General features: G+C 61.7%; 57 protein-coding genes (1 of these 57 running past the window's edge). 24 read left to right on the top strand and 33 right to left on the bottom strand.

Features of this window, described 5'->3' with window-relative positions:
• Positions 1-610 carry the 5' portion of an ABC transporter permease gene (locus ACTZWY_RS11260; protein WP_444790832.1) on the bottom strand. 176 nt of this gene lie to the left of the window's left edge, so only the first 610 of its 786 coding nucleotides appear in the window; it begins with the start codon at positions 608-610; its stop codon lies off the left edge, out of view.
• A gap of 35 nt (positions 611-645) precedes the next feature.
• On the bottom strand, positions 646-1,512 hold the full coding sequence (locus tag ACTZWY_RS11255; RefSeq protein ID WP_444790803.1) for an ABC transporter permease: 867 nt from the start codon (positions 1,510-1,512) through the stop codon (positions 646-648).
• A 106-nt stretch (positions 1,513-1,618) separates the two neighbouring features.
• Between ACTZWY_RS11255 and ACTZWY_RS11250 the strand changes: the two genes are divergently transcribed.
• The gene (locus ACTZWY_RS11250; RefSeq protein WP_444790802.1) at positions 1,619-2,611 is read left to right on the top strand and encodes a LysR family transcriptional regulator; all 993 of its coding nucleotides are present in this window, start codon (positions 1,619-1,621) and stop codon (positions 2,609-2,611) included.
• Positions 2,612-2,659: 48 nt separating this feature from the next.
• Here the strand turns inward: ACTZWY_RS11250 and ACTZWY_RS11245 are convergent, their stop codons facing one another.
• Positions 2,660-2,941: a DUF2218 domain-containing protein gene (locus tag ACTZWY_RS11245; protein ID WP_444790801.1), complete on the bottom strand. Its 282-nt coding sequence runs from the start codon at positions 2,939-2,941 to the stop codon at positions 2,660-2,662.
• A 111-nt stretch (positions 2,942-3,052) separates the two neighbouring features.
• Here ACTZWY_RS11245 and ACTZWY_RS11240 point away from each other — a divergent pair, with 111 nt between their 5' ends.
• The 5 genes from ACTZWY_RS11240 to ACTZWY_RS11220 all read left to right on the top strand — a co-directional run bounded on the left by ACTZWY_RS11240 (position 3,053) and on the right by ACTZWY_RS11220 (position 7,209).
• Positions 3,053-3,955 carry a siderophore ABC transporter substrate-binding protein gene (locus ACTZWY_RS11240; protein WP_444790800.1) on the top strand — a complete coding sequence of 301 codons (903 nt, stop codon included), beginning with the start codon at positions 3,053-3,055 and terminating at the stop codon, positions 3,953-3,955.
• A gap of 9 nt (positions 3,956-3,964) precedes the next feature.
• On the top strand, positions 3,965-4,939 hold the full coding sequence (locus ACTZWY_RS11235) for an ABC transporter permease (RefSeq protein WP_444790831.1): 975 nt from the start codon (positions 3,965-3,967) through the stop codon (positions 4,937-4,939).
• Positions 4,932-5,876: an iron chelate uptake ABC transporter family permease subunit gene (locus ACTZWY_RS11230; RefSeq protein ID WP_444790799.1), complete on the top strand. Its 945-nt coding sequence runs from the start codon at positions 4,932-4,934 to the stop codon at positions 5,874-5,876. The genes ACTZWY_RS11235 and ACTZWY_RS11230 overlap by 8 nt, the downstream gene beginning before the upstream one ends.
• A complete protein-coding gene (locus ACTZWY_RS11225; protein WP_444790798.1) occupies positions 5,873-6,634 on the top strand; it encodes an ATP-binding cassette domain-containing protein in 762 nt (253 codons plus the stop codon). The genes ACTZWY_RS11230 and ACTZWY_RS11225 overlap by 4 nt, the downstream gene beginning before the upstream one ends.
• Before the next feature lie 80 nt (positions 6,635-6,714).
• The gene (locus tag ACTZWY_RS11220; protein WP_444790797.1) at positions 6,715-7,209 is read left to right on the top strand and encodes a MarR family winged helix-turn-helix transcriptional regulator; all 495 of its coding nucleotides are present in this window, start codon (positions 6,715-6,717) and stop codon (positions 7,207-7,209) included.
• A 113-nt stretch (positions 7,210-7,322) separates the two neighbouring features.
• Here the strand turns inward: ACTZWY_RS11220 and ACTZWY_RS11215 are convergent, their stop codons facing one another.
• Together ACTZWY_RS11215 and ACTZWY_RS11210 are read right to left on the bottom strand one after the other, a co-directional pair.
• Entirely contained in the window at positions 7,323-8,105 is a 783-nt protein-coding gene (locus ACTZWY_RS11215; RefSeq protein ID WP_444790796.1) for a Bax inhibitor-1/YccA family protein, read from the bottom strand.
• 136 nt (positions 8,106-8,241) lie between these two features.
• Positions 8,242-9,213, bottom strand: a complete 972-nt coding sequence (locus ACTZWY_RS11210) for an NADPH:quinone oxidoreductase family protein (protein WP_444790795.1) — start codon at positions 9,211-9,213, stop codon at positions 8,242-8,244.
• Positions 9,214-9,570: 357 nt separating this feature from the next.
• On the opposite strand from ACTZWY_RS11210, the gene ACTZWY_RS11205 reads away from it, so the two are divergent.
• Both ACTZWY_RS11205 and ACTZWY_RS11200 read left to right on the top strand, forming a co-directional pair.
• Entirely contained in the window at positions 9,571-9,924 is a 354-nt protein-coding gene (locus tag ACTZWY_RS11205; RefSeq protein ID WP_444790794.1) for a helix-turn-helix domain-containing protein, read from the top strand.
• A gap of 87 nt (positions 9,925-10,011) precedes the next feature.
• The gene (locus ACTZWY_RS11200) at positions 10,012-10,821 is read left to right on the top strand and encodes an inositol monophosphatase family protein (protein ID WP_444790793.1); all 810 of its coding nucleotides are present in this window, start codon (positions 10,012-10,014) and stop codon (positions 10,819-10,821) included.
• Positions 10,822-10,832: 11 nt separating this feature from the next.
• Here the strand turns inward: ACTZWY_RS11200 and ACTZWY_RS11195 are convergent, their stop codons facing one another.
• Entirely contained in the window at positions 10,833-11,594 is a 762-nt protein-coding gene (locus ACTZWY_RS11195) for an alpha/beta fold hydrolase (protein ID WP_444790792.1), read from the bottom strand.
• Between the two features lie 88 nt (positions 11,595-11,682).
• On the bottom strand, positions 11,683-12,927 hold the full coding sequence (locus ACTZWY_RS11190) for a SpoIIE family protein phosphatase (RefSeq protein ID WP_444790791.1): 1,245 nt from the start codon (positions 12,925-12,927) through the stop codon (positions 11,683-11,685).
• Positions 12,928-13,116: 189 nt separating this feature from the next.
• Here ACTZWY_RS11190 and ACTZWY_RS11185 point away from each other — a divergent pair, with 189 nt between their 5' ends.
• On the top strand, positions 13,117-13,443 hold the full coding sequence (locus tag ACTZWY_RS11185; RefSeq protein ID WP_444790790.1) for an Hpt domain-containing protein: 327 nt from the start codon (positions 13,117-13,119) through the stop codon (positions 13,441-13,443).
• 60 nt (positions 13,444-13,503) lie between these two features.
• Here ACTZWY_RS11185 and ilvA read toward each other — a convergent pair whose 3' ends face one another.
• Both ilvA and ACTZWY_RS11175 read right to left on the bottom strand, forming a co-directional pair.
• Positions 13,504-14,751, bottom strand: a complete 1,248-nt coding sequence (gene ilvA / locus ACTZWY_RS11180) for a threonine ammonia-lyase IlvA (RefSeq protein WP_444790789.1) — start codon at positions 14,749-14,751, stop codon at positions 13,504-13,506.
• Positions 14,748-15,173: an acyl-CoA thioesterase gene (locus ACTZWY_RS11175; protein ID WP_444790788.1), complete on the bottom strand. Its 426-nt coding sequence runs from the start codon at positions 15,171-15,173 to the stop codon at positions 14,748-14,750. Before ACTZWY_RS11175 ends, ilvA begins: the two co-directional genes overlap by 4 nt.
• A gap of 133 nt (positions 15,174-15,306) precedes the next feature.
• Between ACTZWY_RS11175 and ACTZWY_RS11170 the strand changes: the two genes are divergently transcribed.
• The 5 genes from ACTZWY_RS11170 (at position 15,307) to ACTZWY_RS11150 (ending at position 21,094) form a co-directional block, all read left to right on the top strand.
• The gene (locus ACTZWY_RS11170; protein ID WP_444790787.1) at positions 15,307-16,545 is read left to right on the top strand and encodes an argininosuccinate synthase; all 1,239 of its coding nucleotides are present in this window, start codon (positions 15,307-15,309) and stop codon (positions 16,543-16,545) included.
• An 85-nt stretch (positions 16,546-16,630) separates the two neighbouring features.
• Positions 16,631-18,148: a 2,3-bisphosphoglycerate-independent phosphoglycerate mutase gene (gene gpmI / locus ACTZWY_RS11165; protein ID WP_444790786.1), complete on the top strand. Its 1,518-nt coding sequence runs from the start codon at positions 16,631-16,633 to the stop codon at positions 18,146-18,148.
• The gene (locus tag ACTZWY_RS11160) at positions 18,145-19,260 is read left to right on the top strand and encodes a murein hydrolase activator EnvC family protein (protein ID WP_444790785.1); all 1,116 of its coding nucleotides are present in this window, start codon (positions 18,145-18,147) and stop codon (positions 19,258-19,260) included. Before gpmI ends, ACTZWY_RS11160 begins: the two co-directional genes overlap by 4 nt.
• Positions 19,261-19,270: 10 nt before the next feature.
• Positions 19,271-20,599 carry a S41 family peptidase gene (locus ACTZWY_RS11155; protein ID WP_444790784.1) on the top strand — a complete coding sequence of 443 codons (1,329 nt, stop codon included), beginning with the start codon at positions 19,271-19,273 and terminating at the stop codon, positions 20,597-20,599.
• A 9-nt stretch (positions 20,600-20,608) separates the two neighbouring features.
• Positions 20,609-21,094 carry an RNA pyrophosphohydrolase gene (locus ACTZWY_RS11150; RefSeq protein ID WP_444790783.1) on the top strand — a complete coding sequence of 162 codons (486 nt, stop codon included), beginning with the start codon at positions 20,609-20,611 and terminating at the stop codon, positions 21,092-21,094.
• Positions 21,095-21,121: 27 nt separating this feature from the next.
• Here the strand turns inward: ACTZWY_RS11150 and ACTZWY_RS11145 are convergent, their stop codons facing one another.
• Positions 21,122-21,727, bottom strand: coding sequence for a flavin reductase family protein (locus ACTZWY_RS11145; protein ID WP_444790782.1), 606 nt, complete (start codon positions 21,725-21,727; stop codon positions 21,122-21,124).
• A 77-nt stretch (positions 21,728-21,804) separates the two neighbouring features.
• Between ACTZWY_RS11145 and ACTZWY_RS11140 the strand changes: the two genes are divergently transcribed.
• Positions 21,805-22,341, top strand: coding sequence for a GNAT family N-acetyltransferase (locus tag ACTZWY_RS11140; RefSeq protein WP_444790781.1), 537 nt, complete (start codon positions 21,805-21,807; stop codon positions 22,339-22,341).
• Here the strand turns inward: ACTZWY_RS11140 and ptsP are convergent.
• The 4 genes from ptsP to ACTZWY_RS11120 form a co-directional block, all read right to left on the bottom strand.
• Positions 22,320-24,563 (bottom strand): phosphoenolpyruvate--protein phosphotransferase, encoded by a 2,244-nt coding sequence (gene ptsP, locus ACTZWY_RS11135; RefSeq protein ID WP_444790780.1) that lies wholly within the window; start codon positions 24,561-24,563, stop codon positions 22,320-22,322. The genes ACTZWY_RS11140 and ptsP overlap by 22 nt on opposite strands.
• A gap of 29 nt (positions 24,564-24,592) precedes the next feature.
• Positions 24,593-25,852: an aspartate kinase gene (locus tag ACTZWY_RS11130; RefSeq protein WP_444790779.1), complete on the bottom strand. Its 1,260-nt coding sequence runs from the start codon at positions 25,850-25,852 to the stop codon at positions 24,593-24,595.
• 69 nt (positions 25,853-25,921) lie between these two features.
• Positions 25,922-27,106, bottom strand: coding sequence for an acetoin utilization protein AcuC (locus tag ACTZWY_RS11125; RefSeq protein ID WP_444790778.1), 1,185 nt, complete (start codon positions 27,104-27,106; stop codon positions 25,922-25,924).
• Positions 27,103-27,600, bottom strand: coding sequence for a glutathione peroxidase (locus ACTZWY_RS11120; RefSeq protein ID WP_444790777.1), 498 nt, complete (start codon positions 27,598-27,600; stop codon positions 27,103-27,105). The genes ACTZWY_RS11125 and ACTZWY_RS11120 overlap by 4 nt, the downstream gene beginning before the upstream one ends.
• A gap of 134 nt (positions 27,601-27,734) precedes the next feature.
• Between ACTZWY_RS11120 and ACTZWY_RS11115 the strand changes: the two genes are divergently transcribed.
• Positions 27,735-28,181: a DUF1178 family protein gene (locus ACTZWY_RS11115; protein WP_444790776.1), complete on the top strand. Its 447-nt coding sequence runs from the start codon at positions 27,735-27,737 to the stop codon at positions 28,179-28,181.
• A gap of 211 nt (positions 28,182-28,392) precedes the next feature.
• On the opposite strand, the gene ACTZWY_RS11110 is transcribed toward ACTZWY_RS11115, so the two are convergent.
• The 6 genes from ACTZWY_RS11110 to ACTZWY_RS11085 all read right to left on the bottom strand — a co-directional run bounded on the left by ACTZWY_RS11110 (position 28,393) and on the right by ACTZWY_RS11085 (position 36,570).
• On the bottom strand, positions 28,393-28,848 hold the full coding sequence (locus ACTZWY_RS11110) for a YcgN family cysteine cluster protein (RefSeq protein ID WP_444790775.1): 456 nt from the start codon (positions 28,846-28,848) through the stop codon (positions 28,393-28,395).
• Between the two features lie 64 nt (positions 28,849-28,912).
• Positions 28,913-30,280, bottom strand: coding sequence for an FAD-binding oxidoreductase (locus ACTZWY_RS11105; RefSeq protein WP_444790774.1), 1,368 nt, complete (start codon positions 30,278-30,280; stop codon positions 28,913-28,915).
• A 5-nt stretch (positions 30,281-30,285) separates the two neighbouring features.
• A complete protein-coding gene (locus ACTZWY_RS11100) occupies positions 30,286-30,627 on the bottom strand; it encodes a DUF427 domain-containing protein (RefSeq protein WP_444790773.1) in 342 nt (113 codons plus the stop codon).
• 92 nt (positions 30,628-30,719) lie between these two features.
• Positions 30,720-32,531, bottom strand: a complete 1,812-nt coding sequence (locus tag ACTZWY_RS11095) for an aminopeptidase P family protein (protein WP_444790772.1) — start codon at positions 32,529-32,531, stop codon at positions 30,720-30,722.
• Between the two features lie 73 nt (positions 32,532-32,604).
• A complete protein-coding gene (locus ACTZWY_RS11090; RefSeq protein ID WP_444790771.1) occupies positions 32,605-34,977 on the bottom strand; it encodes a YbcC family protein in 2,373 nt (790 codons plus the stop codon).
• A 33-nt stretch (positions 34,978-35,010) separates the two neighbouring features.
• Positions 35,011-36,570, bottom strand: a complete 1,560-nt coding sequence (locus ACTZWY_RS11085; protein ID WP_444790830.1) for a proton-conducting transporter transmembrane domain-containing protein — start codon at positions 36,568-36,570, stop codon at positions 35,011-35,013.
• A gap of 103 nt (positions 36,571-36,673) precedes the next feature.
• On the opposite strand from ACTZWY_RS11085, the gene ACTZWY_RS11080 reads away from it, so the two are divergent.
• The 8 genes from ACTZWY_RS11080 to ACTZWY_RS11045 all read left to right on the top strand — a co-directional run bounded on the left by ACTZWY_RS11080 (position 36,674) and on the right by ACTZWY_RS11045 (position 45,257).
• On the top strand, positions 36,674-37,558 hold the full coding sequence (locus ACTZWY_RS11080; protein WP_444790770.1) for a LysR family transcriptional regulator: 885 nt from the start codon (positions 36,674-36,676) through the stop codon (positions 37,556-37,558).
• Between the two features lie 166 nt (positions 37,559-37,724).
• The gene (locus ACTZWY_RS11075; protein WP_444790769.1) at positions 37,725-38,750 is read left to right on the top strand and encodes a LacI family DNA-binding transcriptional regulator; all 1,026 of its coding nucleotides are present in this window, start codon (positions 37,725-37,727) and stop codon (positions 38,748-38,750) included.
• An 89-nt stretch (positions 38,751-38,839) separates the two neighbouring features.
• Positions 38,840-40,153: an ABC transporter substrate-binding protein gene (locus ACTZWY_RS11070; RefSeq protein ID WP_444790768.1), complete on the top strand. Its 1,314-nt coding sequence runs from the start codon at positions 38,840-38,842 to the stop codon at positions 40,151-40,153.
• Between the two features lie 111 nt (positions 40,154-40,264).
• On the top strand, positions 40,265-41,131 hold the full coding sequence (locus tag ACTZWY_RS11065; RefSeq protein ID WP_444790767.1) for a carbohydrate ABC transporter permease: 867 nt from the start codon (positions 40,265-40,267) through the stop codon (positions 41,129-41,131).
• A 10-nt stretch (positions 41,132-41,141) separates the two neighbouring features.
• Positions 41,142-41,972 (top strand): carbohydrate ABC transporter permease, encoded by an 831-nt coding sequence (locus tag ACTZWY_RS11060; RefSeq protein ID WP_444790766.1) that lies wholly within the window; start codon positions 41,142-41,144, stop codon positions 41,970-41,972.
• An 11-nt stretch (positions 41,973-41,983) separates the two neighbouring features.
• Positions 41,984-42,988 (top strand): ABC transporter ATP-binding protein, encoded by a 1,005-nt coding sequence (locus ACTZWY_RS11055; RefSeq protein WP_444790765.1) that lies wholly within the window; start codon positions 41,984-41,986, stop codon positions 42,986-42,988.
• Positions 42,985-43,758 carry an L-iditol 2-dehydrogenase gene (locus ACTZWY_RS11050; protein WP_444790764.1) on the top strand — a complete coding sequence of 258 codons (774 nt, stop codon included), beginning with the start codon at positions 42,985-42,987 and terminating at the stop codon, positions 43,756-43,758. The genes ACTZWY_RS11055 and ACTZWY_RS11050 overlap by 4 nt, the downstream gene beginning before the upstream one ends.
• Positions 43,746-45,257 carry a mannitol dehydrogenase family protein gene (locus tag ACTZWY_RS11045; protein WP_444790763.1) on the top strand — a complete coding sequence of 504 codons (1,512 nt, stop codon included), beginning with the start codon at positions 43,746-43,748 and terminating at the stop codon, positions 45,255-45,257. The genes ACTZWY_RS11050 and ACTZWY_RS11045 overlap by 13 nt, the downstream gene beginning before the upstream one ends.
• On the opposite strand, the gene hypE is transcribed toward ACTZWY_RS11045, so the two are convergent.
• The 13 genes from hypE to ACTZWY_RS10980 form a co-directional block, all read right to left on the bottom strand.
• Positions 45,254-46,249, bottom strand: coding sequence for a hydrogenase expression/formation protein HypE (hypE, locus tag ACTZWY_RS11040; protein WP_444790829.1), 996 nt, complete (start codon positions 46,247-46,249; stop codon positions 45,254-45,256). The two genes, ACTZWY_RS11045 and hypE, sit on opposite strands and share 4 nt — an antisense overlap.
• A gap of 55 nt (positions 46,250-46,304) precedes the next feature.
• Positions 46,305-47,462 carry a hydrogenase formation protein HypD gene (gene hypD / locus ACTZWY_RS11035; RefSeq protein WP_444790762.1) on the bottom strand — a complete coding sequence of 386 codons (1,158 nt, stop codon included), beginning with the start codon at positions 47,460-47,462 and terminating at the stop codon, positions 46,305-46,307.
• Positions 47,459-47,749: a HypC/HybG/HupF family hydrogenase formation chaperone gene (locus ACTZWY_RS11030; protein WP_444790761.1), complete on the bottom strand. Its 291-nt coding sequence runs from the start codon at positions 47,747-47,749 to the stop codon at positions 47,459-47,461. The genes hypD and ACTZWY_RS11030 overlap by 4 nt, the downstream gene beginning before the upstream one ends.
• A gap of 2 nt (positions 47,750-47,751) precedes the next feature.
• Positions 47,752-49,236: a sigma-54-dependent transcriptional regulator gene (locus ACTZWY_RS11025; RefSeq protein WP_444790828.1), complete on the bottom strand. Its 1,485-nt coding sequence runs from the start codon at positions 49,234-49,236 to the stop codon at positions 47,752-47,754.
• Positions 49,233-50,123, bottom strand: coding sequence for a hydrogenase nickel incorporation protein HypB (hypB, locus tag ACTZWY_RS11020; RefSeq protein WP_444790760.1), 891 nt, complete (start codon positions 50,121-50,123; stop codon positions 49,233-49,235). Before hypB ends, ACTZWY_RS11025 begins: the two co-directional genes overlap by 4 nt.
• Positions 50,123-50,464 carry a hydrogenase maturation nickel metallochaperone HypA gene (hypA, locus tag ACTZWY_RS11015; RefSeq protein WP_444790759.1) on the bottom strand — a complete coding sequence of 114 codons (342 nt, stop codon included), beginning with the start codon at positions 50,462-50,464 and terminating at the stop codon, positions 50,123-50,125. The genes hypB and hypA overlap by 1 nt, the downstream gene beginning before the upstream one ends.
• Positions 50,457-51,338 (bottom strand): hydrogenase expression/formation protein HupK, encoded by an 882-nt coding sequence (locus ACTZWY_RS11010; RefSeq protein WP_444790758.1) that lies wholly within the window; start codon positions 51,336-51,338, stop codon positions 50,457-50,459. The genes hypA and ACTZWY_RS11010 overlap by 8 nt, the downstream gene beginning before the upstream one ends.
• Entirely contained in the window at positions 51,335-52,099 is a 765-nt protein-coding gene (gene hybE, locus ACTZWY_RS11005; protein ID WP_444790757.1) for a [NiFe]-hydrogenase assembly chaperone HybE, read from the bottom strand. Before hybE ends, ACTZWY_RS11010 begins: the two co-directional genes overlap by 4 nt.
• Positions 52,096-52,923, bottom strand: coding sequence for a hydrogenase expression/formation protein (locus ACTZWY_RS11000; RefSeq protein ID WP_444790756.1), 828 nt, complete (start codon positions 52,921-52,923; stop codon positions 52,096-52,098). The genes hybE and ACTZWY_RS11000 overlap by 4 nt, the downstream gene beginning before the upstream one ends.
• 4 nt (positions 52,924-52,927) lie before the next feature.
• Positions 52,928-53,317 carry a hydrogenase accessory protein gene (locus ACTZWY_RS10995; RefSeq protein ID WP_444790755.1) on the bottom strand — a complete coding sequence of 130 codons (390 nt, stop codon included), beginning with the start codon at positions 53,315-53,317 and terminating at the stop codon, positions 52,928-52,930.
• A gap of 11 nt (positions 53,318-53,328) precedes the next feature.
• The gene (locus ACTZWY_RS10990; RefSeq protein ID WP_444790754.1) at positions 53,329-53,649 is read right to left on the bottom strand and encodes a HypC/HybG/HupF family hydrogenase formation chaperone; all 321 of its coding nucleotides are present in this window, start codon (positions 53,647-53,649) and stop codon (positions 53,329-53,331) included.
• A gap of 6 nt (positions 53,650-53,655) precedes the next feature.
• Positions 53,656-54,279: a HyaD/HybD family hydrogenase maturation endopeptidase gene (locus tag ACTZWY_RS10985; RefSeq protein ID WP_444790753.1), complete on the bottom strand. Its 624-nt coding sequence runs from the start codon at positions 54,277-54,279 to the stop codon at positions 53,656-53,658.
• Positions 54,212-54,512: hypothetical protein (locus ACTZWY_RS10980; protein WP_444790752.1), on the bottom strand; the 301-nt coding region annotated here is incomplete at its 5' end. The genes ACTZWY_RS10985 and ACTZWY_RS10980, both read right to left, overlap by 68 nt.

Here is a 54,512-nt window from a genome sequence, read left to right as displayed (position 1 = left end):
GCGTGCCGGTGATGTCATCAAAGGAAATGGTGAAGGCGAACAACGCGCCCGCTGCCACAGCCGGGGCCAGCAGCGGAAGGGTGACGGAAAAAAACGTCTGCACAGGGGACGCCCCAAGGCTGAGCGCGGCTTCTTCCACATCGCGCCGGATGCTGACCAGCCGCGCCTGCACCACCAATATGACGAAAGGCAGTGTGAAAATGACATGTCCCGCCAGCAGAAGCGCGAAGCTTTTGCCAATGCCCAGCCAGTTCAGGAACAACAACAGCGCCACCGCCAGCACCACTTCGGGCACCAGAATGGGGGCAATCAGGATCGTGGTGATCAGGTTCTTGCCCGGAACCGCATAGCGCACCAGCGCCAGGCTGGCCAACACCCCCAGCGTGGTGGAAATCAGCGCCGTCAGCAGCCCAAGGATGATCGAGGTGCGAAAGGCGCGCATGACCGCATCATTGTTCCAAAGCGCCTCGAACCAGCGCAGGGAAAGACCGGTCATGGGAAAACTGCCGAACTGGTTCTGGTTGAACGACAGCAGCACCACCACCGCAACAGGCAGGAACATGAACAGATAGACCCCGACTGTATAGGCGCGAATGACCGACCAGCCGATATTTCCGCGCCCCCCTGTATTGCGGCCCCCGCCCATTATCCAAGCCCTTTCGTCAGTTGCGACATGCCCAGAAAGCGGTTGTAAACGGCCACCAGCGCGCCCAGCACCACCAGCAGCAACAGTGACAGCGCCGACCCCATCGGCCAGTTCAACTGCGTGATGATGGCTTCAAACACCAGATTGGCGAACATCGCATCGCGTGGCCCGCCCAGCACCAGCGGCGTGATATAGGTGCCCGCCCCCAGCACGAAACACAGCAATCCCCCCGCCGCCAGACCGGGCAACGACAATGGCAGGGTCACTTGCAAGAAGGCCTGCCAGCGCGTGGCCCCCAGCGATGTGGCCGCGTCTTCCAGATTGGTGTCGATCCCGTCAAGGCTGACATAGATATTCAGCACCATGAAGGGCAGCAAAAAATGCACCAGCCCCAGAATGACAGTTGCTTCATTATACAGCATCTGAATGGGGGAAGATGTGATGCCTGCAGTCATCAACAGCGTGTTCAGCGCGCCGGAACTGCCCAGAATGTTGATCCAGCTCATCGTGCGGATGATGTAGCTGATCCAGAAGGGAAGCATCAGCAACAACAGCAAAATCAGTTTGTTCCCGCTGGACCGGGTAATGAAATAGGCGGCCGGATAGCCCAGCAGCGCACAAAAGAACGTGGTGATCGCGGCAATTTTCAGGGTGTTGAACAAGATGTAGCGATAAAACGGGTCTGTCAGTGCGCGCTGCCAATTGTCGATATGGAAGCCCTGAATGTCTGGCCCGACCGCAGAGCGCAGCCAGAAGGAATAGACGACAATGAATACCAGCGGCACCACCAGTAGCACCAGCACCGCCCCAAGTGCGGGCGAAAGTAATATCCACGGTTGCCGTTTTTCACGGGCTTCAACAGACATCAATGCGTCCCTGTCAGGCCATCGGAAATCCCTATCTGTAAGTGATTGCAAATGTGGGGTGCATAAGGCAAATTAATAAATGGAATAATGATTATAGGTATTATCAATGGCCTATGCGGATGACAGCGACCGCCTGACGCGCGAACTGGACTGGAATCTGCTGCGCAGCTTCATCGTGATGGCCGAAGCGCGGTCCATCACGGATGCCGCGCAGCGCTTGCGCCTGACCCAGCCTTCGGTTTCGACCGCGTTGAAGAAGCTTGAAGACCGGATTGGAAAGCGCCTGATAGATCGCGCGCCGGGGCGCTATGAACTGACGCGCGCGGGCGCGTTGCTGTATCGGGAAGCTGTGGAAATACACGGTGCGGTGCACCGCCTGTCAACGCTTATGCGCGATATGACCGATGAAATTACAGGCCATGTGCGTATCGCGGTGGCCAGCCATGTGGTTTGCCCGTTATTTGATGATGTGCTGGCAGCGTTCCACGCCCGCCACCCGCGCGCGACCTTGTCGATATCTGTTCTGGGGTCCAGTGCGGCGCTGGCCAGTGTTTCGGCGCGGACCGCTTCTTTTGCGATTTGCCTTGTGCACCGGCGGGACCCGAAAATTGAATATATGCGCCTGTATCGGGAATTTTTCGGCCTGTTCTGTGGCCCGCCGCATCCGTTGTTCGGGCGCAAGGGGCTGCGCCAGAAGGATCTTGCGGGCCATTCCGCGGTCAGTTTCGAAACCGACAGGCTGCATGATGCGCTGCGCTCCGTCACGTTGCTACGCGCCGAGTCGGAGTTGCGCGAACGCATTATCGGCACATCCAGCCATCTGGAAGAAGTGCGGCGCATGGTCATCGCGGGGTTGGGAATTGGTCCTTTGCCATTGCATGTCGTGGCGCGCGATGTGGCTGACGGGCTGCTGTGGCGCCTGCCGCCCTATTCCAACCCGCCCGCCATTGACGTGCATCTGGCATGGAACCCCAAGGCCGCGCTGAACCGTGCCGAAAGCGCGTTTCTGGCGGCGCTGCAACACGCAATCGGCGCGGTCCCCATCACGCAGCGGACCTATGGCTTGGACGAGGACGCCACCACACCCACGCCAGCCTGACGCCGCACATCACGTAGAACAGGCGCGGCGCTTGGCGTCGGTCCGGGGTTATTCCCAGTCCATGGTCTTGAATCCTTCGCGGAAGGCGAAGCGTTCAAGATGGGTATCGACAATGGATTTCGCGCGTTCCAAATCTTCAGGGCTGGAGGCGGCAAGGCTTATGCGCAGGCTGTGATCTGACGCCGCCATAATGCAAGGTCCGGTGGGAAGCGTTGCCTGCGCGCTGGTTTCATCGAATGTAACTGCGATTTTATGGGCAAAATGCTTGCAAAGCTGCTGAAGATAGGCGCTGGCCTTCAGTGTCGGGAAATGTCCGGTTGCTTCTTGCATGTATTGCATCTTCTGAATTCCTGATTTATTTGCTCGGACATAAGGATGACAAAAATCATCGGGTATGTCCAGCCGCCGCCAGACAGTCCGGGCAACAAAAGGAATACCCCCATGAAGACAATGCTTTGCACAGCGGCAGTGTGTCTGGCCCCCCTTGCTGGTGCGGCGCAGGACGTGACGGTTGAAACGCATGCTGGCCCTGTCACGCTGCAACACGCCCCCCAGATTGTGGTCGCGCTGGACCTTGCCGCGATTGACGCGCTTGCGGCGCTGGATGTGCCCGTCGCGGCGGTGCCCGCCATTGCCCCGCCCGCCTATCTGGCGGGGGTCATGGCCGGACTGCCGACAGTGGGCAGCCTGTTTGAACCCGATTTCGAAGCACTGGCCGCTTTGGGGCCGGACCTGATTGTTGCCGGCGGACGGTCACAAGCGCAGGTGGGCGCGCTGTCGCGTATCGCGCCGACAATTGACATGACTATCCTGAATGATGACCTGATCGGGCAGGCGCGCGCGCGGGTGTTGGCCTATGGCACAGTGTTTGACAAGGAAGATGCCGCTGCCGCATTGGTCCGTGATCTGGATGATGCGCTGGTAACAACGGCTGACGTGGTGTCGGGCAAGGGCAATGCGCTAATTGTGCAGACCAATGGCGGGAAGCTGTCGGCCTATGGCGCAGACAGCCGTTTTGGGTGGTTGCACCGGGCTGTGGGCCTGCCCGAAGCCTTTGACGGGATCACGGCCGAAAATCACGGCGAATCCGTGTCTTTCGAATTCATTGCCGAAGTGAACCCCGACTGGTTGCTGGTGCTGGACCGTGCGGCAGCCATCGGGCAGGAAGGCGAAGCTGCGGGCGTGACACTGGACACCCCGCTGATTGCGGGAACAACTGCAGGCCAGCGCGGACAGATTGTCTATCTTGACGGGGGCGCAATCTATCTGGCGGGCGGGGGCATTCAGTCCCTGCAGGTCGTTCTTGGCCAGATCAGGGCCGCGTTTGACGGGTCTGGCAGCTGACAGGTGCGCCTGTTTCTTCGCGCCCTGACCGGGGGGCTGACTGGCGGGCTGATCTGGGGCCTGACCGGGCTTGCCGTGCTGGCCGGGGCAAGCCTGCTGGTGGGGGCCACCAATTTATGGAACACGCAGCTTGATGCGGGCATGGTGCTGGCCATCAGCCGCGTGCCGCGCACGCTGGCGGCCATTCTGGCGGGGGCCGGTCTGGCGCTGGCGGGGGTGGTTGTGCAGCAAAGTGTTCAGAACCGGCTGGTTGACCCCGGCCTGATCGGCACACCGGAAGCCGCTATGCTGGGGCTTCTGGCGGTCACGTTGCTGGCCCCGGGCGCGGCGCTTCTGGTCAAGATGTCGGTTGCGTCGGTCAGTGCGCTGGCGGGCACTGCGGGGTTTTTCGTGTTGGCGCGGCTGGTGCCCCGGCGCGACCCCATGCTGTTGCCGCTGGTGGGGCTTATTTACGGCGGTATCCTTGGGGCGATGGCGCTATGGCTGGCCTGGATGAGCGATCTGGTGCAATTCATGGGCATCTGGCAAACAGGCGAGTTTTCGGGCGTGTTGCGCGGGCGCTATGAATTGCTGTGGATCATCGCGGCGCTGGCGGTGGTGCTGTTCATTCTGGCCGACCGGATAACCCTGTTGGGGCTGGGCGAGGACTATGCCCGCGCGCTGGGCCTGAACTATCTGCAAACGGTGCTGTTGGGCCTGGGCTGTGTCGCTGTCACCTTCGCGGTGGTGGTGGTGACTGTGGGGGCCATGCCCTTTGTGGGCCTTGTGGTTCCCAATATTGTGTCGCGCTGGCGCGGGGATAATCTGCGCCGGAACCTGCCATGGGTGGCGCTTCTGGGGGCGCTGTTCGTGCTGGGCGCGGATCTTCTGGGGCGGGTGGTGCGCTGGCCATATGAAATACCGGCGGCAACCATTTTCGCGGTGCTGGGTGCGGGCCTGTTTTTGTGGCTGCTCAACAGCAGGAAGGCGCGCCAGCATGGCTGAACGTCGTCTTGTTGCGCTTGGGGTGGTGGTGCTGGGGCTATGCGCGGTGTTTTTGCTGTGGAACCTGCGTGCGCCCGTAGGCCTGATTTTGGAACTGCGGGCCGAAAAACTGGTGGCGCTGGTCATGGTGGGGGCTGCAACCGGGGCCGCAACTGTCATTTTCCAGACCATCGCCACCAACCGGCTGCTGACACCGGGGATTGTGGGGTTTGACGCGCTGTTCGTCTTTGCCCAGACCATGCTGGTTCTGGCGCTTGGCGGGGCGGGGTATGTGGCGCTGGCGGGCGCGGTGAAATTTGTTGTGGAAGCGGCCGTGCTGATGGCGGCGGCCATGGCCCTGTTTGGCATATTGTTCCGCAAAGGTGCCGAAGACATCATCCGCATGATCCTGACCGGCGTTATTCTGGGGGTGTTGCTGCGCGGGCTTGCGGGGTTTGCACAGCGCTTGCTGGACCCGTCAGAATTCGCGGTTGTCCAGCAGGCCAGCATTGCCAGTTTCAACGCTGTCGACCCCGAGATGTCGGGCATTGCCGCCGCCGTGCTGACCTGTGGTCTGGGCGCGGCGCTGTGGCTTGCGCCCCGGCTGGACGTGGCGGCGCTGGGGCGGGTGCAGGCGCGGGTTCTGGGGCTGGACCATGACCGGCTGGTGTTGACAAGCCTTGGTGTGGTGGCGGCGCTGGTGGCTGTGTCCACGGCCCTTGTCGGGCCTGTCACCTTTCTGGGGTTGCTGGCGGCCAGTTTCGCGCATGCGCTGCTGCGGGACCACCGCCATGTTGTGCTGATACCAGCGGCGGCCCTGATGGGGGCGGCCATTCTGGTGGCGGGTCAGGCCCTTTTCGAGCGCGTTCTGGGCCTGCAATCGGCGCTGGCGGTGATTGTGGAATTTGCAGGCGGGCTGTTCTTTCTGGCCCTTGTTCTGGGAAGGCGTGCAAGATGATCAATATTCAAAACCTGTCTGTGTCGCGCGACGGGGTGCGCATTTTGCACGATGTCACGCTGACTGTGCCCCCGGGGCGGCTGGCGGCGATCATCGGGCCGAACGGGGCGGGCAAGTCCACGCTGTTGCATTGCATGGCGGGGTTGTTGCCCCCCGAGTGTGGACAGGTGCAGATCAACGGCCAGAATATTCATGCGCTGCGCGAAGCCAGCCGCGCGCTGATCCTGGCGCTGCTGACCCAGTCGCAGGGCGCTGTTCCCCGCCTGAGCGTGCAGGATCTGGTATCCTTCGGGCGCTGGCCGCATCATCGTGGCAGGCCCACGGCCAAGGACCGCGCGATTACAGCCGAGGCATTGGCGCGTTTTGATCTGCGCCAACTGGCCGCGCGCAGCGTGGAAACCCTGTCGGGCGGGCAGCGCCAGCGGGCATTCGTGGCCATGGCCTATGCGCAATCCACACCCTGGATGTTTCTGGATGAACCGCTGGCGGCGCTGGACCCGAAATATGTCCGTGACATCATGGACAGGCTGCGTGCCATGACCGGAGATCAGACCGGACAACGCAGCATTGCGCTGGTTTTGCATGACCTGTCGGTGGCCGCGCGCTATGCTGACTTCTGTATCGCCATGAAGGCCGGGCGCATCATTGCTGTGGGGCCGTGGCATGAAACTGTGACGTCTGATCTGCTTTCCAAGCTGTATGACACCCCCTTGCGGGTGGCGCAGCTTGACGGCGTGCCGGTGGTGATGGGACTGTAGCGCATGGCGGTTGCGCGCCAGCGCTGACATTGGCCAAGGCCCGCGCGAAACACCCGTCCGCACGACCACAGAGAGGCAGCATGCGCCACCCCGACGACCCAGCCGCGCCACCGGTTCATACCCCACAGGACCGCTACGGCGACAGCGACCCGCAAATTGCTTATTTCCGTGTATATTTTGCCCTGATGCGGATCAACAGAACCCTGATGCCCCCGATTGAAGCAGCCTTGCGCGCGCAGGGCATTGCTGATCCTGTCTGGTATGAAATATTATTAGCCGCCGAGGAAGCGGGCGAGAACGGAGTGCAGATGCTGGACTTGCAACGCCGCCTGTTCCTGCCGCAATATACAGTGTCACGCCATATCGCGCGCATGCAAAAAGCCGGGCTGGTTCAGCGCAAGGCCGCATCCGGCAAGGGGCGGGGACAGACAGTCTTTGTGACCGATGCGGCCCGCGGGGTGCATGAACAGGTGTGGAAAGAATATTCCCGGCAGGTCCGCGCGGCGCTGGAAACGAAACTGGACACACAAAGTGCCTATGCGCTTTTGGACATGCTGAACCGTCTGTATCCATAGGGTGGGGCGCTGTGTCGCAGGGCGCGCGTGTTCCCAAAGCCGGACATCGTTGCGCACAACAAAAAGGGCCAGCGTTTCCACTGGCCCGTTCAACGGTTTTTGCGATGCAAGGATTATTCTTGCTGGCCCATGAACATCAGCAGAAACTGAAACATGTTCAGGAAGCTGATATACAGGCTTAGCGCGCCATCGATGGCGGCCTTGTCCAGCCACTCCTGATCGCCTGCCATGGCATGCGCGACATAGTCACTTTTGATTTGCTGGGTATAAAATGCCGTCAGACCAGCAAAGATCAGAATGCCGATGGCCGAAATTGCAAACATCATTGCAGGGCTTGCAAGGAAGATGTTGATCACCATCGCCACAATCAGGCCAATAACACCCATGATCAGGAAAGTGCCCATGCCGGACAGGTCTTTTTTGGTGGTGTATCCCCACAGGCTAAGCCCGCCAAACGCAATTGCAGTCACAAGGAATGTCTGTGTGATCGAATAGCTTGTGAACATCAGGAAGATGGAGCTGAGCGACAGGCCGATCGCGCTTGCGAAAACGAAAAAGCCAAGCTGCACCCCGGCGGCAGATGCGCGACGCATCAGCGCGCCCCACCCAAACAGGATGAACGCCAGCGGGGCAAACATGATCACCCAGCGCAGTGGCGACAGGTAAATCGCGCCCCCAAGGCTGTTCAGCAGCGTGCCATTGGGCAGTTGCGCCACAGCCGCATTCGGGTCTGTGGTAACGGCAAGTCCCGAAATGGCCCATGCCGCGGCAGCCGTAATCAGCATGCCAACAGACATGGTTCCGTAAACCTTGTTCATATGGGCGCGCAAACCCGCGTCAATCTGTTCAGCGCGAGCGCCACTCGTCTGAGCGCGCATCGTGTTGAAATTGGCCATTTTCACCTCCGGTTAAAAAAAAGCGCGGGTGCCCGCGCGGTCCTGCATGGAATATCGTGTCGAATGCCACGGAATTCAAGCATTTCCGGCATGACCTGAACAGGATTTGATCGGGTTTCGCCCGTGTGCCCCGATCCTATGCGCTTCCCGCTATTGAAATGACCACTTTCCCTGTGGATTTGCGGCTGCGCAACAGCTCGAACCCGTCAAACACCTGCTCAAAGGGCATGATATGGCTGACATGTGGTTTGATACGGCCTTGGGCATACCAGTCAAACACCTCCAGCAAGCTGTCGGCCAACGCCTTGGGGGCAAAATTCAGGTAGCCCCCCCAATACAACCCCATGACTGTCAGGTTTTTCACCAACAGAATATTGGCTGGAAACTGCGGCACTTTGCCCCCTGCAAACCCGATGGCCAGAAAGCGCCCTTCGGGGCGTAATGCGCGCAGTGCTTCGCTGGCCATCGGCTCTCCTATGGCGTCATAGACGACATCGACCCCGCCCAAGTCCTTCAGGGTGCTGCGCAAGTTCGTCGTATCGCTGTCCAGACAGATGGCCGCGCCCGCGCTCTTTGCCACCTGCAATTTCTGTGCGCCCCGTGCAACTGCAACGACACGCGCCCCCATTTGCGCGCCAATCTCCACTGCGGTCAACCCAACCCCGCCTGCGGCCCCCAGAACAACAAGTGTTTCATTTTGTTGCAACCGTGCGCGGTGGGCCAAGGCCAGATGCGATGTGCCATAGGCCACCAGAAAACCGGCGGCATCGGTCAGCGACATTGCGTCGGGCAGGGGGATACAGCGCTCTGCGGGGCACAGCGCAACTTCGGCCAGACCACCCAGACCCGTGAATGCCGCAACCCGCTGGCCCACTGCAAACCCCGTCACATTCGGGCCAATGGCGCGAATCGTGCCGGAAATTTCCATGCCCAATGTAGCAGGAAGGGGGGGGCGCTCCTGATATTGCCCCTTAACCATAAGCAAATCAGCGAAATTCAGGCCGCATGCGGCAACATCGACCGTCAGTTCGCCCGGTCCCGGAGCGGGTGTCGGAATATCAGCGAAGACCGGATTTGATTCGGTGGTTTCAAGGCGAACTGCGCGCATCACGGTGTCCTGTCGTTACCATTTTGGGCAATCTTACCGAAGTGACGGGGACGAACAAGAGCTTCACCAAGCGCGGTATTCGCAATGCGCTTCATTCAGCCTTAAGTTGTTTGCAAAATGCAATGCAATTTGCGAATTTTCGAGAAATCGTCGGGATTGAAACAATTGATCAACCCTTTTGGCGCAACATACCTTACACCGATGGTTGAGCTTGCCGCGCCAGAGTTCGTGTCGCCCGACCCAGGGCCGTTAAGTTGCGGCAAGCTTGCCATTTGGACTTTCATGTTTGGTTTCAGGGCGTTGATGCTTTGGTTCATACGAATACGAGTAAACAAAAAATAAGGAACGGGGAATACAATGTCGCATCCTGTTGATCTTCATGTCGGGCAGCGTATCAGGCAACGTCGTTGGGCTGTAGGCATGACCCAGCAGCAGCTTGCGGAAGTTGTTGGTATAAAATTCCAGCAAATCCAGAAATACGAAACCGGCATGAACCGCGTTTCCGCGTCCAGATTGTGGGATATTGCGCAGGCGCTGAAAGTGCCCATCACATTCTTTTTTCAGGATGTGACACAGGAACAGGCCAGCCAGCATGACGACATGCTGTCAAACAAGGAAACGCTTGATCTGTTGCGCACATATTACGCAATTCCCGAAAATCAGCGCAAACGCCTGTTTGAACTGGCGCGTGCATTGGGGGAAGCGGCCTGATTCTAACGCGCAGGGGCAGGACGGCGCTTGCGGTCCGCGGGGGGGCACGCCAATAAGGGGGGCCGTTCCCGACACAAGGACACCGGGGTGAAAAACCGATCTAACCTTTCCGCAGCGGAAAAAGCCCAGCTTCTGGACCTGATACACGCGTTCGCTGACAGCGCGCGATCCGAGACACTTCGCTATTTCCGACAGCCGGAATTGGCAGCCGAAAACAAGTCCGGCGATGGGTTTGACCCTGTCACCATCGCTGACCGCGCTGTAGAACAGCTTATCCGCGACAGCCTTGCCCGCTTGCGCCCGCAGGACGGGATAACAGGCGAAGAATTCGGGCCGGTTCCCACATCTTCGGGCCTGACATGGGTTATCGATCCCATTGACGGAACGCGGTCTTTTCTAAGTGGAACGCCATGTTGGGGGGTTCTGGTCGCGGTTGCGGATGATCAAGGGCCATTTCTGGGGGTGATCGACCAACCCTATATTGGGGAACGCTTTATTGGCGGTCTTGGTGTGGCGCAGGCGACTGGTCCCCATGGCACCACAGCCTTGCACTGTCGCAATACGCGGGTTTTGGGCGATGCGATCGTGTTTTCGACATTTCCCGAAATCGGCACCGAAGCGGAGCGCGCCGCGTTTCAACGGGTGTCGGCCGCCTGCCGCCTGACGCGCTATGGCATGGATTGCTACGCATATGCGCTTCTAGCGCTGGGCCAGATCGATCTTGTGATCGAAGCAGGGTTGAATGCCTATGACATTGCAGCCCCGCTGGCCGTGATCGAAGCTGCAGGTGGTGTGGTGACCGACTGGCAGGGCGCGGCGGTCGGCCAAAGCGGGCAGGTTATCGCGGCGGCAAACCCGCAGATCCACGCCCGCGCGCTTGCCTTGCTGTCTGCGTAAACGCCGCGCGCTTACGTTCCTGCGGCGTGCGTGTTGGCGGATACGTCTTCTATTGCCGCGGCAATCAGGCCCAGACACCGTGGCGTTGAAAACCTGTGATCCACATCCTTTACCAGCCGCAGGTCCATATCCGGGCAATCTGCATGGTCCATCAGGCGCAAGGGAACGGAAACATCCACCGCCTCATCACGGGTACCTTGCAGCAAACGCACCGCGAAGGGCAGGGGCAGCGCGTCCCGCAGAACCAGATGACGCTTTCCATCCTCGAACAAGCGGCGCGTCAGAATATAGGGCTGGTCGTCATGACCATGCGCAAGCCTGGTTTGCCCGGTCTGCAAAACCTGCTGTTGCTGCACTGCTGACAGCTGGGGCCACATGCTGTCTTCGGTGAAATCCGGCGCGGCGGCCACACCGATAAACGCCTGCACGCGCGCAGGCATCTTGCGCGCAACAAGCAAGGATATCCATCCGCCCATGGACGATCCCACCAGAATTTGTGGCCCCGTGGTCAGCCCCGCCAGCACAGCCATCGCATCCTCTGCCCAGTCGCCGATGCAGCCATCCGTAAAAGCGCCCGAACTTTGCCCATGCCCCGAATAGTCGAACCGCAAGAACGCCCGCCCGGTCCTTTTGGCCCATTCTTCCAGAAACAGCGCTTTGGTGCCTGTCATATCCGATTTGAACCCACCCAGAAAAACGACCCCCGGCCCGTGGCCTTCTGTGCGAACATAGGCCAAGGATCGTCCCGTCGGGGATGTCAGGACTGCGCTCATGAATGCTCCTTGGTGTGGCAGATATTTCTTGAGCCAGTCTTGCCGCAAATCTTGCCGAAGGCAAGCCCGCCCCCCCCACAACTGAGGTTCAGGCCGTCGTGCCGGGGGCAGCATAATCATGAAATTCGAATATTACGCCGGACACGTCATCGCTGAAGTCATCCTTGCCCGCCCATTTGCCCAAGTTCCATTTCAATGCGTCCAAAAAATCAAGGCCGCGAATGTCAGCCAGCTTTTCCATCATCTGGCCCAGCCTGTCCTGCCCGAATTCCTGATCCGACGGATCGGAACATTCGGTCACACCGTCCGAATACAAAAACAACCTGTCCCCCGGGGCAAGGGTCACTGTAAAGCTGGAATAGCCGGCATGCGGGATCAACCCTACAGGTAGCCCCCCGTCACCCACAAATTCCACCTTGCCGGATTTGCGCTGCACGGCGGGATGCGGGTGCCCCGCTTGCACAATGGTCGCGCGCCCGGTGGCAAGGTCCAGATCCGCATAGGCAAGGGTCAGGTAGGTTTCCGTTTCCATTTCGCTAAGCATAAGATCATTCATGCGCGCGGCAACGTGTTCGGGTGCGCAGGCGGTTGTGACGCCGCTATGCGGATCAAGCGACAGCGCAATATTCTGGCTTTGCGCCCCTTCGGCGAACAAGGCGCTGATTCGCGCGCTAAGCATGGCAGCGGCGACACCGTGGCCGGACACATCGATTGAATATATGGCGATTCTGCTGTCCGAAATTCGGAAGCTGCCAACCAGATCGCCACCGACATGCCCCGAGGATTGCAGCAAAAGCGCCAATTGGCTGGTGCCATATTCCCGGAACCGTTCTCGAATCAGGGCATGTTGCAGTTTGCGCGCCTGTTGAAGATCGCGTTCCAGTGCGTCATGCACTTGTTGCAACTGCCGCAGGGCTTTGCGCACCTCGCGTTCCATATCCAGCAGGCGTTCACCCGCGCTGATTCTGGCGCGCAGTTCCATCGTGGAGACAGGCTTGGTCAGAAAGTCATCAGCACCAACATTCAACCCTTCAGCCACGGCAGTTTTGTCGTTTTTAGACGTAAGAAGAATGAAATAGCTGTAAAAATCGTTCTGACGCGCGCGAAATGCCTGACAAAACTGAAGGCCGTTCATTTCCGGCATCATCCAGTCTGACAAAACAAGGTCGAAATGGGTTTGCGCGCATAGTTCCAGCGCTTCCTGCCCCGAGGCCGCTTGCGTTGTTTCATACCCCCAACCCTGCAGATGCCTTGAAAAAATAAGGCGTTGCGCACGACTGTCATCGACAATCAAGGCACGCTTTCGGGCTGGTTTTCCAACTTCAGAAACCATACGCTTGCTGACATCTGTTTCCAAAAAACGCCCCGGGGTAGCAGTGACTGTCAAATTCGCATCCCGTGAAAAGTCGCATCCCCAGTTTAATAACAGGTGAACCCCAAGACGATTTTTCTGCCCCGCCAGATTACTCGCCGTTAAGAAAATACCTTTATGCAATGGCCAATCGGAGTGAAAGGTGGACCCGTGATAGACTGGAAGCGTGTTCGGGAATTATACGATGAAATCGGCGAAGAAGCCTTTGAAGAAGTGCTTTCGCTGTTCGTAGAGGAAGTGGATGAGGCCCTTGTGCGCCTGCAGGCTGCGCAGACGCCCGCAACCCGCATGGCCGAATTTCACTTTCTGAAAGGGGCCGCGCTGAACCTTGGGTTGCAGGAAATGGCAACCTGCTGTGGTCAGGCAGAAGCGGCTGCCAATGACGGCATGCCAACAGACACCGACCGCGAAATTGTCCTGTCGGATTTTCCGACGGCCATTGCCCTGTTGCGCGACGGCTGGCGCGCCCAGCTCTGAGGGTGCGCGCGCGTGTCGCGCATCACGAACTGGCCGCGTTTGGCGGTGGTGGGCGCCGCTTCAAATTACAAAATTTGCGATCACTTCATCATTGGTGATGTCGGTGAAGGTGAACCCGTGCTGTTCCATCCGCGCAAACAGGCTTGCAAAATTCGCGGGGTCCGTCGTTTCAATCCCCAAAAGCACAGTGCCAAAATTCCGGGCGGTTTTCTTCAGGTATTCGAACCGCGCAATATCATCATGTGGGCCAAGGATACCCAGAAAATCCTTCAACGCGCCGGGGCGCTGGGGCAGGCGCAGCAACAAGTATTTCTTGGTTCCAGAAAAGCGCATGGCGCGTTCCTTGACTTCGGGCAGACGCTCAAAATCGAAATTCCCCCCTGACGCCACGCAAATAACGGTTTTGCCCTGTATTTGCGTGGCCATATCCTGCAGCGCATCAAGTGACAGCGCGCCTGCGGGTTCCAGCACAATGCCGTCATGGTTCAGCATATCCAGAATCGTCACGCACACCCTGTTCTCGGCCGCCAGCAAGACGTGTTCTGCGCGGGTGTCGCGCAGCTTTTCGAATGTGCGCGCCCCGATCCGCGCCACTGATGCGCCATCCACGAACGTGTCCAGCTGCGGCAGGGTCACCGGCTTGCCTGCTGCCAATGCCGCCGTAAGGCTTGCGCCGCCCGTGGGTTCCACATAGCGCAGCGCAATTTCAGGGGCCGCCAGCTGCAGATAGGCTGACATCCCCGCCCCCAGCCCCCCGCCGCCCACTGGCAGGATCAGTATGTCAGGGGCACGGCCCAACTGCGCCAGCACCTCGACCGCGACGCTGGCTTGTCCTTCAATCACATCATCATCATCGAAGGGCGACAGGAAATGCGCCCCTGCGTCGCTGCAAAAGCGCTGCGCGGCATCAAGGGCCTGATCGAAGATATCCCCGGTAAGTCTAATATCGATATTCGGCCCGCCAAAGGTGCGGGTCTTCATGATTTTTTGCTGCGGCGTAGTGACCGGCATGAAAATTGTGCCCTGCACCCCGAAATGACGGCACGCGAAGGCCACGCCCTGCGCGTGGTTGCCTGCGCTGGCGCATACGAAATGGCGTTGGTTGGGGAAGGCGGCCATGCGCTTGTGCATGGCATTGAACGCGCCACGAATCTTGTAGCTGCGCACGGGTGACAGGTCTTCGCGCTTCAGCCAGATATCGGCCCCGTAGCGCTGCGACAGGTGATCATTGCGCAACAGCGGGGTGGGGGGGAATACGTCGCGCAACGCGGCTGTGGCGCGGCGCGCATCTTGCAGGAAGGATGTCATGACGCAACCAGCCAGCGTTGCAGCTTCTCGCGGATATGCCGGGGCATCGGGGCGGATGCGCGGGTTTTGGGGTCGAAAAACACCTCGACAACGTCACATGTGGCGTGCAATGCGCCCGTATCTGCATGCAGCATGCGCAGATGGAAGGCGCAGCTTTTGGTGCCAATACGCGCCACCGCGCCATCAATCATGATCAGGTCACCCGCCTGCAATTCCTGAACAAACCGCGTTGTTGCCTGCGCCGTGACTGTGTGCACCGCGTGCTCCGTCAACATCCGGCTATAAGGCAGGTCCAGCGCGGTCCACATGTGATAGCAGGCATCATCAAAAAACGGCGCGTAATGGCGGACGTTCATATGCCCGAAATGGTCATGGTGCCATGGATGAATGACCCCGCGCAATAGGTCCAGACGGTTTTGCATATGACCTCCGACAGCCCGCTTTGCATCTAGGCATATCACATCTGTGGCGCAGCATAACCCCCTCCACTCTTGCAGCACTGCGCCAAAGCCAATAGACGAAAGCAAAACCACCCATCCAACCGGAGTTGCCGTCATGTGCGCCAAACCCAATGCCCCCAAGAAAGTCGTGCTTGCCTATTCCGGCGGGCTGGATACCTCGATCATCCTGAAATGGTTGAAAACCGAATATGACTGCGAAGTCGTGACCTTCACCGCCGATCTGGGGCAGGGTGAGGAACTGGACCCCGCGCGCAAAAAGGCCGAATTGCTGGGTGTTGCGCCAGAAAACATCTTTATCGAGGATCTGCGCGAAGAATTCGTGCGCGATTTCGTCTTCCCCATGTTCCGCGCCAATGCTCTGTATGAAGGGCAATATCTGCTGGGCACCTCTATCGCGCGCCCGCTGATTTCCAAACGCCTTGTGGAAATCGCCGAAGCCACCGGCGCAGATGCGGTGGCGCATGGCGCAACCGGCAAGGGCAATGATCAGGTGCGTTTTGAACTGGCGGCCTACGCGCTGAACCCCGATATCAAGGTGATTGCGCCCTGGCGCGAATGGGACCTGACATCGCGCACCAAGCTGCTGGAATTCGCAGAAGCCAACCAGATCCCCATCGCCAGGGACAAGCGCGGCGAAGCGCCCTTCAGCGTGGATGCCAACCTGCTGCACACATCCTCAGAAGGCAAGGTTCTGGAAAACCCCGCCGAGGACGCGCCCGATTACGTCTATCAGCGCAGCGTAAACCCCGAAGATGCGCCCGACACACCCGAATTCATCGAAGTCACGTTCAACAAGGGCGATGCGACCGCGATCAACGGCGCTTCAATGTCGCCCGCCACCCTTCTGACCGCGCTGAACGAGTATGGCCGCAAACATGGAATCGGGCGGCTGGATTTCGTGGAAAACCGCTTTGTGGGCATGAAATCGCGCGGGATCTATGAAACACCGGGCGGCACCATCTTGTTGGAAGCGCATCGCGGAATCGAACAGATCACGCTCGACAGCGGCGCGGGCCACCTGAAAGACAGCCTGATGCCGCGCTACGCGGAACTTATCTATAACGGGTTCTGGTTCTCCCCCGAACGTGACATGCTGCAGGCCGCCATTGACAAAAGTCAGGAACATGTGACTGGCACTGTGCGGTTGAAACTGTACAAAGGGTCTGTGCGCACAGTCGGGCGCTGGTCCGATCACAGCCTGTATTCAGAAGCGCATGTCACTTTTGAAGATGATGCAGGCGCGTATGACCAGAAGGATGCAGCGGGCTTCATCCAGCTGAATGCGCTGCGTCTGAAATTGCTTGCAGCGCGCAACCGGCGGCTGAAGGGCTGATCGCAGTCCTGTTTCATCTTGCCAAAAATACTCTCTCGCCGAAGGCGCCCTGCCTTCGGCCCGACACCCGGGAAAAGGGAACGTCATGACCAGACCTGTCGTTTTGTGCATTCTTGATGGGTGGGGCCTGAACCCCCAGATTGCGGGCAACGCAGTGGCACAGGCCAACACGCCGAATTTTGACCGTGTCATGCGCGAATGCCCCAACGCCACCCTTGTCACCCATGGCCCCGATGCGGGCCTGCCCAGCGGTCAGATGGGCAATTCCGAAGTGGGCCATACCAATATCGGCGCGGGCCGTGTGGTTGCCATGGATCTGGGGCAGATCGATCTTGCGCTGGAAGATGGCAGTTTCGCGCAGAACAGCGGGCTGCTGGCCTTCATCGAAAAAATGCAGGCCAGCAAGGGAACCGCGCATCTGCTCGGTGTTGTCTCGGATGGGGGGGTGCATGGCCATATCACCCATCTGAAAGCGGCAATTGCCGCGATCTGCGCTGCCGGTGTGCCCGTCGTGGTGCATGCCATCACTGACGGGCGCGACGTAGCACCGCAATCGGCCGTGCCTTTTATGGATGACTTGCAAGCCAGCCTGCCGCAGGGGGCCAGTATTGGCACGGTCATCGGGCGGTATTGGGCCATGGACCGCGATAACAGGTGGGACCGTGTGCAGCGCGCATATGACGCCATCATGCGTGCCGAAGGGCTGCGCGCTGCAACTGCCGCACTGGCCGTGACCGAAGCCTATGCCCGCAATGAGCATGATGAATTCATCGCGCCCACAGTGCTGCCCGGCTATCTGGGCGCGCGGGCGGGGGATGGGTTGTTTTGCCTGAATTTCCGCGCTGATCGTGCCCGCGAAATTCTGGCCGCGCTGGCCGCGCCCAGTTTCAGCGGCTTTGACCGCGCCACCCCCCCTCAATGGTGTGCGGCTCTCGGCATGGTCGAATATTCGGATTCGCATAATGCGTTCATGTCCGCAGCCTTCCCCAAACGCAAAATCGTGAACACGCTTGGCGCATGGATTGGCGCACATGGGCTGCGCCAGTTTCGTCTGGCCGAGACTGAGAAATACCCCCATGTCACCTTTTTTCTGAATGGCGGCAAGGAAGGTGCCGAAGCGGGCGAAGACCGCTTCATGCCTTCCAGCCCGAAAGTGGCAACCTATGATCTGCAACCCGAAATGGCTGCGCCACAGGTGACACAGAAACTGGTCGAGGTTATTGGCGCGGGCTATGATTTGATCGTCGTGAATTTCGCCAACCCTGACATGGTGGGGCATACGGGTGATCTGGGCGCGGCCATCCGTGCGGTTGAGGCCGTGGATGCGGGCCTTGGTGCCACGCTCGATGCGCTTGCCGCTGCAGGGGGGGCCATGGTGCTGACAGCAGATCATGGCAATTGCGAAATGATGATCGACCCGGAAACCGGCGGTCCGCATACGGCGCATACGCTGAACCCTGTGCCTGTGGTGCTGATTGGCGGGCCAGCGGGGGCCAGGTTGCGCGCCGGGCGACTGGCAGATGTCGCGCCCACAGTGCTGGACCTGATGGGCCTGCCCACCCCGCCCGAAATGACGGGCAAAAGCCTGATCGCGCGGCAATGATTCGCGCAGCCCTGATTGCGGCAGGGCTTGCGCTTGGCGCGCCCGCCACCGGGCTGGCAGACCCCGCAGACCGCGCGATGGCGGCCGCGCAGGCCTTGCTGGATGCGGGGGATCATTTGCGGCAGGCCAGTTCGGGCAGTGACCGGATTGCAGCCCTTGGTGTGACCATTCAGGCCTATGAGGATGGCATGGTCGCCTTGCGCGAAGGGTTGCGCGATGTGCAGTTGCGCGAAACGGCGCTGGCGCGGGTCTTTTCTGCGCGGGGCAGTGACCTGTCGCGGTTGCTGGCAGTATTGATGGCAACTGACAGTCTGGATGCCAACACTGCGCTTGTGCACCCGTCCGGCGCGCTGGAAGCTGCGCGCGCCGCGCAGCTTTTGGGCGACATGGCGCCAGCCATGGGGGCTGAAGTCGGCGCGCTGCGCGACGAATTGCAGGAATTGCGCGCCCTGCGCCGCGCGCGGCAATACGGGCTTTTGGCGTTGGAACAGGGCCTTGGCACCGCGCAGGACGCCCGCGTGGCCCTTGCACAGGCCATTTCCGAACGCGGCCCGCTGCCCAAACGGCTTGTCGATGACCCCGACCGCCTGCAAATGCTGGCGCAGGATGCCGCAACGCTGGATGAATTCGCCGCCGAACTGGCGCAAGGCGGGTCCGCGTTGGGAACCACGCCTGTGGCGGGTCTTGCGGCGGCATATGGCACCTTGGACCTGCCTGTGCGCGCAACGGTCTTGCGCCGGTTCAACCAGCCCGATGCGGCAGGCATTTCGCGCGCAGGGCTGGTTCTGGCCACAACGCCCGATGCACTGGTCACCGCCCCGTGGTCGGGCACTGTGCGCTATGCAGGCGCGCTGGCAGGGCAGGGCAACGCGGTCATACTGGAACCTGCAGAAGACAAGCTGATGGTTTTTGTCGGGCTGGGCGCGCTGATGGTGGAAACCGGCGAAATTCTGCCCCGCAATGCCCCCCTGGGAACCATGCCTGCAGAAAATTCCACAGGCGCGGGCACTGGAACCCGCAGTCAAACACTCTATTTTGAGATTCGAGACGGCGCGAACCCCATTGACCCCGAGCCATGGTTCGCATTCACTGGGCGGCAGGAACCAGAATAGGATCAAAAGCATGAAACGTTACGTTGTGGCAGGATTCGGCGGTGCGCTTGCGGGTGTGGTGCTGGCCACCCAGGTTGCAGCCCCGCTGCTGGCACAGGAACGTGGTCAGACCAGTTCGGTCTATGAACAGCTTGACCTGTTCGGTGATGTGTTCGAACGCATCCGCAACCAGTATGTGGATGATGTGGAAACCGCACAACTGATCGAAGCGGCCATTAATGGCATGCTGACATCGCTGGACCCGCATTCGGGCTATCTGCCACCAGATGATTTTGACGACATGCGCACCCAGACGCGCGGTTCCTTTGGCGGGCTGGGCATAGAGGTGACGCAGGAAGATGGGTTCATCAAGGTTGTCACCCCCATGGACGGCACCCCCGCCGACCAGGCGGGCGTGGAACCGGGCGATCTGATTACCCATGTCGATGGCGAGGCGCTGATGGGCCTGAACCTGTCGCAAGCTGTTGACCTGATGCGCGGGCCAGTGGGGTCCGAAATCATCATCACGGTCATCCGAGAGGGTGTGAGCGAACCGTTTGATCTGTCCATCATCCGCGACACAATCCGCCTGCAGGCCGTGCGCGTGCGCACCGAAGGCAATAACGTGATCTTGCGTGTGACCACCTTCAACGAACAAACCTTCCCCAACCTGCGCGACGGGTTGCAGGACGCAATTGATGATTTGGGCGGGCTGGATGAACTGGGCGGCGTTGTGCTGGATCTGCGCAACAATCCCGGCGGTTTGCTGACACAGGCCATCCGTGTGTCCGACGCATTCCTTGATCAGGGCGAGATTGTATCGACTCGTGGCCGCAATGAAGGCGCGGGTGAGCGGTTCAACGCCCAAAGCGGTGACCTGATCGAGGGCAAGCCGATGGTTGTTCTTATCAATTCCGGCTCTGCCTCGGCATCCGAAATTGTGGCGGGCGCGCTGCAGGACCACCGCCGCGCCATTGTGGTGGGCACGCGCAGTTTTGGCAAAGGGTCGGTTCAGACAGTGGTGCCCCTGCGTGGGGATGGCGCAATACGGTTGACGACATCGCGCTATTACACCCCGTCGGGGCGGTCCATTCAGGCGCTGGGCGTGTCCCCTGACATTGTTGTTGAACAACCCCGCCGCCAACCGATTGAGGAAACACAGGCCGAAGCGCCCCGCACCCGGTCGGAAAATGACTTGCGCGGGCGTCTGGACAACAGTGACATCACCGATGACGAACGCCGCCAGCTGGAGGATGAGCGCAGACAGGCCGAAGATGTCGCGCGCCTGCGTCAGGATGATTACCAACTGGCCTATGCGCTGGATATCCTGCGTGGTCTGACTGCGCTGAACGGGCGGTAAACATCCGCCATGACGCCCGAACAGATTGCGCAGCTGCCGTACCGTCCCTGCGTGGGGATCATGCTGATAAACGGCGAGGGGTTGATTTTTGCAGCCCAACGCCTTGATAGCGCGATCCCCGCCTGGCAAATGCCGCAGGGCGGCATTGACGCAGGCGAAGCCCCCGATGTGGCCGCCTTGCGCGAATTGAACGAAGAAATCAGCGTCACCCCTGATCTGGTGGTGCCGCTGGCGCAAACGCGGGACTGGCTGGCCTATGACCTGCCACATGACATTGTGCCGCGCATCTGGAAGGGGCGCTATCGCGGGCAGAAACAGCGCTGGTTCCTGATGCGGTTCACAGGCCGTGATGATCAGATCAACATCCAGACCCAACACCCTGAATTTTCGCAATGGCGCTGGATTGCGGCGCAAGACATGCTGGCGGAAATCGTGCCATTCAAGCGCGATATCTACGCCACCGTGACAGATGAATTCAGCGAATGGCTGGCCTGACCGGGGCGTAGGGCAGCCCCTCTGCTGCTACTCTCCCGGCCGCTTCAGGCTGAACACCTGTTCCACCACGGCGTAATCACGGTATCCGCAGCGCGCCAGCGGTTTGAAACTGGTGATGTCAAACAGGCCATCCACCATGCAATCATCGCGCATATGCACCCCGACGACTTCGCCCAGGACCAGAAAATTCGCCTGTCCGGCCAGTGTGACAATCTGGGTCAGGCGGCATTCCAGCGCGGCAGGAGCGTTTGCCACGCGCGTGGCGTCAATCATCTGGCAGGGCGCGCGCGCGATGCCCGCTTGCTGGAATTCATCAACCTGACGTGGCCAGGGGCCAGAGGTGGTGTTCATGACATCGCGCGCGGCATGTTCCACAATGTTGACGCAAAACACCCCTGTGTCGCGTATATTCGCCACGCTGTCCTTGGTTCCGTCGCGGTCGGGCTTGGCGCTGGTGGATGCGAACATCACTTGGGGCGGTTCATACGCGACCGCGTTGAAAAACGAATAGGGTGCAAGATTGTCCTGCCCATTGCGCCCGCGCGTGGAAATCCAGCCAATGGGGCGGGGGGTAACGATGGCGTTGAACGGGTTATGCGGCAAACCGTGGCCGTTGCGGGGTTCGTAAAACAAATCAAGCCTCTTGTCTATTTGCGCCCAGTCTAGCGGCATGCTAGGGCCGCGGCCAGCGCTGATGGCGCAGGGAACAGATGATGCAGTTACTTCGGGAAACTAATGCGGATTGGTGGGAGGTCGAGGCCCTTTATGACCTGTGCTTCGCGCCGGGCCGCGAAGCGCTGTCATCTTACCGCCTGCGCGACGGTGTGGCGCCGGTGGCCAAGCTGTGCCTGTTGCTGCGCGATGAAAGCGGGGTTGCGGCCGCAATCCGGTTTTGGCCTGTGCGCATTGGGGGCCATGACGTGTTGCTTCTTGGCCCTATCGCCGTGCACCCTACCCATCAAAGCGAAGGGCTTGGCGGCTGGCTGATGCGCGAAAGCCTGTCGCGCGCCGCGCAACTGGGCTGGGCGCGGGTGTTGCTGGTGGGCGATGAACCCTATTATCGGCGTTTCGGTTTCCAGCGTCTGGACGGGGTGCATATGCCGCCCCCCACAAACCCCGCGCGCATTCTGGCGCTGGCACTGGTGCCGGGGGGGTGGGACGATGTGCGCGGGGAGGTCGTCAAATATGACACTCCGCCAGCCCTGTCGCCTCGTAGCTGCAGCTGTCAGGGCAGTGACGCCACATAATCCAGCAGGGCAGGGCGCGCGCTTTCCAACCCGCGCGCCTTGCAGCGGGCAATCAGTTCTGCAACTTCATTCAGGTTGACGCGCCGGATAAGCGATTTTACCGGCCCGACAGATGCAGGGCGCATGGACAGCGCCTGAATGCCGATCCCCGCAAAAGCCAGCGCATCCAGCGGGCGGCCCGCATCCTCGCCGCAAAAGGACAGGTCCGTGCCCGCATTGTGGCAACGGTCCACAATATGCTGAAGGAATGTCAGAAAACTAAGGTTCAGTGTGTCATATCTGCGCCGCACCAGTTCGTTTTCACGATCAGCAGCGAAGAAAAACTGCTTCAGGTCGTTTCCGCCAATCGAAATGAAATCCACATTCTGGAAAAAACTGTCTGGCGCAAAGGCCAGGGACGGGGTTTCCAGCATGGTGCCCACATCCACCTTGGCGGGCAGCACATGTCCCAGCCGGCGTTCGCGGTCCAGTTCGCGCATCAAGACATCGCGCGCGCGGTCAAATTCGCCGGCTTGCGCGACCAGCGGAAACATCACGCTTAGCGGGCGGCCTGCCGCTGCGCGGATCAGCGCCTGCAACTGCATGCGGAGCACACCGGGTTTGTCCAGCCCCACGCGCAGCGCGCGCCAGCCCATGGCCGGGTTAGGCTCATCAGGGCGCTTCATATAGGGCATGACCTTGTCAGACCCTATGTCTAGCGTGCGAAAATACACCTTCTTGTCCCCTGCAGCATCCAGAACGCGGGTGTAATTGGCCACCAGTTCCGACCGTTTGGGCATTTTGTCACGGATCAGGAACTGAAGTTCGGTGCGAAACAGGCCCACGGCCTCGGCGCCGGAACTGGGCAGGGATGGCAAATCAGCCATCAGGCCCGCATTCATTTTCAGCCTGATATGCGTGCCGCACAGCGCCATGGCCGGTTTGTCGCGCAGGCTGGCATAGCGTTCCTGTGCCTTGGCCTGCATTGCCATCTTGTCGCGGAAGGCCGCGCTGATGCTGTCATCAGGGCGCAGATGCACGACGCCTTCGGTGCCATCCACCAGAATATGGTCGCCATTCAGCGCCTCGGTGGTGATGCGCGCTGCGTTGATAACCAGCGGAATGGCCAGCGCGCGCGCCACAATGGCGGCATGGCTGCCCACGGACCCTTCTTCCAGCACCACACCGCGCAGGTTGCGGCCATATTCCAGCAATTCCCCCGGCCCGATATTGCGCGCCACCAGAATGGGGCGTTCGGGCATCGCGGCGCCGGTTTCCTGCCCCTGTCCGGTGAGGATGCGCAGCAAGCGGTTTGACAGGTCGTCCAGATCATGCAGCCGGTCGCGCAAATAGGCATCGGGCACAGTTTCCAGCCGCGCGCGCGCTTCGGATTGTTCCTTCTCGACGGCGGCTTCTGCGGACAGGCCAAGGCGTATGTCTTCTTCCATACGTTTCAGCCAGCCGCGCGAATGCGCAAACATGCGGTATGTCTGCAGCACTTCGGTATGTTCCTTGTCGCGCGAACGGGTCGCGGCCAGCATGTCATCGACGGAGACGCGCAGCGCATTGACGGCTTGGTTCAGGCGCTCCAACTCGGCTTCGGAATCATCATTGACCAGATTGGTGATGACCACGCGCGGCTGGTGCAACCAGACATGGCCCTCGGCCTCGCCTTCCTGGGCGGGAATGCCATGCAAGACAGCCTGACTCATGTGGGGTGAAGGCATATCCGCGGACATACCGACAAACGCGCCCAGCTCGGTCATTTCCGCCAGCACCATGGCCACGACTTCAAGGCCGTAAATCTCATCCTCGGAATACAGGCGCGATTCGCGCGACTGCACGACCAGAACGCCCAGACGTTCGCCAAGGCGCTGTATGGGAACCCCCAGAAACGACGTGAACACATCTTCGCCGGTTTCGGGCATGTAGCGAAAGCCGGGTTCAGCGGGGGCATTGGCCGTGTTGATGGGCCGTGCCAGCCGCGCGGATTTGCCCACCAGCCCTTCGCCCAGGCGCAACCGGGTGTGGTGCACTGATTCCGGTTTCAGCCCTTCAGTTGCGCATAATTCCAGCGTGTCAGGGTCGCGGAACAGATAGACCGAACACACATCCGTGCGCATTGATTCGGCGATAATGGTTGTGATGCGGTCAAGCCGCTCCTGTCCGGGGCTTCCTTGCGCAAGGGTGTCGCGCAACCGACGCAACAGCATTCGGCTGTCTGTCTGTGTTCTGTGGGGCATGGCCCCTCCAAGTTGTTGCGGGCTGTGTCTCAGCCCGCTTTGTCCAGTTCAAACGCATCATGAAGGGCCTGAACAGCCAGTTCCATATATTTTCTGTCGATCAGCACGGAAATCTTGATTTCCGATGTCGCGATGACCTTGATATTGACACCTTCCTCGGCAAGCGCGCGGAACATGCGCGCGGCCACACCGGCATGGCTGCGCATGCCAATTCCCACAACTGACACCTTCGCCGCATCTTCGTCGATTTCCAGCGCGTCATAGCTGATGGACCCGGCATCGCGCGCGGTTTCCAGCGCCTTGCGCGCGCGGGCAACCTGTTCGACGGGGCAGGAAAATGTCATGTCAGTGACTGGTTTTTCGCGGCCCTTGTAATTCTGTTCCGAAATATTCTGAACAATCATGTCCACATTGACGCCCGCTTCGGACAGGGGGCCGAAAATGGCGGCGGCAATGCCGGGGCGGTCCTCGACAGTGACAAGGGTCAGCTTGGCTTCTTCGCGGCTATAGGCCACGCCAGACACAACTTTCGATTCCATGATTTCATCCTCATCACAGACCAGGGTTCCTGATTGGTCATTCGTATCATCGAAAGATGACAGCACACGCAGCCGCACCTTATAGCGCATCGCCAACTCGACCGACCGGGTTTGCAGCACTTTCGCGCCAAGGCTGGCCAATTCCAGCATTTCCTCAAAGCTGATCTTGTCCAGCTTGCGCGCCTTGGACGTGATGCGCGGGTCGGTGGTGTAAATGCCGTCCACATCAGTGTAAATGTCGCAGCGTTCCGCGTCAAACGCCGCAGCAAAGGCCACTGCGGTGGTGTCCGACCCGCCGCGCCCCAATGTGGTGATGCGCCCTTCCGCGCTGACACCCTGAAAGCCCGCGATCACGGCAACCTTGAAGCCTTCGGCAAATTTTGCGTCCAGATTGGCGCGTGGAATATCGACAAACCGCGCGGCACCGTGCTGGCTTGTGGTCTGGATGGGCACTTGCCAGCCCTGCCAGCTGCGCGCGGGCACATCCATTTCCTGAAGCGTCAGCGCCATCAGGCCCGCAGTCACATTCTCGCCCGAACTGACCACGGCATCATATTCGCGCGCGTCATACAGCGGCGAGGTTTCATTGACCCAACCCACAAGCTGGTTGGTCTTGCCCGACATGGCCGAGACGATGACGATCACGTCATAGCCGCGCGCGACCTCTGCCTTGACCTTTTGCGCCGCGTTGCGAATCCGATCCAGATCCGCAACCGAGGTGCCGCCGAATTTCATTACCAGAAGCGGCATTGGCCGACCCCCCCCCACACGGTTTTCGCGCCACTTCATAGGCGTGTGCAGGGGGTTGCGCAAGGTGGCCTATGGGGTTGGAACGGCGCTTTGGGCGGTTTTTTTCCGGCCCTGCGATCCATTGCGCCGCGAATATGGTGACGTAGCGTCAAACCGCGCGCGCAGATGGGCTGCGCGGTCGCGGATTTCGGGGCGCACGGGGCCATTGCGGGGCGGGTCGTTCAGCGTGCTGTGCCAATGGTCCTGCGGTCTGCGCCCGGTGCTGCGCCGGTTCCAGTCCAGTGCGCGCAAAATATCCTGCGCGGGGCCGGGCAGGGGGCCATCTGCACGGTGGCCATTCAGCGCGCCCCACACCCGCGTCCAGCAGCGCGCGACCGACCACGGGTTATAGCCGCCACCCCCCAGAACAATCAGGCGCGGGGCGATATCGCGCAAGGCCAGTGCGGTTTCCACATGGGCGTTGTTGGACAAGGCCAGCCGCGACAGCGGGTCTTCCTCTATGGCGTCGGACCCGCATTGCAACACCACCGCTTGCGGGGCGAACCTGTCCAGAACCGGCAGGATAAGCCGGTGCAGAATATGGCGCATTTCGCTGTCATTGAACCCGCGCGGCACGGGCAGGTTCAGCGCCCGCCCGCCGCCATCATCGTGCAGCGCGCCGGTGCCGGGCCATCGCCCGTCCTCATGAACGGAAATCATCAGCATGTCAGCGGCACCCGACAATGCATCCTGCACCCCGTCGCAATGATGGGCGTCAATATCGACATAGGCAATGCGCGACAGCCCCATGTGCCGCAGCGACAACAGGCACAGCACCGGATCATTCAGGTAGCAAAACCCGTTGGCGCGGTCGGCCATCGCGTGATGGGTGCCACCACCGGGCACATGCACCACACCGCCCCCGCGCAGCAGCTCGGCTGCCAGCATGACCCCGCCTGCGCCTGTAGCAGGGCGGCGGAACATTTCACCAAAGACAGGATTGGCCGTTGTGCCTAGCCCGTGGCGCGTGCGTATCGCGTCATCTACAGTTTGGCTGGCTTCCGCCTGCATCAGCGCCGCGATATAGTCCGGCGTATGGAACAAGTGCAGTGCTTCAGGCTTGGCGCGCGGGCTGGTGCGGTATTGCGCCTGCGGCAGCCACCCTAGCGCACGCGACAGGTCCATGACAGTGGACACGCGCGGAATATGCAACGGGTGCCACGCCCCGTAGCTGGACCCGCGATAAATGCCCGACCCGATGAAAACCGGCGTCATGGCAGGGCGGCGCGGATTTGGCGGGTGATAGCGCGCGCATTGGGGCGCGTGCCCGACCCCCAGAACCCCAGCAATGTGCCATCAGGACCAATCAGCGCCTTGTTGAAATTCCATGCGGGCACTGCGCCATGCGCGGTTGCCAGCCAGCGATAGAACGGGTGCGCATCCGGCCCGCGCACAGGCGTGATTTCGGTAATGGGAAATGTCAGTCCGGTTTGCACACGGCAAAAATCGGCCACCTCGGCGTTGCTGGACAATTCCTGCCGGAAATCATCGGACGGGATGGCCAGCACGACCAGACCACGCGGACCGTAATGTTCATAGAGCGCCTGCATATCCCCATATTGGCGCGTGAACCCGCACAGGGACGCGGTGTTCACCACCAGAACCGGCTGACCGCGCCAATCGAGCAGGTCTATGGCCTTGCCATCAAGCCCCGTGAACCTGAAGGCATATGCAGGAAGTGCCAAAACCACGCCAAGAAAAAACAGCATCACTGCGCGCATCATGTCACCTTTAAGGTTATGGGTGAAAATTAGGGCTGTTCGTCCCCGTGACAAGCTGTTTCGCCTTGAATTAGGCTTGGCAGCGTTTAACTAGGCCACATGGGTCGTGAAGGTCGCAGAGAATGATCAGATTTTCGCTTCGATGTGCGCAGGATCACCGTTTTGAAAGCTGGTTTCAATCCGGCGCGGCGTTTGACGGGCTGAAACGGCGCGGGCTAGTCGCGTGCCCCGTTTGTGGCGGAACGCAGGTTGAAAAGGCTCTGATGGCCCCAGCCGTTTCGCAAGGCGAAAAGGCCGCGCAGCCAGCGCCTGCGCCGCCCGACACTGCCCCCGCGCAGGCCCACCCCCCCGAGATTGCAGCCAGACTGCGCGAATTGCGCGCCCATGTTGAGGCGCATTCAGAATATGTTGGCGACAATTTCGCGTCGCAGGCGCGCGCCATGTATCTGGGCGACATCCCCGACCGCCCCATCTATGGCGAAGCCCAATTGAGCGAGGCGAAAGCCCTGCTTGACGACGGCGTGCCCGTTCTGCCGCTGCCCTTCACCCCCACCCGCAAGGCCAACTAGGGCGCGCGCTGTGCCGTGCAAGATATGTGTTCCCTGAAGGTTGGCAGATGATCCGCGTTTGGGATCGGGCATAACAGAATGACACGCGCTTTTTGTTGATAGTTTTGGCTTGAACGGAACGCTGAAGGAATGCCCCCGGCACCCCCCCTTTTGGATTCGTCCCGTTGCGGTGTAACGCTGTGGAATTGTCCGCCACACGCAGGCTCAGGGCCTACACGTCATCTTCAAGAAGATGGTCTTCCCAGTCTTCCAGCGGTATCTGTGCCTCGGACACAGTGCGCCCCAGCATGGATATTCCCGCCTTATGCGGCGTCGTCGCATCGCCGGTGATCAGTGGGTGCCAATGCGGCAGCTTGCGCCCTTCGTGCAGCCGCCGATAAGCGCAGGTCGCAGGCATCCAATAGGCAATGTCCGTCAGCGTTTCGGGGGTCAGCACCACGCATTCGGGCACGATCTGCTTGCGTATCTCATATTTGGCACAGCGGCAGGTGGTATCATCGAACAACCTGCAGGCCACGCGCGTGAACACCAGTTCATCGGTGTCGATATCTTCCAGCTTGTTCAGGCAGCACCGCCCGCAGCCATCGCACAGTGCTTCCCATTCCTGCGGGGTCATCTGGTCCAGCGGGACGGTTTCCCAGTAACGGGGGCGCATTTCATCACTCATGGGGGGCATGTAAGACGACAGGCGCGCAAGGGAAAGGCCAAATTCCCGCGCGGGCGCGTTTGCGTCAGGGCTGGCGCAGCAGTTTTCCCGGATTCATAATGCCTTTTGGGTCCAGCGCCGCCTTCAGGCTGGTCATGACATCCCAGCCCGCGCCGTGTTCGCGGTCCATGTATTTCAACTTGCCCATGCCAATGCCGTGTTCCCCGCTGACTGTGCCCCCAAGGCGCAGCGCGCGTTCCGCCATCGCATGGGCCAGCGCGCCCGCAGTGGCAATCTGGTCGTCATCCTCGCGGTCGGGCAACAACAGGACATGGAAATTGCCGTCGCCCACATGCCCCAGAATGGGGCCGGGAATGCCCGACGCGGCAATCTCATCCGCTGTTTCACGCACCGCTTGCGCCAGTTTCGAAATCGGCACGCACACATCGGTTGTGATGGCATAGGCGTTTGGCCATGCCGCACGCGCGGCATAGTAGGCATTGTGGCGCATGGACCACAGGCGCGCGCGGTCTTGCGGATCTTCGGCCCATTGAAACGCACTGCCCCCCATATCGGCCACGATGTCGCCAAAGCTTGCGGCCTGTTCGCGCACCCCTTCGGCTGAGCCGTGGAATTCCACCATCAGATGCGGCTTTTCGGGCATGTCCGTTCCGTGCCGGGCGTTGAAAATGCGCACGAAAGCGGCGTCGATGAATTCAATCCGCGCCATGGGAATGCCGGATTGAATGGTCATGATGACAGTCTGCGTTGCCGCGTCCATATCGTCGAAGGCACAGACGGCCGCCGAAATACCGTCTGGCTGGCCCTGCAGGCGCAAGGTCAGTTCCGTAATCAGGCCAAGTGTCCCTTCTGCGCCCACAAACAGCCCTGTCAGGTCATACCCGGTGGATGATTTCGGCGCGCATGTGCCCGTGCGCACAATGCGCCCATCGGCCAGCACCACTTCCAGCGCCAGCACATTGGGGCGCATGGTGCCATAGCGCACCGCCGTGGTGCCCGATGCGCGCGTTGACGCCATTCCCCCGAGTGACGCATTCGCGCCGGGGTCCACCGGAAAGAACAGCCCCGTGGCGCGCAATTCCGTATTCAGCGCCTCGCGCGTCACACCGGGCTGGACGACTGCCAGCATGTCCTCGGCGCTGACCTGCAAAACCGCATTCATGCGGCTGAAATCAACTGTAATTCCGCCATGAGGGGCCAGTGCGTGCCCTTCCAGCGATGTTCCTGCCCCCCATCCGATCACAGGCAGGTCATGCGCCGCGCAGATCGACACAATTGCCGCCACTTCGGCGGTGGTTTCAGGATAGGCCACGCCATCGGGCGGCATGTCCACGAAATGCGATTCCGACTGCCCGTGCAAGGCCCTGTCCGACGCGCCGGTGGTAAACCGTTCGCCCAGAAGGGTATGCAGGGCGTCATATGCGGCCTGCATCGGGGTCAGACCCGTTCGACGGTAACTTTTCCCGCGTCGAACGCCAGATAGCCGCGCACTTGTTCGGCGGCTTCGCTGGGCGCGGTCAGGCTGTAGGCGGCATTTTGCAACAAGCCTTCGGGGCTGGAAACATGATAATATTCGCCCGCCCCGCGATCATCGCAAATCAGCGTCCGGTCTGACGGTTCCAACACCGCTGCAGCGACATCTTCGCGCGGAAAATAGATGACGAAAGGAAAATCCCCCTGAATCAATTCCAGCGCTGCGTTGCTTTCCCCGATAACGGCGCCATTGGCGCGCACCACCCATGTGCCTTCGGCGGGATAAATCTTCAAATGCCGCATCATACTGTGACTGTCCTTGTTGTGTCCCTGTCGCGCGCACTATTGCAGGGTTTGGCCAGAAGTCAAACTGCGCAATTTGTCCAAGGATATTCGTTTCACACCGGGGTGCAGGCCCTGTCCAGCCAGTCGCGCGCGCGCCGCGACACCAAGGGGTGCAGCAATGTTCGCACGCGCGCGTGATACCGGTTCAGCCAGTCGCGTTCGCCTGCGGTCAACTGGTCTTGCACAACCAGACGGGTATCAATGGGCGCAAGTGTCAGCGTTTCAAATCCCAGCCAGTCGCGCGCATCGCCCCCTTGCGGGGCAGGGTCCGCGCGCACGCTGACAAGGTTTTCAATGCGTATGCCAAACGCCCCTTCGCGGTAATATCCCGGTTCATTGGACAGGATCATCCCGTCGCGCAGCGGCACTTGCGAAATGCGCGACAGGCGTTGCGGCCCTTCATGCACGGACAGGAACGCGCCCACCCCGTGGCCCGTGCCATGGTCGTAATCCATGCCCGCCAGCCAAAGCGGATAGCGCGCCAGCGCGTCCAGATGACCGCCTGTCACCCCGCGCGGAAAACGCGCGCGTGAAATGGCGATCATGCCTTGCAGCACGCGGGTAAAACATTCGGCTTCCAACTGGCCCACAGGCCCTATGGCGATGGTGCGCGTAATGTCAGTTGTCCCGTCCAGATACTGACCGCCCGAATCCACCAGCATCAGATCGCCGGGAATCAGGCGGCGGTTGGTGTCTTCGGTCACGCGGTAATGCACGATGGCCCCATTCGGGCCAGACCCTGCGATGGTATCAAAACTCAGGTCTTGCAACGCGCCCGTGGCGTGGCGGCAGCGTTCCAGATGCTGCGCGATGTCGATTTCACGCAGCACATGGCCGGGATTGGCCACCAGTTCCGCGGCTTGCCCGTCCAGCCAGCACAGGAATTCCACCATCGCGGCACCATCGCGCAGATGGGCTGCGCGCGCGCCGGCAAGTTCGGCATGGGTCTTGCAGGCTTTGGGCAGCAGGCAGGGGTCTTGCATGAAGCTGGTGTCAATGCCGCTGTCGCGCAGAATGTCCAGCACCCGCAGCGGCACAGTTGCGCGGTCCAGCCGCACCGGGCCGTGCAGCGTGCGCAACGCGGGTTCAAACGCCTCGCGCGGGCGAATTTGCACGCCATGGCCTAAATCCAGCCCGTCCAGTTTGGCGGGGGGCGCGAACAGGTCCACACGCCCGTCATCATGCACAATCGCAAACCCCTGAACCACTGGCAGGCGCGGCAGGTCGGCCCCGCGTATGTTCAAAAGCCAACATATGCTGTCAGGCTGGGTCAGGATTGTGGCGCGCTGGCCATTGGCGGCCAGCGCCGCCCCCAAATTGCGCCGCTTGCTGGCCGTGCTGTCGCCTGCCAGATCTTCGGGATAGGCGCGCGCGGGGGCCGTGGGGGGGGCAGGGCGGTCGGACCACAGCGCGTCAATCTGGTTGTCCATGCGCTGCAGGGCTATGCCGCTGCCCTTCAGGCCCTGTTCCAGCGCGTCGATTTCATCAGGTGTATGAAGCCATGGGTCAAAGCCCACAACGCCCCCCGCAGGCAGGGCGTCGCGCAGCCATGCTGCCGGTTTGGTTTCGGGCCAGTTCACGGGCGTCAAATCGGGGGCGCATTGCAAGCGGGCCTGCACGCGGTAGCGCCCGTCCACAAACAGCCCCGCGCGGTCCCGCAGCACAATGCAAAACCCCGCCGACCCGGTAAACCCGGTCAGCCATGCCAGCCGTTCATCGCACGCGGCCACATATTCGCCCTGATGGGCATCGGCGCGGGGAATGATGAACCCGTCCACCCCGTGCCCCTGCAGCGCGTGGCGCAAGGCGCGCAGCCGGGGCGGGCCATCTTCGGGGCGGGTGGTGGCAGCGTAGCTTTGGAACATGGCGCGCGCACTCCTGTTAATGCGTGCGCCCAGTGGTAATGATGGGGGGCGGGGCGGTCAACCTGATGGTGGGTCAGGCCGGTGTGTTTGCCCCCTGCCAGTGCAATCCGGGCCGGTAGCGGGCCTGCACGCGCCCGTTTTCCAGTGCAAACAGGTGCAGCCAGCCATTGTCAAACAACGCACGCAGGCTGTCATGGCGCACCAACACATCGGAAATCGCGTCTTTGGGCGCCTCGATGAGCACTGACAACCGCAAGGGCGTGTGAATCAGGGCCTGCCCGTCATGGACGGCCTGCCATGGCAGGCCCGGGCGCAGAATGCCGCCATTGCCCTGCACAACCCCGATTCCGCCCACCACGTTATGGATCAGCTTGTTGCCGCCCCCGAACGCGTCTGGTGCCACACTGGACGCGTAATATTGCAGGCTGATCCAGCTTGCCACCACGACGGGTGCCGTCAGAATCAGCTCCAGCGTGGAAAACCCCTGATCTGCGGTCCAGTCATAGCTGTGCAGGAAGGCCCGCCCGCCCAGATCAGTGCCCGCCGTCACGTTGCGCGGCGCGGCGATAAACGCCGCACACCCCGCAAGGCCCCATTCCGGGCGCGTTTCGGCCCAATCGGCGGCGCGCGCGGTCATGTTTGCGGCTGTCGCGCGGGGCAGGCGGGGGGCGCGTTCTGCCCGCGCCAAAGCTGTCGCCTGCGCCAGCCAGTCCCGGGCCTGCGCGATGTCGTTCTGGTGGTCTGGCGCGGGGCTGTCAGGGAACAGCGCCACGTTGTCGGTGGTCGTGTCATGCACGCCCGCCAGAAACAGCGTGTCATCGGGCAGTGTGAGTCCCTGCGCAGGCAGCCCTGCGCGCGTTTCAGGGTCATTGAGCAATTGCGCAAGCAGGCGCGCCGACACTTCGCCCGATTGTCCGCCGCAGGCCCCGCATTGATAGGCGCTGGAATGGGGGTTGTTGGTCAGTTGCGCGCCATGCCCCAGCAGCAGCACCAGCCGCGCATGGTCTGATTGCAGGCTCGTGGCGCGCAGGATGGTTGCGCCGATGCGTGCCTTTTCGCCCGGGTCCAGCGGGGTTTCAAAACGTGGCGCGGGACCGTGTGCGGGCGCGTGCGCCGCGCGGGCCAGCGCGGATTTCACCAGTTTCCAGCCATAGACCGGCCCCGCCGCTTCCACAAATGCGAAGGATGACACCGCCGCCTGACGAAACCGGCCCCATGCACGCACCGCACGCGCGCCAATGCGCGCGCTGTCTTCGTGCGCGGCGTCTGCATGGCTGCAAGACGTGATGGACGGGGTCAGCAACACAGGCAAATGCGCCTGCATATCATCGGTGCCATGGGGTTTATGCGCCAGGGGCAGACCAAAAAAGCCCGCAAATCCAAATGTTTCTATGCCGTTATTCACGCTTTCAAGCTGCCGCCGGAAGACTTCGGACCGCACGTCGATGCAAAACGCCGCCTGCAGTGCCGCGCGCCCCGTCTGGGGTTTGGGGCCGGTCAGTGCCTGTGCCAGTTTGCGCTGATAGGCGCGTTCAGCGGCCTCTTGCAGGATTGCATCCACGATATGGCCGGATTGCGCGGCCACGGGGGTGGCATGGTCCGCGCAGGTGACCATCCATGCAGTTGCCAGGTCGGGCGCATGGGCCAGCAGCGCTTCTTCCCAGATCAGGCGAATGGCCAGAAGGTCGGTCAATGTGCTGTCGGTGCCGCCCGCCAGTTCCGCGCGCCACAACAGCCAGCGCGCATGTTGCGACCAGCCGCCCAGATCCATCAACAGGCGGTGAAACAGGGTTTCCGCCCCCCCTTCCGGGATGGCCAGCGCATCGCAGGCGCGCAGGATCGCGCGTTCCGCCGTGTCGGGTGCAGCCGCAACATGGGCGCAAAACCCCGCCAACCCCGAAATTTCGGGCGTCAGGTCATGGCTCGCCCAGTCGCGCCACGCAGTGAAGGCATCCTTGCCCGGTGCGGGGGTCCACAGGGCCTGGCCGCGTTCGAAATGCCCCGCCGCCCATAGCCCGAAGGTCCGCGCGATGATCGCGGGCCAGTCGGTGCCGCTGGCTTGCGCCGCGTGATGGGCCAGTGTGGGCAGGGCGCGGGGCGCTGCGGGGGCCGGGGCGGCCAGATCTGCCTTCAGACCCGCCAGATCGGCAGGCTTCTCCGCGCTGTCACAGGCCAGCAATGCCGCCTGCAGGTCTGCATCGCTGATGGTGCCATCGGCAATCTGCGCCGCATAGTCAGCGCGTGTTTGCGTCAGCCGCACCCCCGCCACGCGGGCCAGTCTGGCCTGTGTGGTGGCAAGGTCCATATGGGCCTGTCCCATGAACGGGTTGACCGCCACTGTGGCATCCAGCGGAAAGGCCGGCGGAATGGCCCGCGCTGCCGCTTCGGCCGCGCCCAACAGGGCGGCAATGCGGTCAGGTTTGATTTCTGCATGTTTTACGAACATCTGATGGGTATCCTTAGGTCAAATGTTGAAAAATTATTGCTGCCGCGTCAGCTGCAACCCGCCGATCATCCGGTCAAGCACTGCATTCAGATACAGGCCATTGGCCAGATGCACCCGCAATCCCGCTGCCGCAGGATGATGCGCCCAGATGGGGAACAGCGCCTGCGCCACTGCCACCACCCCGAAGGTCAGGATGGCAAGCGTGATCAAGGCCCATTCCAGCGGGCCAGCAACCGGCGGCGCGGGCAGATGCGCGCCCCAGACAGCGCCAGCGGCAAGGTGGAACCAGAAATAAGCGATGGCTGCGCCACAGGCGGCGGAAATGGTGCGCAGGCTGAGCGCCCTGGGCGCTGTATCGGCCAGACCCTGCGCAATAAGATAGGCCACGCCGAAGATGAGGATCGCGCCAAGCGCCAGCGCCTGCGGCGATTTTGCCCCCCAAAGCACGGCAAACCCCGTGGCTACCCCCGCATATAGCAACAGCGCCAGACCGAAGGCCCGCAGCACCGCCCCGCCGCCCGGCACGGCCACCGGGCCGGGTTTGCGGATTTGGGCCACCTGCGCCACCGCCCCGCCCGATGCCAGAAACGCATGCGCCTTATACAGGGAATGCGCCACGATATGCAGCAAGGCCAGCGCCCACAGGCCCAGCCCGCATTGCAGCAGCAAGAACCCCATTTGCGACACGGTGGACCATGCCAGCCCCGTCTTGACAGCGCTTTGCGTCAGCATGACCACTGCCCCGAACAGCGCCGTGAACCCGCCCAACATGACCAGCGCCGCCATGGCGGACGGGCTGGCCTGCAGCACATCGGCCATGCGGATCAGCATGAACCCGCCCGCGTTGATGATGCCCGCATGCAGCAGGGCGGAAACGGGGGTGGGCGCTTCCATCACCTCGGTCAGCCAGCCATGCAGCGGAAATGCCGCTGTCTTGACCGCCGCTGCCAGCACCAGCAGGCCCGTTGCGACCCCCGCCGCCATCGGCAAGGGGGCGCCGCTGCCCGCCTGCATGGCCAGCGCGGCAAATTCCGTCGTGCCGAACGCGGCCCATAGCAGCCCCGCAGCCAGCAGAAGCGCCGCATCACCCGCCCCCCAGCACAGCGAAAACTTCGCCGCCGCGCGCCGGGCCTCGGGGCGGTCGGGATAGAACAGCAGCAAATGCCGCAACCCTTGCCCCACCGCCACCGAGGCCAGCACCAGAACCAGCAAACTGCCCGATTGCACCAGCACCAGAACCGCCGCCAATGTGGCCAGCATCAACCCGTGAAAGCTGCCTTCGCGCGCTTCGCCGTCCAGATAGCTGCGCGAATAGCGCGTGACGACCCAGCCCACGAATGCCACCAACAGGCACATGGTCGCGCTGATGGCATCCAGCTGCAGGGCGAACAAGCCACCATCAGGGCCCATGCGAACCGGCCCGCCTGCCAGCAATTGCGCCACCCCGCCAAGGGCCAGCACCACGGCGCCAAAGGCCGCCGCTTCGGCAAGGACAGGCAATTTGCGGGGGCGTCGGCCCGGCACGCGCGCCGCCAATGCGGCGACGGCCAGCAACAAAACAGGGGCAAAAACCGGCAGGGGCAGAAATGTCATCATCAGCGAAATCCTGTTCCATAAGTGATACCGGCCAGATACCGCTTGCGTTGCTTCTATAAAATTACATATTTTAGCGCAGATCGTTCTATTTGGTGAAAGAATGGCTGCACTTAACCTGCATCACCTGCGTTTGTTCCGCGCGGTGGCAACGGATGGCACGCTGACGGGGGCCGCGCGCGTGCTGAACCTGTCGCAATCGGCGCTGTCCACACAGATACGCGCGCTGGAAGCGTCGCTGGGCCATGACCTGTTTGAACGGCGCGGGCGCGGGCTGCACCTAACAGAAGCGGGCCAGATCGCGCTGGACCATGCCGAGGCGATTTTCCGCACCGCAGATGACCTGACCGCCACCTTGCGCCAGACCGGCACAGCGCGGCGCGCGCTGCGTGTGGGGGCGCTTGCCACCTTGTCGCGCAACTTCCAGATGCAGTTTCTGCGCCCCCTGATCGGGCGCAGCGATGTGGAGGTGATTGTGCGGTCTGGCTCGCAGGCGGAACTTCTGCGTGGGCTGGAAACGCTGGCGCTGGATGTGGTTCTGACCAATGCCCCCCCCGCGCAGGATGCCAACAGCCCGTGGCTGGTCAATTCGCTGGCCCAACAGCCCGTCAGCCTGATTGGAACGCCTGCGCGCGTTGGTCTGCGGGCGCGGCCCATACAGGACTTGCTGGCTAATGAACCGCTGATCCTGCCCACCCCCGACACCGCCTTGCGTGCGGGGTTTGATGCGCTGGCCGCGCGTCTGGGGGTTGTGCCTGCCATTGCCGCCGAAGCCGATGACATGGCCATGCTGCGCCTGCTGGCGCGCGAAAACGCGGGGCTTGCAGTCATTCCGCCCATCGTGGTGGCCGATGAACTGGCGGCGGGCAGTTTGCGCGAAGCGGCGCAACTGGAGGGGCTGCGCGAATATTTTCTGGCTGTCACCCGCAAACGCCGCTTTCCGAATCCGCTTCTGGGGCAGGTGCTGGCTATGGGCCGGTTTGCGTGACAGCCTGCACTGCGGGCAGGGGCATGTCATGTGTTGACCAATCTTGACACATGCGCGTATTGTCAAGTTTCGTGCTTTGCGCGTGTAAAACTTTTCTTTTGGTCAGGTCTTGCGCCACTCCTTGGGGCGCGGCCACTTCAGCAGGGAACGAAGGCGTGACACACCCATGAGCAAAATTAAAAACATGGAAGAATTCGCCCGTCTTACCGGCATTTCACGCCCGACTGTGTCCAAGTATTTCAACGACCCCGAAAGCGTGCGCAGATCCACGCGCGAGCGTATCGAACAGGCGCTTGCGCAGCATGATTACCGGCCGAATATTTTTGCGGTCAACCAGAACCGCAAACTGACCAAGAATATCGGAATTGTCGTGCCCTATCTGGCGGACCCGTTCTTTGCCGAAATCGCGCGCTGCATTGAACGGCGCTGCATCGATTCAGGGTTTTGGCCCATCTTGTTCAGTGCGCATGGCGATCAGACGCTGGAGAATGACATTCTGGACAGTCTGCGGTCACTGAAACCGGCGGGGGTGTTGCTGGCACCGCTGGGGCGGCGGTCTGACAGGGCCAAGATTGAAAAATTCTGCCGCGATGTGCCTACGGTGCTGTTTGACAGCTATATCGAAGGTGTGGGCGAGGCGTTTGTGGGGTCTGATAACGCGCAATTTGTGGACCAGATTGTGCAATATCTGTGCCGCACGGGCGAACCGCCGTGCTTTTTCGAAATGCAGCCCGTGAACCCCAATGCCAACAAGCGCCGCAACGGTTATATTGCCGTGATGGAACGGCTGGGGCACACCCCCAATGTTTTGCGCGTCGAAGGGGAGGGGTGGGCGTTTGAGAAGGTCGGCTATGAAGGCGCGCTGAAGGTCATCGACACGGGCAAACTGACAACGAACACTGTCCTGTGCAGCAATGACCGGCTGGCCATCGGCTTCTTGACGGCCTGCTATGAACGCGGCTTGCGGGTGGGGCATGGCGCTGATTGCGCGCTGCGCGTGGCCGGAATTGATGACCACCCGTTTTCACGCTTTACCTGCCCGCCGCTGACCACTGTGGCACAGGATTATGAAGCCGTGTCCAACCGCAGCACCAGAATTCTGTTCGACCTGATCGAAGGCGGGGGGCGGTCCGGCCAGACACGTTCTGAAACCTTGTTTGAAGGGCGGCTGGTTATGCGGGCCTCTGCATAAATTTACGCGCGTAAATTTTATATTGACTGCGCGCTACGATTCGACTTACCCTGCGCCACATCATCCAATCAACCAAGGGAGGAGAAGGGATGTCTTTCAGAACGTCACTCGGTATCGCGAGTGCGCTGGCTATCGCTGCGGCGACAGCAGGGCATGCACAGCAGTTGTCCGGCACTGTCACCATTGCCACGGTTAATAATGGCGACATGATCCGCATGCAGGGCCTGACCGCCGATTTTAATGCGCAATACCCCGACATCACCCTTGAATGGGTCACGCTGGAAGAAAACGTGCTGCGCCAGCGCGTGACACAGGACATTGCCACCCGGGGCGGGCAGTTCGATGTCATGACCATCGGCACCTATGAAGTGCCCATCTGGGGCGCGAATGGCTGGCTGGTGTCGCTTGACGACCTGCCTGCCGAATGGGACGCTGATGATTTGCTGCCTGCTATCCGCGATGGCCTGACAGTGGATGGAGCGTTGTATGCCGCGCCGTTTTATGGCGAAAGCTCCATGGTGATGTATCGCACTGATCTGATGGAAGCTGCCGGTCTGGAAATGCCCGAAGCCCCCACATGGGAGTTCATCCGCGAAGCGGCCGCTGCCATGACGGATGGCGATGTTTACGGGATTTGTCTGCGTGGAAAGGCCGGCTGGGGCGAGAATATGGCCTTCTTGTCGGCCATGGGCAACAGCTTTGGCGCGCGCTGGTTTGATGAGGACTGGAACGCCCAGTTCGACAGCGAAGAATGGGCGAACACGCTGAATTTCTACATGGACCTGATGGGCAATTATGGCCCCCCAGGTGCGGCAAATAACGGGTTCAACGAAAACCTGTCGCTGTTCCAGCAAGGCCGCTGCGGCATGTGGATTGACGCCACCGTTGCCGCCAGTTTCGTGACCAACCCCAACGATTCCACTGTGGCCGATCAGGTGGGTTTCGCACTGGCCCCCGATAACGGTCTGGGCAAGCGGGGCAACTGGTTGTGGGCATGGTCGCTGGCCGTTCCTGCAGGGTCCCAACAGACCGATGCGGCAAAAGCGTTCATCGCATGGGCGACCAGCAAGGACTACACTGCCCTTGTGGCCGAAAACGAAGGCTGGGCCAATGTGCCGCCGGGAACGCGCACATCGCTGTATGAAAATGCGGAGTATCTGGAAGCGGCCAGTTTCGCGGAAATGACGCTGCGATCCATCAATTCGGCAGACCCGACCCAACCCACGGTTGATCCGGTCCCCTATACGGGTGTGCAGTTCGTGGCCATTCCCGAATTTGCCGGTTTCGCAACCGAAGTCGGACAGGAATTCGCCAATGCCCTGGCAGGCCAGCAATCGGTCGACGCGGCGCTGGAACGGGCACAGGCCCTGACCACCGACGCCATGGAAGCGGCAGGCTACTAAACCTTCCTCCTCAAGGCCGAAGGGCGGCATACGCGCCACCCTTCGGTTTGTTCTTCCCTGACCTGACCATTCCCACGGCGGCCCCTTGCCGCCCATGGCGGAGATATGACCATGGCAACCAAGGCTTCCAGAACCGCCGCGCGCCTGATGCTGGCCCCCGCAGTTATCCTGCTTCTGGGCTGGATGCTGGTGCCGCTGACAATGACGGTGATCTTTTCCTTCAAGCGCTATCTGCCCATGCGCGGCGGCGATCTGGGCTGGGTGGGGTTTGAAAACTATGTCCGCTTTGTAAGTTCCAGCGCCTTCTGGCCTGCGGTCCAGTCCACCTTGATCATTGTGGGGGGCGTGCTGCTGATTACAGTTGTGCTGGGCGTGGTGCTGGCCATTTTGCTGGATCAGCCCATGTGGGGGCAGGGGATTGTCCGCATTCTGGTCATCGCGCCGTTTTTCGTCATGCCCACAGTGTCCGCGCTGGTGTGGAAAAACATGTTCATGGACCCTGTGAACGGGTTGTTTGCGCATTTGTGGCGGTTTTTCGGGGCCACGCCGGTGTCGTGGCTGTCGGAAGCGTCCATGCCGTCGATTATTCTGATTGTGTCCTGGCAATGGCTGCCCTTTGCCACGCTGATCTTGCTGACGGCCATCCAGTCACTGGACAGCGAACAACTGGAAGCCGCCGAAATGGATGGCGCACCGCCACTGTCACGGTTTTTCCACATCACCTTGCCGCATCTGGCGCGCGCGATCACGATTGTGGTGCTGATCCAGACCATTTTCCTGCTGGCTGTGTTCGCTGAAATTTTCGTCACCACCCAAGGCGCGTTTGGCACCCGCACCCTGACTTATCTGATTTTCCAGCGTGTGCTGGAAAGCCAGAATGTGGGGCTGGGGTCTGCGGGCGGGGTCTATGCAATCATTCTGGCCAATATCCTGGCGCTGTTTTTGATGCGCATCGTTGGCAAAAATCTGGACAGGTGAGGAGGAAACCATGGCCCGCGCCGTCACACCCCAACGCAAGCTTATCAACACCACTGTCGCATGGATGGTCGGTCTGCTGATCTTCTTTCCCATCCTGTGGACCATTCTGACCAGTTTCAAGACCGAAGCCACCGCCATTGCCGACCCGCCTGTGTGGTTCTTCTTTGACTGGACGCTGGACAATTACCGGGTTGTGCAGGCCCGGTCGGATTACAGCCGCTTCCTGTGGAATTCGATCATCATTGCAGGCGGGTCCACGTTTCTGGGGTTGCTGATTGCCATTCCCGCCGCGTGGTCCATGGCCTTTGTGCCGTCAAAGCGCACCAAGGACATTCTGCTGTGGATGCTGTCCACCAAGATGTTGCCTGCTGTGGGGGTGCTGTATCCGATCTATCTGATTTTCATCAAGTTTGGCCTGCTGGACACGCGCATCGGCCTGACCATTGTTCTGATGTTCATCAACCTGCCGATCATGGTGTGGATGCTGTATACCTATTTCAAGGAAATCCCCGGCGAAATTCTGGAAGCCGCGCGTATGGACGGTGCGGGTTTGCGCGAAGAAATCCTGTATGTGCTGACCCCTATGGCCATTCCGGGCATCGCGTCCACAGTGTTGTTGAATGTCATTCTGGCCTGGAACGAGGCATTCTGGACCCTGAACCTGACCGCCGCCAAGGCAGCCCCCCTGACCGCCTTCATTGCCAGCTATTCCAGCCCCGAAGGGTTGTTTTACGCCAAACTGTCTGCGGCATCGACGATGGCCATTGCGCCGATCCTGATCCTTGGCTGGTTCAGCCAGAAGCAACTTGTCCGCGGCCTGACCTTTGGCGCAGTGAAATAAGGATACATAAGATGGGACGTATCGTTCTTGAACAGGTGACCAAAAGCTTCGGCGATGTCACGGTCATTCCGCCGCTGGACCTGACAATTGAAGATGGCGAATTCGCGGTGTTTGTCGGCCCGTCGGGCTGTGGTAAATCCACGCTGCTGCGCCTGATTGCGGGGCTGGAGGATGTGACCTCAGGCGTTATCCGCATTGACGGGCAGGACGCCACCACCATTTCCCCCGCCAAACGCGGGCTGGCCATGGTGTTTCAGTCCTACGCGCTTTATCCGCATATGTCGGTGCGCAAGAATATCGCCTTTCCGTTGCGCATGTCGGGCATGGACAAGGCCGAACAGGACCGCCGCGTGAACCAGGCGGCGGCCGTGCTGAACCTGACGGATTATCTGGACCGCCGCCCCGGGCAATTGTCGGGCGGGCAGCGCCAGCGCGTGGCCATTGGCCGCGCCATTGTGCGCGAACCGGCCGCGTTCCTGTTTGACGAACCGCTGTCGAACCTTGATGCGGCGCTGCGCGTGGGCATGCGGCTGGAAATTTCCGAACTGCACAAGCGGCTGGAAACGACCATGATTTATGTCACCCATGATCAGGTGGAAGCCATGACCATGGCCGACAAGATCGTGGTCTTGCGTGCGGGCCATATCGAACAGGTGGGCAGCCCGCTGGACCTGTATCATGCGCCGCGCAACCTGTTTGTGGCAGGCTTCATCGGCTCGCCCAAGATGAACCTGATTTCCGGGCCAGAGGCCGCGAAACACGACGCCCATACAATTGGCGTGCGGCCCGAACATATTGCCGTTTCGGCCACAGACGGGGACTGGTCCGGTGTGGTGGCCGTGTCCGAACATCTGGGGTCGGACACGTTCTTTCACGTCCATGGCACCGGACTGGCCGACACAATCACAGTGCGCGCAGGCGGCGAAGTGGGCTTTCGCCATGGTGACCGCATTCACATGACACCGCGCGCTGATGTCGTCCACCGCTTTGACGAACAGGGGCTTCGTATCGCATGACCAGACTTGCAGGAAAAACCGCGTTGATCACGGGCGCCGCGCGCGGCATCGGGCTGGCATTTGCGCAGGCCTATATCCGCGAAGGCGCGCGTGTGGCGATTGGCGATATCGACATGGACCGCGCACAGCTGGAGGTCGCGCGTCTGGGGGACGGGGCATTGGCCGTGGAAATGGATGTCACGCAGCAGGCCAGCATTGATGCGGCAGTTGATACGACAGTTGCGCAGCTTGGCCAGATTGACATTCTGATCAACAACGCCGCCATTTTCACCGCCGCCCCGATTGTGGACATCACACGCGACGATTACGCGCGCTGTTTTGACATCAACGTGGCGGGCACGCTGTTCACGCTGCAGGCAGTGGCGCGCCACATGATCGAACGCGGGCAGGGCGGCAAGATCATCAACATGGCCAGCCAGGCCGGCAGGCGGGGCGAAGCGCTGGTGGGCGTCTATTGCGCGACCAAGGCCGCGATTATCAGCCTGACGCAATCAGCGGGGCTGAACCTGATCAGCCACGGCATCAACGTCAACGCCATTGCGCCGGGTGTTGTGGATGGCGAACACTGGGACGGTGTGGATGCGTTCTTCGCCAAATATGAAAACAAGGCACCGGGCCAGAAAAAGCGCGAAGTGGGCGCAGCCGTGCCGTTCGGGCGCATGGGCGTTCCCGATGACCTGACAGGCATGGCCGTGTTTCTGGCCTCAAGCGATGCCGATTACATCGTCGCCCAAACCTATAATGTGGATGGTGGCCAATGGATGAGCTGACACCCCTGACGCTGGCCACGCTGGACCGCCTGCCTGCGGGGGTGCGCGTGCCGCGCTATGCGCGCGCGGACCTGTCGGCGGGGATCGTGCATATAGGCTTGGGCAATTTTCACCGTGCGCATCAGGCATGGTATCTGCACCGGCTGTTCGATCAGGGCGTGAACCATGACTGGGCCATCATTGGCGCAGGCGTGCGCGCGGGTGACGGGGCCATGCGCGACAAGCTTCTGGCGCAGGATTGCCTGAGCACGCTGATCGAACTGGACCCCTCGGGCAAATCCGCCGAAGTGACCGGTGCGATGATCGGTTTTCTACCCGTGCAACCTGACAATGCCGCGCTGATTGCGCAAATGGCAGACCCTGCCATCCGCATTGTGGCGCTGACAGTCACCGAAGGGGGGTATTTCATTGACCCTGCCAGCGGCGGGTTTGACGCCGCACATCCTGACATTGCCCATGACGCGGCACACCCGGCCACCCCGCGCACGGCCTTCGGGGCCATGGTCGCCGCGCTGCGGCTGCGGCGCGCGCAGGGGACGGGGCCGTTTACGGGGCTGTGTTGCGACAACTTGCAAGGCAACGGCGCTGTATTGCGCCAAAGCGTGGTGTCCCTTGCGCGCCTGTCCGACCCTGATCTGGCAGACTGGATTGCGGCGCAGTGCAGTTTCCCCAATTCCATGGTCGATTGCATCGTTCCCGCCACCGGCGCGCGCGAAATTGCGCTGGCCCACGGGTTTGGCATCGCGGACGCCGCGCCTGTCACGCATGAAAACTTCCGCCAATGGGTGATCGAGGATGATTTCTGCGCAGGCCGCCCCGACTGGGACCGCGCGGGCGCCACATTCGTGAAGGATGTCCATGATTACGAGGCAATGAAAATCCGCATTCTGAATGGCGGGCACCAGGTCATTTCAGGTGTCGGGGAATTGCTGGGCCTGACCACTATTGCCCAGACCATGGCCCATGATGGCATTCGCGCGTTGCTGCACCGGGTGGTGCAGGGTGAAATCGCGCCCCATGTCGCCCCTGTGCCCGAAATTTCGGCCTTGGACTATCTGACGCTGATTGAACGGCGCTTTGTCAACCCCGAAATTGCCGATACCACGCGCCGCGTGGCCTTTGACGGGTCCAGCCGGCAGCCGGGGTTTGTTGTGCCCTCCATTCGCGACGGGCTGGCGCGTGGCACCCCCGTTTCAGGGCTTGCGCTGGTCTCCGCCTTCTGGGCGCGCTACTGCGCAGGCACCCGCGAAGATGGCAGTGTCATCGCCCCCAATGACCCCAATTGGGCGGCGCTGCAGCCTGTGGCGCTGGCCGCGCGCGAGACCCCGCACCTTTGGCTGGAACAGCGCCAGTATTATGGCGATCTGGCGCAGCACCCGCAATTTGCGACTGCGTTTTGTGACTGGCTGGCCCTGATCTACACCCAAGGGGTGGATGCCTGCCTTGCGCAATATCTGGATCACGGCGCACCCGAAGGTCACACAGGGGCCGAAACCTAGCAGATGCGCGGCAACTGGTCCCCCACCAGCATATCAACAATGCGAAACCCGCCAAAGGCGGTTTTCATGCGCACCTGTCCGGGGTGATCGGCCACAACCGTGCCAATGCACGCAGCCCCCGCGCCCTGCGGCACCGCCCGCAAGGCCTGCAGCACCGCCTGCGCCCGCGCGGCAGGCACAAACAGCACCAACCGCCCTTCATTGGCCAGATACAGCGGGTCCAGCCCCAGAATTTCGCACAAGCCGCGCACTTCGTCGCGCAAGGGCAAGGCGGCCTCGTCCAGCACCATGCCCAGTCCCGCACCATCGGCCAGTTCATTCAGCGCCGTGGCCAGCCCGCCGCGCGTGCAATCGCGCGCCGCGCGCAAATCCGGCGCAGCCTGCAACGCGCTGGCCATGACAGGGTGCAGCGCGGCGCAATCGGACAGAAGTTCGGTTTCCAGCGCCATCTCGCCCCGCGCGGCCATGATCACCGCCCCATGATCGCCCAACGGGCCGTTCACGATGATCGCATCGCCCGCGCGAATATGGCGCGCCCCCAGATTCAGCCCTGGCGCAATGACGCCAATGCCCGCTGTCGTGATGAACACCCCGTCCGCCGCGCCGCGCTCCACAACCTTGGTGTCGCCGGTCACAATGCGCACACCTGCGGCCTGCGCTTCCTGGGCCATGCTGGCCACGATGCGGCGCAACAGCGCAATCTCGGTGCCTTCTTCAATGATGAACCCCGCCGACAGCCATAAGGGCCGCGCCCCGCCCACTGCCAGATCGTTGATTGTCCCGCACACGGCCAGTTTGCCAATATCGCCGCCCGGAAATTCCAGCGGGGACACCACAAACCCGTCGGTGGTAAATGCCAGCCGCGCGCCGGCCTCTTGCAAGGCGCTGTCCATCAGCCGTGCCTGATCTTCCATGCTCTCGGGCTGGAACGCCGGCACGAAGACCGCCTCGATCAGATCGCGCATGGACCGCCCGCCGCTGCCATGGGCCATTGTAATATGTGTATCGCGCAGCACTACATCCGCCTTTTCATCTTGCAAAAAATACTCATGAAACGCTTTGGGCGGGCGTGGCATCGCGGCCGCGCATACCGCCATATTGCCAATAGGCCGCACAGGCCCCTTCGGAGCTGACCATCAGCGCGCCCAATGGCATGTCGGGCGTGCAGCCTCGCCCGTATTGGGGGCAGGCGGTGGGTTTTATCCGGCCCGTCATGACCGCGCCGCAGGCGCAGCCTTCGGGTTCGGGAACAGGGCGGCGCGCTGCGCCATAGCCCACGCCAAACCGGACTTCCGCATCAAAGCGCGCATAATGGTCGCGGATACGCAGACCGCTGGCGTCAATCTCGCCCAGACCGCGCCATTCGAAACTGGGGCGGCGGGCATAGACATCGGCCATCGCCGCAATAGAGGCGGGGTTGCCATGTTCGGGCACGATGCGGGCATACTGGTTTTCCACCTCGGCGCGGCGCCCGGCGATCTGGCGCAGCACCATGGCCACGGATTGCAACAGATCCAGCGGTTCAAACCCTGCCACAACGATGGGTTTGCCAAAGTCGCGCGCGATGAAATCATAGGCATGCGTGCCAATCACCATACTGACATGCCCCGGCCCGATAAACCCGTCCAGCTGCATATGCGGGTCATTGAGCAAGGCGCGGATGGGTTCGGGAACTGTAATATGATTGCAAAACACGCTGAAATTTTCCAGCCCTTCGCGGCTTGCAGTCTGAATGGCAAAGGCCGTGGCGGGGGTGGTGGTTTCAAACCCCAGCCCGAAAAACACCACCTGATGCTCAGGGTTGCGCCGCGCAATTTCCAGCGCGTCCAGCGGGCTGTAAACCATGCGGATATCTGCCCCGCGCGCCTTGGCCTGCAGCAGGGACCCGCGCGTTCCGGGCACGCGCATCGCATCACCGAAGGTGGTGAAAATAACGCCCGCGCGTTCGGCAATCTCGATACATTCATCCACCCGCGCCATGGGCAGCACGCATACCGGGCAGCCCGGACCATGGATGAACTCAACCCCCTCATCGACCAGCATGTTCAACCCGAAACGGAAAATCGCATGCGTGTGTCCACCGCAGATTTCCATGATATGCACAGGGCGCGCGCGGGTTGCGCCAATCTGGCGGGTCAGCCGGGCAATTTCGGCCAGCAGCGATTTGGCCAGCGCGGGGTCGCGGAATTCGGTGACATGTTTCATTGCGTCCCCTCCAGCGCGCTTGCGCCCAGTGCCATGGCCTCCAGTGCCTCCTGTGCCTCGCCCAGATCGCGCAGCGCGGCCAGGGTGCGCGCGGCCTCATCCTCGTCGATGATGGCCATGGCAAAGCCCACATGGATCAGCGCCCATTGCCCCACCAGTTCCCCCAGGGGCCGGTCGGCCACCGGGGCAAGCGATACTTCGCGCCGCACGCCCGACACCTCGGCCAGTGCCATAAGGCGGGCGGGGTCGGTGATGGCGGTAATCTGGCCGGGAATGCCCAGACACATGTTCAGTCCTCCTCTTCCATGGTGGTCTGGCCGCTGGTGTCAGGTATGCCGTAGCGGTCGATCTTGGCGCGCAGTCCCACGCGGCTCAGGCCCAGTTCGGCGGCGGCGCGGCTTTTGTTCCAGCGGTGTCGCGTCAGGGTTTCGCGCAGGATGCGCATTTCCACCAGTTCCACGCGGTCCTTCAGCGGCCCTTCGCGTGTCAGAATGGGGTCAAGCGCGCGGTCCGCGCCGTCCTGAGCAGGGCAGGCTTGCAGGATGTGGCGCGAAATCAGGTCCGCGCCCAGAACCGGATCTTGCGCGAATACCAGCATGCGGGTGATTTCGTTGTCCAATTCGCGCAGGTTGCCGGGCCAGTCATAGTTTTCCAGAAACTGCAGCGCCACATCATCAAACCCGCGCACCAGCTTTCCATGGGTGGCGGCGGCGTCAAACAGCGCGGCCTGCGCCAGCAGCGCCACATCCCCGCGCCGCCCGCGCAAGGGCGGCAGGGTGAGTTCCCCTGCCGAAATCGCATAGCCCAGATCGGTGCGCAAAACCCCCTCGGCCATCAGCGCGCGCAAATCGCCCGTCACCCCGCAGATCAGCCGCAGATTGCTGCGCACGCCTTCATGGGCGCCAAGGGGCTGGAAGCTGCCTTCGCGCAGCACCCGCAGCAGCGCCATTTGCAGCCGCGGCCCAAGGGTTTCGACACCCCCCAGATACAGCGTGCCGCGATCTGCCTTTTGCATCAGCCCGATGCGGTTGCCGGCCAGCCCCGCCACGGCCCCGCGCCGCGCACCAAACAGTTCCAGTTCCAGCAAATCATCGGGCAGCCCCGCGCAATTCAGCGCATAGAAGGGTTTGTCGGCGCGCAGGCTGGCATGATGCATCGCGCGCGCCAGATCCTGCTTGCCGGTGCCTGCTTCGCCGCTGATCAAAACGGGCACATCGAAACTGGCATATTGGCGCGCGGCCTCAATGACGGCGTTCATGCTGGAATGCGGGCTGCGCAGGATGGCGTCAAACCCCTGACGCTCGCGCAGGTCGCGGCGGCGCTTTTCCAGCTTGGTTTGCGTGGTCGACCCCAGATGCCGCATTTCCAGCGACAGGCGTTCATGTTCGCGCGTCATTGAAAACAGCGCGGCCGCATTGCGCGCGGCCATCAGCAGGTGTTCGGGGTGCCATGGCTTGGTCAGAAATTGATAGATGCCTGCGGCATTTATCGCCTCGGTCATGTCGGCGGGGTCCGTGTATCCGGTGATGATGATCCGCACGATTTCCGGCCAGCGTTCGCGCACACAGGCCAGCAATTGCACGCCACTGCGCCCCGGCATGCGCTGGTCGCAAAAGATGACCTGCACCCATTCGTCTTGCAACAGCGCCATTGCCTGATCGGCGCTTGTGGCTGTCAGAACGTCAAACTCATCTTCCAGCGCCATCCGCATGGACGCCAGCGAATGCGGCTCGTCATCGACCACCAGAACAGAAGGGCGCGCCGTGCGTGTCATGGCCGCGCTTTCGCAGCCAGCCCCGCGCGCAACCAGTCCAGCCATGCGTTCATGCCTTCGCCCGTGCGCGCCGAAAGGCGCAGGATCGTGATGTCGGGATTGACGCGCTTCAGGTTGGCTTCATAGGCGTCCAGATCAGCATCGCAATAGGGCGCAAGATCGATCTTGTTCAGGATGGCCAGCTTTGCTGCCGTGAACATGTCGGGGTATTTCAGCGGCTTGTCTTCGCCTTCGGTGACCGACAGGATGGCGACCTTCGCATCCTCGCCCAGATCGAAGGCCGCGGGGCAGACCAGATTGCCCACGTTTTCGATAAACAGCAGGCTTTCGCGCGCAAGGCGCAGCTCATCCATGGCATGGCCCACCATATGCCCGTCCAGATGGCAGCCCTTGCCCGTATTGACCTGCACAGCGCGCGCGCCTGTGGCGCGGATGCGCAGCGCGTCATTGCTGGTTTGCTGGTCGCCTTCGATCACGGCAAGGGGCAGGGTGCCCAACGCTTCGATCGTCTTGCATAAAAGCGTGGTCTTGCCCGACCCGGGCGAGGATACCAAGTTGACGGCAAAGCACCCCAGCGCGGTCAGAACGCGCCGGTTGGCCGTGGCATAGGCGTCGTTTTTCGACAGAATGCCGGTTTCGATTTCGATAAGGCGCGTCTGGGACAGGCCCGGAACCGACACACCCGCCGCGCCGGTGCCGTAATGGTGGTGGTCATGACTGTGACCGTGATCATGACTATGGTGATGCCCGTGCCCGTGGTCATGGCTGTGCCCGTGGTCATGGCTGTGCCCGTGCCCGTGGTCATGGCTGTGGCTGTGGTCATGGCCATGCGCCTGCACCTTGCCGTCGATGGTCGGGCCGTCATGGCATCCGCAAACTGTGCACATCAGATCACCTCCATATCCTTGATTCTCATCTCATCGCCGCCCTGCGGCATCAGCCGCCCCCCGCCACACAGGGGGCAGGGGTCCAGCCGGTTGTTGATCTCGACGCTCTCGCCGCAATCATAGCACAGCGCATGCCCGGGCAGGTCCAGCATGTGCAGCGCTGCCCCTTCCGCAGGACTGCCGCGCAGTACCACATCCAGCGCGAATTCCAGTGCGGGTTTTTCCACCCCCGCAAAGCGCCCGATTTCCAGCCGCAGCCGCACGACACGCGCGAAGCCCTGCGCGCGGGCCTGATCGTCGATGATCTGGCGAATGCCTTCGGCCAGCGACATTTCATGCATCTGCACCCTCCAGCCAGTGAACCGGCAGGCAGGGATCATGCGCTGCGACGATGACGCGCGCAAGGGCAGGGTCGGGGGTGGTGGCAAGGGCCGCGCGCAAACTGCCGCCCATGGCCAGCATATGGTCTGTGGGGGTGATGCGCGCCACATCGGTGATAACGCCGTTGCGCGCCAGCAGGCGCAGCCCATAGACCCCGCGCGCGGCAGGGACCAGCGCCATGCCATCGGCGCGCAGCGCGGGCGCGGGCAATGTGCCCTTTGCGGCGCAACCCGCGTCCAGCATCCGGCCCAGCACCCGCCATAACGGGCCACGGCCCTGCGCCGCTTCGGCCTGTTGCATCAGCGGATGCGCGGCATGGCGCGCGGCGGGGCTGTTTTCCAGCGCGCCCGCGCGGTCAATGTTTTCCGCATCGGCGAAGGGCAGCACGGGGGCATGGCCCAGCCCACCCGAAAACAGCTGCCTGATATGCTGCGCAAGGGGCGCAAGCCCTGCGCCGCTGTCCAGCCATCTGGCCAGATCCACAGGTTCCGCGCCGCCCCACAATGCGGGCGCAATGCGCCCCATCTGCCAGCCCGCAGGCAACGCGCGCGGGGCTTGGCCCAGCGCTTGCGGCAGCGTGACAAACAGCGCCAGCACATGGTCGCGCAGCACATCACGCGCAAGCGCCGCGCGCGCATCTGCCGCCGGTGGCAGCCCCAGCGACAGCCGCGCGGCCATGCCCTGGGCTGTGGCGCACAGGTTGAACAGGCGTGGCAGCAGGCTGACGGCGGCCTGTGCGGTCATGCCCCCCAGCAACTGGCCCAGCGCGGGCGGTGCGGGCGGGCACAGAACCCATTGCCCGTTCGTGCGCGTCAGGGCCAGCGCGGCGCTCATCCCTGAACCTGCCCGGTGATGAACGCGCGCCGTTCCAGCGGTCTGGCGCGTTGCAGTTTGGGGGCCTGCGCCACCGCTGTCGGTGCGTCGGGGGCCATGGGGCGTGACCCCTCGTCCAGCCGTTCCAGCGCGGACGGGTCGAACAGCCCCACCATGACCGCGCGCGCCACATCCACGGCCTGCATCTGGCTGTTGAAGTCATTCATGGGTGAAAACAGCGAACAGGCCTTGTATCCGCCCACCTGTTCGCGCGCGTTATGGATGAATTCATACTGGCCCGAGGGAAAGCCCGTCAGTTCCTTCGTGCCGGCAATCAGGGCGGTCCAATTGTCATCCGGTCCGGCCAGCAGCACCAGATTCATGAACCACGGCGCGACCAGCACGCCCAGATAATGCCCCTGCCATGGCTGGAACCCCACGGCCTGCACATGCAGGGAATGGTTGCACAGCGGCACATCGCGCATCTTGCCATTATAGATTTCGCGAAAATCCGCCTCCAGCCGGGCGATGGCCTGTGCCATGGCATCGTCTGCGCGCCCTGTGTCGCGCAGAACCATGAATTGTTCAGGCGCGGCCCCGCATCCGGGGCAGGTCCAGTCATGGGGCAGCGCGGTAAAGGGCGTGCCCGGCGTGATCTGGCGCGTTTCATCGCCCAGGGCGGGGTCATAGACATGCCAGCATATTTTGCATTCCAGCACCGCTTGCGCCGAAATTTTCGCCCCCGCCCCCAGATAGGACCCCTCAAATCCCGGCTGGGTCATCGGATGGCCCCCAACACATCGCGGATGCGCCCGGCGCTGTCGGCAATATCTTCGGGGCCTGCAACTGCAACTTCGGGCATCTGGGCCACTTCCCATGTGTCCAGAATAAGCGTGTCGGTGGAATTGAAGAACTGCACCCGCCAGACATGGGGCAGGGCGGCGGCGGTGATGCGGCAATTGCCATAGCCGCGCGACAGGATGGTGACCGCCCCTTCGCCAAGGGCCATTGCCATATGGTCCAGATCTTCGGGCGTATGGGGCAGAAGTGTCAGGTTCACAACATGCACCTGCGCGCCCGTCACATAGCTGCGCGATTTGTCGGCCAGTTCCGCCAGCAGCGCAGGCGCGTTCACCACGCCCGGCGCGCGCGGGCCATCCATCGCGCCGGGGCGGTGGGGGTGGTGGGCGCGGGTGACGGCCAGTTCGGGCACAGGGCCAATTTCCACATGGTCCAGCCCTGCGCCCTGCAACACCCAGACCCCTGCGAAGACGCTTTCCTGCACGGCCACCGCAGGCACGCCGCGCAATTTCATTGACACTTCGCCATGACCGAAGGTTTCGGCCAGCAATTTGCGGCTTTCGCGGCCCAGCGGCGACAGGTCGATCTGCGCGCGCCCCCCGTCGCGGGCCACCACATCGCAGGCGCGCGCCACATCTGCCAGCACGGCCAGCGCAGGCGCAACTGATGCGGGGTTGTCCACTTCGGGCAGATGGGGCGTGTAGGTGCGCATGCCAGATGGCAGCGCGATATATTCCAGCGCTTCGTCGCCCGATTGCGATCCGGGGCCGAACCCGACCGGCGGCAGGGTAAAGGGGGTTAGCATGGGCCTATCCTTCTGCAGGGGCGGGCGTTTGTGACAGGATTTGCGGGATACGGGCAAGGTAGTCGTCCCAATCGCGGATCTTGGCGATTCCGCCAAGAAAGCGGTCCCCGTCGTAAAACAGGAAAGACGGGGTTTTCAGAACCCGCGTGGCTTCGCGCAGGGGCGCTTCAAGGGCGTTGCCCACCAGCGCACAATCAAACCGGCGCTGAAAATGGCGCTGCAGTTCGGGCAGGATGACTGCGGCATCCAGTGTTTCCAGATTGCGCGCCACATCGCCGGGAATGAACAGGCAATGCAGGCCCGCGCGCGACAGATAGCCGGCCAGCGCATCGGGGCTGTCCAGCAGCGGCCAGCCGAAATCCTGCGTCAGACGGGACAAAAGCGGGTGGGACATGAAACCTCCTGTCAGGCAGTGGAATGGCCAGCGTCCAGCGCGGCCTGAAGATGGGGCGGAAGTGTGGGCGCGCGGTTTTCCAGATCGTCAAAGGCCGTGCCCAGATCGCCCCCCGCCATCAGCGCGCGCAAACCGTCCAGCGCGGCCATGATCTGGCGCGCCTGGTGTTCTGTAATCACCTCTCGTGCGCAGCCCAGATGCGTCAGAAGCCATGTGCCGGGGGGCACATCGCCCACCAGCGACAGGTCCACCGTTTCTGCGCGCGTGCCATCGGTGCAATCAGCGGCAATGCCGTTGAGGGACACAACCTGCATGGGGGTTCCAACACACATCGCGCGCTACACCCTGGCCGGAAAGAAACGGTCATCGCCAATGCGACAGGCCGCATCCTCGGATGGGCGACCGGATTCGTAGGCATCGCGCGCAATCGACGGGTCGGCCAGATCGCCGGTCGCGGTGCGCCCCGGTTGCACATAAACGCCCCAGTCGCGCAAGCGGGTCAGCGCGATTTGCACGGCGGGGTCGATCTGTGCCGCCGTCAGCGGGCGCAGGCCCCCGCCGTAATCCTCCAGCTCCACGGGTTGCACGCCGATCAGCAGCATCTGTTCGGGGCAATAGCCCATCAGTTGGGCTGTGGCGATGACATCCTGAAATCCGGTCTGGTGCAGGCTCATTTTCTTGGCGCCCAAGAAGGCGGGAACTTCGCCATTCTCGACCACTTTCATGGTGCCCGGTTCCAGCCCGTAATCCACGGCGTCAAACACGATCAGCGCGTCGGCATCTTCCAGAAAGGGCAGCAGATACAACCCCTGCGTGCCGCCATCCATCAGATGCACAGTATCAGGCAGGGTCCAGTTCGCGGCCAGATGTTCGACGCAGCGCACGCCGAAACCTTCATCCGCCCAAAGGACGTTGCCAATGCCCAGCACAAGAATGCGGGCGGGAATGTTGGGGCTGGCCACTGGTTCCTCCACGTTTACCGGGCTGGCTGGTCGCGTGCTTTGCAGCGCGCGATGAAGGCAGATTAGCGGTTTCCATGCAGGAAGAATGCTGTTTTTCCCGATTGTTGGAATTTTTGTCATATTTATGAAAATAAACAATAATATTGGTATGCAGGGGTATGCGGTGCTGTGTGGTGGTGGTTGTAGTTCTTCCAGATAATTCCAGAAACGGAAGGTGTCTTTGCATGCAAAAA

This window comes from Roseinatronobacter sp. NSM (assembly GCF_052379845.1).
In the GTDB taxonomy this organism is placed as follows: domain Bacteria; phylum Pseudomonadota; class Alphaproteobacteria; order Rhodobacterales; family Rhodobacteraceae; genus Roseinatronobacter.
This window is presented reverse-complemented; position numbering and strand designations above follow the sequence as displayed.

What these genes read in the sequence shown, in the direction of transcription:
- ACTZWY_RS11255 (WP_444790803.1), bottom strand. Translation starts at nt 1,512, where the DNA reads ATGTCTGTTGAAGCCCGTGAAAAACGGCAACCGTGGATATTACTTTCG.
- ACTZWY_RS11250 (WP_444790802.1), top strand. Translation starts at nt 1,619, where the DNA reads ATGGCCTATGCGGATGACAGCGACCGCCTGACGCGCGAACTGGACTGG.
- ACTZWY_RS11245 (WP_444790801.1), bottom strand. Translation starts at nt 2,941, where the DNA reads ATGCAAGAAGCAACCGGACATTTCCCGACACTGAAGGCCAGCGCCTAT.
- ACTZWY_RS11240 (WP_444790800.1), top strand. Translation starts at nt 3,053, where the DNA reads ATGAAGACAATGCTTTGCACAGCGGCAGTGTGTCTGGCCCCCCTTGCT.
- ACTZWY_RS11230 (WP_444790799.1), top strand. Translation starts at nt 4,932, where the DNA reads ATGGCTGAACGTCGTCTTGTTGCGCTTGGGGTGGTGGTGCTGGGGCTA.
- ACTZWY_RS11225 (WP_444790798.1), top strand. Translation starts at nt 5,873, where the DNA reads ATGATCAATATTCAAAACCTGTCTGTGTCGCGCGACGGGGTGCGCATT.
- ACTZWY_RS11220 (WP_444790797.1), top strand. Translation starts at nt 6,715, where the DNA reads ATGCGCCACCCCGACGACCCAGCCGCGCCACCGGTTCATACCCCACAG.
- ACTZWY_RS11215 (WP_444790796.1), bottom strand. Translation starts at nt 8,105, where the DNA reads ATGGCCAATTTCAACACGATGCGCGCTCAGACGAGTGGCGCTCGCGCT.
- ACTZWY_RS11210 (WP_444790795.1), bottom strand. Translation starts at nt 9,213, where the DNA reads ATGCGCGCAGTTCGCCTTGAAACCACCGAATCAAATCCGGTCTTCGCT.
- ACTZWY_RS11205 (WP_444790794.1), top strand. Translation starts at nt 9,571, where the DNA reads ATGTCGCATCCTGTTGATCTTCATGTCGGGCAGCGTATCAGGCAACGT.
- ACTZWY_RS11195 (WP_444790792.1), bottom strand. Translation starts at nt 11,594, where the DNA reads ATGAGCGCAGTCCTGACATCCCCGACGGGACGATCCTTGGCCTATGTT.
- ACTZWY_RS11190 (WP_444790791.1), bottom strand. Translation starts at nt 12,927, where the DNA reads ATGGTTTCTGAAGTTGGAAAACCAGCCCGAAAGCGTGCCTTGATTGTC.
- ilvA (WP_444790789.1), bottom strand. Translation starts at nt 14,751, where the DNA reads ATGACATCCTTCCTGCAAGATGCGCGCCGCGCCACAGCCGCGTTGCGC.
- ACTZWY_RS11175 (WP_444790788.1), bottom strand. Translation starts at nt 15,173, where the DNA reads ATGCAAAACCGTCTGGACCTATTGCGCGGGGTCATTCATCCATGGCAC.
- ACTZWY_RS11170 (WP_444790787.1), top strand. Translation starts at nt 15,307, where the DNA reads ATGTGCGCCAAACCCAATGCCCCCAAGAAAGTCGTGCTTGCCTATTCC.
- gpmI (WP_444790786.1), top strand. Translation starts at nt 16,631, where the DNA reads ATGACCAGACCTGTCGTTTTGTGCATTCTTGATGGGTGGGGCCTGAAC.
- ACTZWY_RS11160 (WP_444790785.1), top strand. Translation starts at nt 18,145, where the DNA reads ATGATTCGCGCAGCCCTGATTGCGGCAGGGCTTGCGCTTGGCGCGCCC.
- ACTZWY_RS11155 (WP_444790784.1), top strand. Translation starts at nt 19,271, where the DNA reads ATGAAACGTTACGTTGTGGCAGGATTCGGCGGTGCGCTTGCGGGTGTG.
- ACTZWY_RS11150 (WP_444790783.1), top strand. Translation starts at nt 20,609, where the DNA reads ATGACGCCCGAACAGATTGCGCAGCTGCCGTACCGTCCCTGCGTGGGG.
- ACTZWY_RS11140 (WP_444790781.1), top strand. Translation starts at nt 21,805, where the DNA reads ATGATGCAGTTACTTCGGGAAACTAATGCGGATTGGTGGGAGGTCGAG.
- ptsP (WP_444790780.1), bottom strand. Translation starts at nt 24,563, where the DNA reads ATGCCCCACAGAACACAGACAGACAGCCGAATGCTGTTGCGTCGGTTG.
- ACTZWY_RS11130 (WP_444790779.1), bottom strand. Translation starts at nt 25,852, where the DNA reads ATGCCGCTTCTGGTAATGAAATTCGGCGGCACCTCGGTTGCGGATCTG.
- ACTZWY_RS11125 (WP_444790778.1), bottom strand. Translation starts at nt 27,106, where the DNA reads ATGACGCCGGTTTTCATCGGGTCGGGCATTTATCGCGGGTCCAGCTAC.
- ACTZWY_RS11120 (WP_444790777.1), bottom strand. Translation starts at nt 27,600, where the DNA reads ATGCTGTTTTTTCTTGGCGTGGTTTTGGCACTTCCTGCATATGCCTTC.
- ACTZWY_RS11115 (WP_444790776.1), top strand. Translation starts at nt 27,735, where the DNA reads ATGATCAGATTTTCGCTTCGATGTGCGCAGGATCACCGTTTTGAAAGC.
- ACTZWY_RS11110 (WP_444790775.1), bottom strand. Translation starts at nt 28,848, where the DNA reads ATGAGTGATGAAATGCGCCCCCGTTACTGGGAAACCGTCCCGCTGGAC.
- ACTZWY_RS11105 (WP_444790774.1), bottom strand. Translation starts at nt 30,280, where the DNA reads ATGCAGGCCGCATATGACGCCCTGCATACCCTTCTGGGCGAACGGTTT.
- ACTZWY_RS11100 (WP_444790773.1), bottom strand. Translation starts at nt 30,627, where the DNA reads ATGATGCGGCATTTGAAGATTTATCCCGCCGAAGGCACATGGGTGGTG.
- ACTZWY_RS11095 (WP_444790772.1), bottom strand. Translation starts at nt 32,531, where the DNA reads ATGTTCCAAAGCTACGCTGCCACCACCCGCCCCGAAGATGGCCCGCCC.
- ACTZWY_RS11090 (WP_444790771.1), bottom strand. Translation starts at nt 34,977, where the DNA reads ATGTTCGTAAAACATGCAGAAATCAAACCTGACCGCATTGCCGCCCTG.
- ACTZWY_RS11085 (WP_444790830.1), bottom strand. Translation starts at nt 36,570, where the DNA reads ATGACATTTCTGCCCCTGCCGGTTTTTGCCCCTGTTTTGTTGCTGGCC.
- ACTZWY_RS11080 (WP_444790770.1), top strand. Translation starts at nt 36,674, where the DNA reads ATGGCTGCACTTAACCTGCATCACCTGCGTTTGTTCCGCGCGGTGGCA.
- ACTZWY_RS11075 (WP_444790769.1), top strand. Translation starts at nt 37,725, where the DNA reads ATGAGCAAAATTAAAAACATGGAAGAATTCGCCCGTCTTACCGGCATT.
- ACTZWY_RS11070 (WP_444790768.1), top strand. Translation starts at nt 38,840, where the DNA reads ATGTCTTTCAGAACGTCACTCGGTATCGCGAGTGCGCTGGCTATCGCT.
- ACTZWY_RS11065 (WP_444790767.1), top strand. Translation starts at nt 40,265, where the DNA reads ATGGCAACCAAGGCTTCCAGAACCGCCGCGCGCCTGATGCTGGCCCCC.
- ACTZWY_RS11060 (WP_444790766.1), top strand. Translation starts at nt 41,142, where the DNA reads ATGGCCCGCGCCGTCACACCCCAACGCAAGCTTATCAACACCACTGTC.
- ACTZWY_RS11055 (WP_444790765.1), top strand. Translation starts at nt 41,984, where the DNA reads ATGGGACGTATCGTTCTTGAACAGGTGACCAAAAGCTTCGGCGATGTC.
- ACTZWY_RS11050 (WP_444790764.1), top strand. Translation starts at nt 42,985, where the DNA reads ATGACCAGACTTGCAGGAAAAACCGCGTTGATCACGGGCGCCGCGCGC.
- ACTZWY_RS11045 (WP_444790763.1), top strand. Translation starts at nt 43,746, where the DNA reads ATGGATGAGCTGACACCCCTGACGCTGGCCACGCTGGACCGCCTGCCT.
- hypE (WP_444790829.1), bottom strand. Translation starts at nt 46,249, where the DNA reads ATGGCCCATGGCAGCGGCGGGCGGTCCATGCGCGATCTGATCGAGGCG.
- hypD (WP_444790762.1), bottom strand. Translation starts at nt 47,462, where the DNA reads ATGAAACATGTCACCGAATTCCGCGACCCCGCGCTGGCCAAATCGCTG.
- ACTZWY_RS11030 (WP_444790761.1), bottom strand. Translation starts at nt 47,749, where the DNA reads ATGTGTCTGGGCATTCCCGGCCAGATTACCGCCATCACCGACCCCGCC.
- ACTZWY_RS11025 (WP_444790828.1), bottom strand. Translation starts at nt 49,236, where the DNA reads ATGACACGCACGGCGCGCCCTTCTGTTCTGGTGGTCGATGACGAGCCG.
- hypB (WP_444790760.1), bottom strand. Translation starts at nt 50,123, where the DNA reads ATGTGCACAGTTTGCGGATGCCATGACGGCCCGACCATCGACGGCAAG.
- hypA (WP_444790759.1), bottom strand. Translation starts at nt 50,464, where the DNA reads ATGCATGAAATGTCGCTGGCCGAAGGCATTCGCCAGATCATCGACGAT.
- ACTZWY_RS11010 (WP_444790758.1), bottom strand. Translation starts at nt 51,338, where the DNA reads ATGAGCGCCGCGCTGGCCCTGACGCGCACGAACGGGCAATGGGTTCTG.
- hybE (WP_444790757.1), bottom strand. Translation starts at nt 52,099, where the DNA reads ATGACCCAGCCGGGATTTGAGGGGTCCTATCTGGGGGCGGGGGCGAAA.
- ACTZWY_RS11000 (WP_444790756.1), bottom strand. Translation starts at nt 52,923, where the DNA reads ATGCTAACCCCCTTTACCCTGCCGCCGGTCGGGTTCGGCCCCGGATCG.
- ACTZWY_RS10995 (WP_444790755.1), bottom strand. Translation starts at nt 53,317, where the DNA reads ATGTCCCACCCGCTTTTGTCCCGTCTGACGCAGGATTTCGGCTGGCCG.
- ACTZWY_RS10990 (WP_444790754.1), bottom strand. Translation starts at nt 53,649, where the DNA reads ATGTGTGTTGGAACCCCCATGCAGGTTGTGTCCCTCAACGGCATTGCC.